The sequence below is a fragment of the Aeribacillus sp. FSL K6-2848 genome, from assembly GCF_038004325.1.
GTDB lineage: Bacteria > Bacillota > Bacilli > Bacillales > Aeribacillaceae > Aeribacillus > Aeribacillus composti.
Map to the genome: position 1 here is coordinate 3018324 of NZ_JBBOQQ010000001.1, position 57671 is coordinate 3075994.

At 40.1% G+C, this 57671-nt stretch carries 52 protein-coding genes, 1 other RNA gene, 1 pseudogene and 2 other annotated features (2 of these 56 cut by a window edge); of the genes and pseudogenes, 7 read left to right on the forward strand and 47 right to left on the reverse strand.

The window, feature by feature from the left end:
• The 18 genes from NSS70_RS14600 to cymR all read right to left on the reverse strand — a co-directional run.
• A protein-coding gene (locus NSS70_RS14600; protein ID WP_340881841.1) for a YrrS family protein crosses the window boundary here: on the reverse strand, positions 1-181 show its beginning. The gene continues 488 nt to the left of window position 1, outside the view; only the first 181 of its 669 coding nucleotides appear in the window; its start codon is at positions 179-181; its stop codon lies off the left edge, out of view.
• 53 nt (positions 182-234) lie between these two features.
• A complete protein-coding gene (locus tag NSS70_RS14605; protein WP_340805775.1) occupies positions 235-1992 on the reverse strand; it encodes a peptidoglycan D,D-transpeptidase FtsI family protein in 1758 nt (585 codons plus the stop codon).
• Between the two features lie 69 nt (positions 1993-2061).
• Positions 2062-2538, reverse strand: coding sequence for a transcription elongation factor GreA (gene greA, locus NSS70_RS14610; RefSeq protein ID WP_063388001.1), 477 nt, complete (start codon positions 2536-2538; stop codon positions 2062-2064).
• 195 nt (positions 2539-2733) lie between these two features.
• Complete coding sequence (locus tag NSS70_RS14615) at positions 2734-4005, reverse strand: peptidase U32 family protein (protein WP_066250540.1); 1272 nt, start codon at positions 4003-4005, stop codon at positions 2734-2736.
• A gap of 24 nt (positions 4006-4029) precedes the next feature.
• Complete coding sequence (locus NSS70_RS14620) at positions 4030-4959, reverse strand: peptidase U32 family protein (protein WP_063387999.1); 930 nt, start codon at positions 4957-4959, stop codon at positions 4030-4032.
• Positions 4956-5606, reverse strand: coding sequence for an O-methyltransferase (locus NSS70_RS14625; RefSeq protein WP_063387998.1), 651 nt, complete (start codon positions 5604-5606; stop codon positions 4956-4958). The genes NSS70_RS14620 and NSS70_RS14625 overlap by 4 nt, the downstream gene beginning before the upstream one ends.
• A gap of 120 nt (positions 5607-5726) precedes the next feature.
• Positions 5727-6857: an endolytic transglycosylase MltG gene (mltG, locus tag NSS70_RS14630; protein WP_340881842.1), complete on the reverse strand. Its 1131-nt coding sequence runs from the start codon at positions 6855-6857 to the stop codon at positions 5727-5729.
• A gap of 142 nt (positions 6858-6999) precedes the next feature.
• Positions 7000-7278: a DUF1292 domain-containing protein gene (locus tag NSS70_RS14635; protein WP_063387996.1), complete on the reverse strand. Its 279-nt coding sequence runs from the start codon at positions 7276-7278 to the stop codon at positions 7000-7002.
• A 15-nt stretch (positions 7279-7293) separates the two neighbouring features.
• On the reverse strand, positions 7294-7710 hold the full coding sequence (ruvX, locus tag NSS70_RS14640; protein ID WP_063387995.1) for a Holliday junction resolvase RuvX: 417 nt from the start codon (positions 7708-7710) through the stop codon (positions 7294-7296).
• 1 nt (position 7711) lies between these two features.
• Positions 7712-7978, reverse strand: coding sequence for an IreB family regulatory phosphoprotein (locus tag NSS70_RS14645; RefSeq protein WP_063387994.1), 267 nt, complete (start codon positions 7976-7978; stop codon positions 7712-7714).
• A 71-nt stretch (positions 7979-8049) separates the two neighbouring features.
• Entirely contained in the window at positions 8050-10686 is a 2637-nt protein-coding gene (gene alaS / locus NSS70_RS14650) for an alanine--tRNA ligase (protein ID WP_339193149.1), read from the reverse strand.
• Between the two features lie 72 nt (positions 10687-10758).
• Positions 10759-10965: a binding site (T-box leader), on the reverse strand.
• A gap of 49 nt (positions 10966-11014) precedes the next feature.
• Positions 11015-12076, reverse strand: coding sequence for an AI-2E family transporter (locus tag NSS70_RS14655; protein ID WP_339196906.1), 1062 nt, complete (start codon positions 12074-12076; stop codon positions 11015-11017).
• Positions 12077-12148: 72 nt separating this feature from the next.
• Positions 12149-12334, reverse strand: coding sequence for a hypothetical protein (locus tag NSS70_RS14660; RefSeq protein WP_094246265.1), 186 nt, complete (start codon positions 12332-12334; stop codon positions 12149-12151).
• Between the two features lie 199 nt (positions 12335-12533).
• Positions 12534-14909 (reverse strand): SF1B family DNA helicase RecD2, encoded by a 2376-nt coding sequence (gene recD2, locus NSS70_RS14665; protein ID WP_327848040.1) that lies wholly within the window; start codon positions 14907-14909, stop codon positions 12534-12536.
• A 21-nt stretch (positions 14910-14930) separates the two neighbouring features.
• Complete coding sequence (locus tag NSS70_RS14670) at positions 14931-15584, reverse strand: tetratricopeptide repeat protein (protein WP_063388167.1); 654 nt, start codon at positions 15582-15584, stop codon at positions 14931-14933.
• Positions 15585-15665: 81 nt separating this feature from the next.
• Complete coding sequence (gene mnmA / locus NSS70_RS14675) at positions 15666-16781, reverse strand: tRNA 2-thiouridine(34) synthase MnmA (protein WP_340881846.1); 1116 nt, start codon at positions 16779-16781, stop codon at positions 15666-15668.
• A 15-nt stretch (positions 16782-16796) separates the two neighbouring features.
• The gene (locus tag NSS70_RS14680) at positions 16797-17942 is read right to left on the reverse strand and encodes a cysteine desulfurase family protein (RefSeq protein WP_130158149.1); all 1146 of its coding nucleotides are present in this window, start codon (positions 17940-17942) and stop codon (positions 16797-16799) included.
• 18 nt (positions 17943-17960) lie between these two features.
• Positions 17961-18380 carry a cysteine metabolism transcriptional regulator CymR gene (gene cymR / locus NSS70_RS14685; protein ID WP_063387987.1) on the reverse strand — a complete coding sequence of 140 codons (420 nt, stop codon included), beginning with the start codon at positions 18378-18380 and terminating at the stop codon, positions 17961-17963.
• Between the two features lie 135 nt (positions 18381-18515).
• Between cymR and NSS70_RS14690 the strand changes: the two genes are divergently transcribed.
• Positions 18516-19793 carry a replication-associated recombination protein A gene (locus NSS70_RS14690; RefSeq protein WP_339196914.1) on the forward strand — a complete coding sequence of 426 codons (1278 nt, stop codon included), beginning with the start codon at positions 18516-18518 and terminating at the stop codon, positions 19791-19793.
• Positions 19794-19925: 132 nt separating this feature from the next.
• Here the strand turns inward: NSS70_RS14690 and NSS70_RS14695 are convergent, their stop codons facing one another.
• From NSS70_RS14695 to NSS70_RS14715, 5 genes are all read right to left on the reverse strand, one after another.
• Entirely contained in the window at positions 19926-20693 is a 768-nt protein-coding gene (locus NSS70_RS14695; RefSeq protein ID WP_063387985.1) for a tRNA threonylcarbamoyladenosine dehydratase, read from the reverse strand.
• A 42-nt stretch (positions 20694-20735) separates the two neighbouring features.
• Positions 20736-20928, reverse strand: a non-coding RNA gene (ssrS, locus tag NSS70_RS14700) — 6S RNA.
• Between the two features lie 66 nt (positions 20929-20994).
• Positions 20995-22770: an aspartate--tRNA ligase gene (gene aspS / locus NSS70_RS14705; RefSeq protein WP_066250519.1), complete on the reverse strand. Its 1776-nt coding sequence runs from the start codon at positions 22768-22770 to the stop codon at positions 20995-20997.
• Between the two features lie 15 nt (positions 22771-22785).
• Positions 22786-24054, reverse strand: coding sequence for a histidine--tRNA ligase (gene hisS / locus NSS70_RS14710; RefSeq protein WP_339196916.1), 1269 nt, complete (start codon positions 24052-24054; stop codon positions 22786-22788).
• 61 nt (positions 24055-24115) lie between these two features.
• Positions 24116-24334, reverse strand: a binding site (T-box leader).
• Between the two features lie 59 nt (positions 24335-24393).
• Complete coding sequence (locus NSS70_RS14715) at positions 24394-24561, reverse strand: hypothetical protein (protein WP_158640147.1); 168 nt, start codon at positions 24559-24561, stop codon at positions 24394-24396.
• Between the two features lie 138 nt (positions 24562-24699).
• Here NSS70_RS14715 and NSS70_RS14720 point away from each other — a divergent pair, with 138 nt between their 5' ends.
• Positions 24700-26385, forward strand: a complete 1686-nt coding sequence (locus NSS70_RS14720) for an SH3 domain-containing protein (protein ID WP_339196918.1) — start codon at positions 24700-24702, stop codon at positions 26383-26385.
• Between the two features lie 31 nt (positions 26386-26416).
• Here NSS70_RS14720 and dtd read toward each other — a convergent pair whose 3' ends face one another.
• From dtd to recJ, 4 genes are all read right to left on the reverse strand, one after another.
• Complete coding sequence (dtd, locus tag NSS70_RS14725; protein ID WP_063387981.1) at positions 26417-26857, reverse strand: D-aminoacyl-tRNA deacylase; 441 nt, start codon at positions 26855-26857, stop codon at positions 26417-26419.
• Between the two features lie 15 nt (positions 26858-26872).
• On the reverse strand, positions 26873-29056 hold the full coding sequence (locus tag NSS70_RS14730) for a RelA/SpoT family protein (protein ID WP_063387980.1): 2184 nt from the start codon (positions 29054-29056) through the stop codon (positions 26873-26875).
• Between the two features lie 224 nt (positions 29057-29280).
• A complete protein-coding gene (locus tag NSS70_RS14735; RefSeq protein ID WP_063387979.1) occupies positions 29281-29793 on the reverse strand; it encodes an adenine phosphoribosyltransferase in 513 nt (170 codons plus the stop codon).
• 20 nt (positions 29794-29813) lie between these two features.
• Positions 29814-32192: a single-stranded-DNA-specific exonuclease RecJ gene (gene recJ / locus NSS70_RS14740; protein WP_339196921.1), complete on the reverse strand. Its 2379-nt coding sequence runs from the start codon at positions 32190-32192 to the stop codon at positions 29814-29816.
• Between the two features lie 525 nt (positions 32193-32717).
• Between recJ and NSS70_RS14745 the strand changes: the two genes are divergently transcribed.
• Complete coding sequence (locus NSS70_RS14745; RefSeq protein WP_063388609.1) at positions 32718-33938, forward strand: IS110 family transposase; 1221 nt, start codon at positions 32718-32720, stop codon at positions 33936-33938.
• Between the two features lie 408 nt (positions 33939-34346).
• Here NSS70_RS14745 and secDF read toward each other — a convergent pair whose 3' ends face one another.
• Both secDF and NSS70_RS14755 read right to left on the reverse strand, forming a co-directional pair.
• A complete protein-coding gene (gene secDF, locus NSS70_RS14750) occupies positions 34347-36569 on the reverse strand; it encodes a protein translocase subunit SecDF (protein ID WP_339196923.1) in 2223 nt (740 codons plus the stop codon).
• A gap of 45 nt (positions 36570-36614) precedes the next feature.
• Complete coding sequence (locus NSS70_RS14755; RefSeq protein ID WP_066249531.1) at positions 36615-36908, reverse strand: post-transcriptional regulator; 294 nt, start codon at positions 36906-36908, stop codon at positions 36615-36617.
• A gap of 99 nt (positions 36909-37007) precedes the next feature.
• On the opposite strand from NSS70_RS14755, the gene spoVB reads away from it, so the two are divergent.
• Complete coding sequence (gene spoVB / locus NSS70_RS14760; RefSeq protein ID WP_340881850.1) at positions 37008-38588, forward strand: stage V sporulation protein B; 1581 nt, start codon at positions 37008-37010, stop codon at positions 38586-38588.
• A 123-nt stretch (positions 38589-38711) separates the two neighbouring features.
• Complete coding sequence (locus NSS70_RS14765) at positions 38712-39101, forward strand: TIGR04086 family membrane protein (RefSeq protein WP_327847802.1); 390 nt, start codon at positions 38712-38714, stop codon at positions 39099-39101.
• Here NSS70_RS14765 and NSS70_RS14770 read toward each other — a convergent pair.
• The 15 genes and pseudogenes from NSS70_RS14770 to nadB form a co-directional block, all read right to left on the reverse strand.
• A complete protein-coding gene (locus NSS70_RS14770; protein ID WP_340881851.1) occupies positions 39045-40871 on the reverse strand; it encodes an IS1182 family transposase in 1827 nt (608 codons plus the stop codon). The genes NSS70_RS14765 and NSS70_RS14770 overlap by 57 nt on opposite strands.
• A 147-nt stretch (positions 40872-41018) precedes the next feature.
• Complete coding sequence (gene yajC / locus NSS70_RS14775; protein ID WP_063387973.1) at positions 41019-41288, reverse strand: preprotein translocase subunit YajC; 270 nt, start codon at positions 41286-41288, stop codon at positions 41019-41021.
• A 21-nt stretch (positions 41289-41309) separates the two neighbouring features.
• Positions 41310-42455, reverse strand: coding sequence for a tRNA guanosine(34) transglycosylase Tgt (gene tgt / locus NSS70_RS14780; RefSeq protein ID WP_063387972.1), 1146 nt, complete (start codon positions 42453-42455; stop codon positions 41310-41312).
• A gap of 39 nt (positions 42456-42494) precedes the next feature.
• Positions 42495-43523, reverse strand: coding sequence for a tRNA preQ1(34) S-adenosylmethionine ribosyltransferase-isomerase QueA (gene queA, locus NSS70_RS14785; RefSeq protein ID WP_063387971.1), 1029 nt, complete (start codon positions 43521-43523; stop codon positions 42495-42497).
• Between the two features lie 23 nt (positions 43524-43546).
• The gene (locus NSS70_RS14790; RefSeq protein WP_063387970.1) at positions 43547-43747 is read right to left on the reverse strand and encodes a DUF2905 domain-containing protein; all 201 of its coding nucleotides are present in this window, start codon (positions 43745-43747) and stop codon (positions 43547-43549) included.
• Entirely contained in the window at positions 43744-44745 is a 1002-nt protein-coding gene (ruvB, locus tag NSS70_RS14795; RefSeq protein WP_066249540.1) for a Holliday junction branch migration DNA helicase RuvB, read from the reverse strand. Before ruvB ends, NSS70_RS14790 begins: the two co-directional genes overlap by 4 nt.
• Before the next feature lie 10 nt (positions 44746-44755).
• Positions 44756-45364, reverse strand: coding sequence for a Holliday junction branch migration protein RuvA (gene ruvA, locus NSS70_RS14800; RefSeq protein WP_066249544.1), 609 nt, complete (start codon positions 45362-45364; stop codon positions 44756-44758).
• A gap of 100 nt (positions 45365-45464) precedes the next feature.
• Positions 45465-45974 (reverse strand): BofC C-terminal domain-containing protein, encoded by a 510-nt coding sequence (locus NSS70_RS14805; protein WP_235600442.1) that lies wholly within the window; start codon positions 45972-45974, stop codon positions 45465-45467.
• Positions 45975-46211: 237 nt separating this feature from the next.
• The gene (locus NSS70_RS14810) at positions 46212-46937 is read right to left on the reverse strand and encodes a YebC/PmpR family DNA-binding transcriptional regulator (protein ID WP_144597700.1); all 726 of its coding nucleotides are present in this window, start codon (positions 46935-46937) and stop codon (positions 46212-46214) included.
• A gap of 110 nt (positions 46938-47047) precedes the next feature.
• Positions 47048-47716, reverse strand: coding sequence for a YhcN/YlaJ family sporulation lipoprotein (locus NSS70_RS14815; RefSeq protein ID WP_340881853.1), 669 nt, complete (start codon positions 47714-47716; stop codon positions 47048-47050).
• Positions 47717-47811: 95 nt separating this feature from the next.
• A complete protein-coding gene (gene nadE / locus NSS70_RS14820; protein WP_130156071.1) occupies positions 47812-48552 on the reverse strand; it encodes an NAD(+) synthase in 741 nt (246 codons plus the stop codon).
• Positions 48553-49674: 1122 nt separating this feature from the next.
• Positions 49675-49822 (reverse strand): annotated as a pseudogene (gene safA, locus NSS70_RS20895) (SafA/ExsA family spore coat assembly protein); the annotation flags it as partial.
• A 297-nt stretch (positions 49823-50119) separates the two neighbouring features.
• Positions 50120-51232 (reverse strand): quinolinate synthase NadA, encoded by a 1113-nt coding sequence (gene nadA / locus NSS70_RS14830; RefSeq protein WP_130156075.1) that lies wholly within the window; start codon positions 51230-51232, stop codon positions 50120-50122.
• Positions 51229-52074, reverse strand: a complete 846-nt coding sequence (gene nadC / locus NSS70_RS14835; protein ID WP_117016761.1) for a carboxylating nicotinate-nucleotide diphosphorylase — start codon at positions 52072-52074, stop codon at positions 51229-51231. Before nadC ends, nadA begins: the two co-directional genes overlap by 4 nt.
• Entirely contained in the window at positions 52071-53612 is a 1542-nt protein-coding gene (gene nadB / locus NSS70_RS14840; RefSeq protein ID WP_339230341.1) for an L-aspartate oxidase, read from the reverse strand. Before nadB ends, nadC begins: the two co-directional genes overlap by 4 nt.
• A gap of 155 nt (positions 53613-53767) precedes the next feature.
• Between nadB and NSS70_RS14845 the strand changes: the two genes are divergently transcribed.
• Together NSS70_RS14845 and NSS70_RS14850 are read left to right on the forward strand one after the other, a co-directional pair.
• A complete protein-coding gene (locus NSS70_RS14845; protein WP_066249783.1) occupies positions 53768-54856 on the forward strand; it encodes an IscS subfamily cysteine desulfurase in 1089 nt (362 codons plus the stop codon).
• A 22-nt stretch (positions 54857-54878) separates the two neighbouring features.
• Positions 54879-55418 (forward strand): transcription repressor NadR, encoded by a 540-nt coding sequence (locus NSS70_RS14850; RefSeq protein WP_063387960.1) that lies wholly within the window; start codon positions 54879-54881, stop codon positions 55416-55418.
• Between the two features lie 41 nt (positions 55419-55459).
• Here the strand turns inward: NSS70_RS14850 and pheA are convergent, their stop codons facing one another.
• The 3 genes from pheA to obgE form a co-directional block, all read right to left on the reverse strand.
• Entirely contained in the window at positions 55460-56314 is an 855-nt protein-coding gene (pheA, locus tag NSS70_RS14855; protein WP_063387959.1) for a prephenate dehydratase, read from the reverse strand.
• 22 nt (positions 56315-56336) lie between these two features.
• On the reverse strand, positions 56337-56780 hold the full coding sequence (locus tag NSS70_RS14860) for an ACT domain-containing protein (protein ID WP_063387958.1): 444 nt from the start codon (positions 56778-56780) through the stop codon (positions 56337-56339).
• Between the two features lie 67 nt (positions 56781-56847).
• Positions 56848-57671 carry the 3' portion of a GTPase ObgE gene (gene obgE / locus NSS70_RS14865; RefSeq protein WP_063387957.1) on the reverse strand. It continues 472 nt past the right edge of the window, so the window shows 824 of its 1296 coding nt (coding positions 473-1296); its start codon lies beyond the right edge, outside the window; it ends in the stop codon at positions 56848-56850.

The window sequence follows — 57671 nt, forward strand, 5'->3', positions numbered from 1 at the left end:
TAGATGAGCTTGATTGCTCTTTTTGTTGTTCACTGTTGGAATTCGCTTGTTCAGTACCGCCTCCCAAAAAAAGCTGAGAAGCAATAACGAGGATGAGTAAGGCGACAATTCCAATTAAAATATTTAAAATCAAATTCGTTTTTCGTTTTTTATCCCGAATTTCATAACGAGAACCCGCCATTCCCCGTCAACTCCTTTGTTTCTCCAATCTTTGAGTTATTATTTTAACATACTTTATTCTTCATTAACATTATAAATCTGTTCAACCATTTCGTAAAAAACATCATTTGTCTTTGCTCCACCGCTCGTTTTGTTCATATCAACAACAACTAAGGCATATTTCGGATGTTCAGCAGGAAAAAAACCGGCAAACCATTTATGATATAATTTTTTTCCATTGTCGTTCAATGTTCCCGTTTCGGCAGTGCCTGATTTGCCGGCTACTTTAACAGGCAAGCTTTGAAACGCTCTGCCGGTTCCATCAGGATGAGCGACTACTTGAAGCAGGAGATCCGTTAATTTTGATGATGTTGCAGGGGAAATTTTTTCTCCTTTCATCAAATGGTTCTTGAATGTATACATCGTTTCTCCGTTTTTATATAAAATTTTATCCACGACTTTCACTTCTCTTTTTTCTCCTCCGCGAGCAATTGTAGCCATCATATTCGCGACAGCTAGAGGAGTAACCTTTACATTTTTTTGTCCGATGGAGGTTTGTGCGATGGCCTTTGCTGACTTTTTGTCGCTGTCATCTCCCCAAATCGTTCCTCTTTGCTCCCTTGGAAATTGTTTAAATTGATCGTAATGGTATACTTTTCCCGACCAGCCTGAGAAGCTGAGAAGGCCAAGCTTTTCTGCGTATTCTTCAATTATATTGCTCTTTTTTTGTATTAATTCCTGACCTATCGTAGCAAACGCATAATTGCAGCTTTTCGCAAAGCTTTCTTCAAACGTAAGCGTTCCAGCCCGCTTTTCTTCCTCTTTTTCTGTTTGGCCGTAGACATTCCGGTCACAATTAAATGTTCTTTCCGGTTTGATCATGTTTGTGTCGATCGCTGCTGCAGCGATAACGGTTTTAAAAACAGAACCAGGAAACATTGCCGAAAGTATTTTATTTTCATATGTTTTTGGATCATTCCGGTCCAGATCCGGTTTGGAGGCCATTGCAACTACTTCGCTGTTTTCAATGTCTAACAGAACGAGGCCGCCTTCATTTATTTGATGTTTTGTTAAAATTTGTTCAGCTTTTTCTTGCAAATGTTTGTCAATCGTTGTTTGAACGGCAATTGGGTAAAATGGATTGGAATCGGCAATATATTTTACATTGACGCCGAAAAGAGGCCTGCCGAGACCATCAACATGATATAAAAGTCTTGACGCATCTTCCGGCTGCAAAAATTCATCAAACGCCTCCTCCAGTCCAGTCACGCCTACTTCAGGACTTAATGACGTGATCTCTTTGTCAGGGTATCTTTTTTTCCATTCTGTTTCATTTTCGCTTGTCATCCCAATAAGATGGGAAGCAATATTGTCTGATTGCTCTGTTTTCATAAAGATGCCGAATACTCCCGGAATTTTTAACTTATTGATGGCTTTTATATCCTGTTCATCAAGTTGAAATCCTTTTTCTTTATTCAACAAAATAGGTTCATTTTTCGTTCCTTTCAATAATTGTTCGATTTCATCCTTGCGAACAGAAATGGCTGCCGCCAATTGATCGATCGGCCATTGATAATTTTTCAGAAATGGAAATAAAACGAGCGTAGGCAAATATGTTTCGTTCAAAGGTTTATTTTCACGATCAATAAATCGACCCCGCCCATCATCTATAATTACTTCTTGTGTCCTCTGTTTGACGCTTTCTTTCATCAAATTGACATCTTGTTCTGAAAATGACTCGGTTTCAAGCAGTTGAATTTGCGCAAGTCTATATATGAGAACACCCATTAACAAAATGATGAAGACGCCTATATATTTTATTCGCTTATTCATAAAAAAACACCTCGTCTTATATTTTCGACGAGGTGCGCACATCTTAAACTATATTAAAGGCTATCAACATTAATCAACACGTACAATTTTGACTGTCATATCGCCGCCAGGCGTCTGAACTACAACTTCTTCCCCTACTTGACGGCCGAGCAGGCTTTTAGCCATCGGAGAATCATTGGAAATTTTCCCTTCGAAAGGATCTGCTTCTGCACTTCCGACAATTGTATAAGTTTCTTCTTCTCCATCAGGCAATTCAATAAACGTAACAGATTTTCCAAGTGAAACAGTTGTTTTATTTTCTGTGTCTTCTTCAATAATTTTCGCATTGCGAATCATATTTTCGAGCGTTGTAATGCGTCCTTCTACAAAAGCTTGCTCTTCTTTTGCTGAATCATATTCAGAGTTTTCTGATAGGTCGCCAAATGATCTTGCCACTTTTATTCGTTCTACAACTTCTTTTCGCTTTACCGTTTTTAAATACTCAAGTTCTTGTTCAAGTTTTTCTTTCCCAGCTTTCGTCATAGGAAATACCTTTTCTTCCGCCATAATAGTCCTCCTTTTCTTTATATCCCCCTAATGGTTCCTAAAAAATGAAAGAACTTTTCTGCCGTTCTTTCGACAGAAAAGAATCTTTTATAACATAGTTATAGAAGGAAATATTTATCTATGATATGTTATTACAAAATAATCGGCAGTTCAAGAAACGTTTTGCTTTTTTATAAAAAAATCCAGATTCTTCCCCTATCTTGTCTCTTTTCTCATCATATTATACGGATATAGCGGATGCTCGCACTTGAAGCGGATTATTTGCAAAGGATGTCTTGCTGCATCCAATTCATTTCCATCTTCATCCCAAATTTTATCGATGACAATGCGAAAATTGTCAATTTGCGGACCGAAAAATTCTACTTCGTCACCAGGTCTGAAATGGTTTCTTTGCTGCAATGTCACCATTTTCGTTTCTGGATTCCAGTCAAGCACAAGCCCGACAAAGTCGTATGCTGTTTTTTTGCTGTGAGTGCCAAATAATTGCTCTTGATAACCAGGCACTCCTTCAAAAAAGGCAGGAGCCGTTTCTCTGTTCGCGCATTTATCCAATTCTTCCAGCCATTCCTGTTTCATGACAAAATGATCGGGATCGGCGCAGTATGCATCAATGACTTTGCGATATACACTGACAACAGTTGCAACATAGTGAATGGATTTCATGCGGCCTTCAATTTTCAAGCTGTCGATCCCCATTTCAATCATTTTCGGAATCGACTCAACCAATTTTAAGTCTTTAGCGCTCATTGCAAATGGAGAGTCTTGCTCATCAAACATAGGCACTTCTTTGCCTTTATAATATTCATATAAATCATAATCCCACCGGCAGGACTGACAGCATCCTCCTCTGTTTGAATCTCGCGCTGTCATATGATTGCTTAATGTGCAGCGGCCTGAATAGGCAATGCACATCGCACCGTGAATAAACGTTTCGATTTCAATATCTACTTTTTCTTTTATTTCTCTAATTTCTTCAGCGCTCGTTTCCCGTGCTAGAACGACCCGCTCCAAACCTTCCTCCTTCCAAAATTGGACAGCTTTCCAATTCGAAAGGGATTGCTGAGTGCTTAAGTGGACTTCCAATTTTGGAGCTACCTTTCTGCACGTTTCAATAATGAGGGGATCTGCGACAATGACCCCTGCCACTCCCGCGTCTTCTAGCGCTTTTAAATATTGATCGAGTCCAGGAATGTTTTCATTATGTGCATAAATGTTTGTCGTCACATATATTTTTGCCCCGTACTGATTAGCAAATTGAACTCCTTCTTTAATTTCCTCAATGGAGAAATTATCGGCATTGGAACGCAAGCCGTACTCTTGTCCGCCAATGAAGACGGCGTCAGCACCGTACATGACGGCGATTTTTAATTTCTCCAAATTTCCGGCAGGTGCAAGAAGTTCAGGTTTTTTCGTTATGACCCTTTTACCGTTGATAATTGTTGAAATTTTATCTTTCACAACCGGCATGCGAACTCCTCCTTTAACGTTTTTTTAATAAACGGTCTCTTTAAAGAAAAATCCTGTATCCAACGGGCGGTTTGGCGGCTGTATTTCCTCAATTTCAGCGTACAGCTTGTCTTTAACATTTTCATATTGCTCTCGATCCTCAGCGCATAAATCGATCGCCTTTCGATACTTTTTCGTCACTTCTACAATATATTCCGGAGTTTTCAGCACGCCATCTATTTTAAAAGAATCAATTCCTGCATCAACCAGTTCCTCCAGCTCGTCAATGATGCAAATATCATTCGGACTCATAATATGGGTTCCATTTTCATCCTCAAAAATTGGATATTTGTTATTTCTCTCTTTATCATGCAAAAACATATTTTTGCCGTATTTATAATTGTGAATTTCCATCGCTTTCCCACGATATTCAAAATAATTGCCGATAAGAGATCTTTTGGACTGAAACATGCACGTCATTCCGTGGACTTGGACTTCTATTTCCACTTCTGCATGCTCTTTCGTTTCAATGACAGCTTCCATGCTTAACTCCCGAGCTAGTACTGCACGCTTGGCGCCTTTCCTTCCCCAATAGTTGCATGCATACCAGTTGGTCGCGGTTGTTTCCGTATTCCAATGGAGCTTCATCTCCGGAGCAACTTCCCTAACAGTCATTAACACAGCTGGATCACCGAATACAATCGCATCTGCCTTCGCATTATGAACAAATTTTACATAATCTGCAAGCTCGTCTACTTTATCATTATGAAAAATTGCATTCATTGCAACGTATACTTTTTTTCCATATTGATGGGCAAGGTCAATCGCATCTAATACATCTTTTCGATGAAATTCCCCTGCAAGCCTTAAGCCATAACGCTGTTCGCCGATGATAAAAGCATCTGCGCCAGCTTTGCAAAGGCTCTCAATATTTTTGACATTTACAGGTGTGACGAGCAGTTCGGGTTTTTTCATTCCCCTTCACCCCTTTTTATACTGAAGGCTAATCCGTCGCCTATCGGAATAATAACGGTATCCCATTCGGACTGATTCATTAGCCATTCATTATATTCTTTAATTTTCTTCGCTAAAGATTTTAACCTTTTTGATTCTATCATTTCTTCAGCGACTAGTCCTTTAAAAAGAACATTATCCGAAAAAACGACCGCTCTTTTTGACAGCAAAGGTTCATATGCTTGAAAAAAACGTTTATATTGCCCTTTGCTTGCATCGATAAAGAGCGCATCAAACGGGCCGTCAAGCTTGACTTCCTGTACGATTTCTAGAGCATCACCGTGATAAATGGTAATTTGATTTTCAAGACCGCAAGCTCGAATATTTTGTTCCGCTAGTTCAAATCGATGAGGATCTATTTCAATCGTTACAATTTTTGTGTTCGGCAGCGCTTTTGCCATCCGAATCGCCGAATAGCCGATCGCCGCCCCAATTTCCAATATTTTGTTCGGCTGATGGAGCTTTAAAATATGAAGCATGACAGACAGCGCCCGCTCTTCCATAATCGGCACCTTCTGCTCTTTTGCATATGCTTCTAATTGAACTAATTTTTCATCTTTGTTAGTAGAAAAATTTGCTAAATATTCCTCGATTTTTTTGTTTGACAAAATGGACACTCCTAAAAAACTCCCTTAATCAAAGAAGAGTTCTGTTCGAACTCTTCAAGTTTGTTTTTTTAGCTCGATATATTTTAACATAAAAGAAAAAGGAATGCGAATCGCAAACCTTTAATCCTTTTCCGTAATATGCTTAGCTTTTTCTTTGTTATGCTCATCCAACGTCTTCGTAAATATAACTTCCCCTTCTTTCGTTGCGAGAAAATAAAAATAGTTTGTATCGGCAGGATTTGCTACAGCATCTAGTGACTGCTTGCCAGCATTGGCAATCGGCCCCGGCGGAAGTCCTTTATTTTTATATGTGTTATAGGGAGAATTGACTTCTAAATCTTTATAGTATACGCGCTCCTTATGCTTTCCTAATGAATATAAAACGGTTGGATCTGTCTGGAGAGGCATGTTCTTTTCTAAACGATTGTAAAAAACGCTGGCTATTTTTTCCCTGTTGGCTTTTTCCGTCGCTTCCTCCTCCACTAAAGACGCTAATGTTAAAAATTGATGAGTGGAAAGACTCAGCTCTTTCATTTTGTTTCTATAAGGAACAAGCATTTCATCTGTCTTTTTAATCATTGTTTCAATGATTTCCGACAAAGGAGGAGATTCCTCATAAAACGAATAAGTAGCCGGATACAAATATCCTTCCAATGCATATTTTATACGTCTGTTGAAAATGTCATCTGTTATTGTATTAGGATACTTTTTTTGCATTTGTTTGATAAACTGTTGGTTTGTTAATTGGTTCATAATTTCTTTTTTTGAATAGGGAGTATGTTTGGCGATGATGTCAGCAATTTCTGATAGTTGCAATCCTTCCGGGATCGTCAATTTAATAGCTGCTTCTCCCATTAATTCGCCTTTTTTTAAGCGTTCAACGATTTCTTGAATCGTCATCGATTGATTAAATTGATAATTTCCTGCTTGAAACCCTGATTCATTTTTAAATTTCACGTAATATTTAAACACGATCGCACTTTTAATGATGTCATTTTTTTCTAAAATAGAAGCAATTTGCGATACGGAAGATCCAATCGGAATTTGTACCTTTACAGGTTCCTTATTATCCGGATCAACAGGCTTTAATGCAGATCGCACATATAAATACCCGCCGCCAATCACTCCAGCAAATATAACAACAAAGGCAATCAGGACAGTTAACACAGTTTTTCGAACAATTTTCGCTATATGCAGTTTTTCTTGGAGTTTCTTATCCAAAAATTCCTTATTCGAATCCGAATCCGCCATCAATTCATCCTCCTTCCGTCCCGATTATTATACTACATACACGCATTTATTCGTCAAAAATCTCCATTTTTTTATAGGAAGAAATTGTTTTTTTCATTTGGATGTAAATCACCTCAACAAAAAAAGCACCGCAAAACGGTGCTTATTCCTCTTCTAAAAATGTATTTAAAACGGCCTCGATCATTTCCCATTCTTCATCGGTTTCCACAGGCTCCAGCTTTCCACCTTCACCGTCTTCATTGGGAATGTAGCTTGCTGCATGAATTTCTATTCCATCTTCGTCTTCCTCATCATCGATGCCGATCGGATAATAAAGAACGTAAGATTTGTCAAATTCGTCCGAATTAAACGTAAACAAAATTTCGTATAGTTGTTCATTACCGTTTTCATCAATAACGGTAATATGTTTTTCACCTTCCACTTATTTCACCTCAATTTATTGTTGACTGTCCAAATAACTTTGCAAAATAATCACCGCAGCCATTTTATCAATGACTTGCCGTCTTTTTCGCCGGCTTACATCCGCCTCAATGAGAAATCTTTCGGCTTCCATCGTCGAAAGGCGCTCATCCCATAAAATGACCGGAAGCTGAAACTGCTCCTTCAAAAGCGCGGCAAAGCGCTCGCTTGCTTCTCCCCTTGGTCCAACGGTGCCGTTCATATTTTTCGGATACCCGACTACTATTTTTTCTACCTCGTATTTCTTTATCAGTTCAGAGAGTCTTTGAATCCCGAACTCGCCTTCATCTTCATTTATGCTGATCGTTTCCACACCTTGAGCAGTCCATCCCAGCTCATCGCTTACCGCAACTCCTAATGTTTTTGAACCTAAGTCTAACCCAATGATTCGCATTTTATTCCTCACGGTTGTTTTTCAAATAAAATTTTACAAGCTCTTCAATTAATTCATCTCGTTCAATTTTTCTAATCAGATTGCGTGCGCCGTTATGTCTAGGAATGTAAGCAGGATCTCCGGACAACAAATAGCCGACGATTTGATTGATCGGATTATAACCCTTTTCTTCCAGTGCATTGTATACGGCACTTAGAACTTCCTTGACATTTGTCTCAACAGGTTCTTCTGAAAAATTAAACTTCATCGTTTTATCGAAGGAACTCAATTTTTGCACCTCTTTCCTAGACTAAAAAGCGAATCTGCTTGTCTACATCCATTTTACACTATGAATGGAATTTATGAAACGGATTTCACCCAGTCTTCGACAAAACGAAGAGCTTCAGCTAACCGTTCAGGATTTTTTCCTCCCGCTTGAGCCATGTCAGGTCTTCCGCCGCCGCCGCCTCCACAGCGGCTTGCAATTTCCTTAATTAATTTTCCAGCATGGAACCCTTTGTCAACTAAGTCTTTTGTGATGCCGGCTGCTAAATTTACTTTTCCGTCTGATACCGTTGCTAGCACAACAATAGCCGAGCCGAGCTTTTGCTTCAGTTCATCGACCATGCCGCGCAATCTGTTCATATCTTTCACTTGAACTTTTTCCGCAAGAACTGTTACACCGTTGATCGTTACCGCTTTTTCAGCGATGTTCCCCGCTTCCAGATTGCTAAGCTTCATCGTAAGAGATTCGTTTTCCCGCTGTAGTTCTTTTATTTCTTGCTGCAGACTGTCAATTCTCTCCGGCAGATTTTTTACATTCGCTTTCAGTTTTGCCCCAATTTCCTTTAACAATAAATATTGTTCATTCATAAACCGGTACGCTTCTTTTCCTGTCACCGCTTCAATTCGGCGGGTTCCTGCACCAATTCCAGTTTCGGAAACAATCTTAAACAGTCCGATTTCCGCTGTATTTGTTACATGGCATCCGCCGCAAAGCTCAAGCGAATAATCGCCTACTTGAACAACGCGAACAATTTTTCCGTATTTTTCTCCAAATAAAGCCATCGCGCCCATCGCTTTCGCTTCGTCAAGAGGCATGTGCTCGATAGAGACTGGAATGCTTTCCCAAATTTTCTCATTTACAATTCGTTCAATTTCTTCCAGCTCTTCTGTTGAAACTTGTCCAAAATGTGAAAAGTCAAAACGGAGACGGTCGGAAGCAACAAGCGATCCAGCTTGGTTGACATGTACGCCCAGCACGTCCTTCAGCGCTTGGTGCAGCAAATGTGTCGCTGTATGATTTTTCACGATGGATTTTCTAGACTCTGCACAAACGGAAGCGTAAACTGCTGCTCCTTTTGTCAAAACGCCTTTTTCGATGACAGCCCGGTGCAAGTGTTGGCCGTTCGGCGCTTTTTGCACATCTTTTACGTTTAAGACCACATCATCATTTTTGATGATTCCTTTGTCAGCAATTTGACCTCCGCTTTCAGCATAAAAAGGCGTCTCGTCCAATATAATTTGGACCTCTTCCCCGCTCTCGGCTTGATCGACTAATTCCCCATCTTTTATGATCACAAGCACCCGTGCATTTGCTTCCAGGGTATTGTAGCCGACAAATTTGCTTTCCTCTTTTAATTCCACAAGAATTCCGCTTTGCACTTGCATCGAGTCGACATCCTGTCTGGCTTTTCTTGCACGTTCTTTTTGATGCTCCATTTCTCGTTCAAAGCCTTCATAATCCAGCTCCATGCCTTCATCTTGTGCGTATTCCTCCGTCAATTCCACTGGAAAACCGTATGTGTCGTAAAGCCGAAACACATCTTCGCCTGGAATTATTCGGCTACCCTGTCCTTTCTGCTTTTTGATTACATCCGCTAAAATGGCAAGCCCTTCATGGAGAGTCTCATGGAAACGCTCTTCCTCATTTTTAATTACCTTTTGAACAAAGGATGCTTTTTCTTTTACTTCCGGATAGTAATCGTTCATAATTTCCGCTACAACCGGAACTAATTCATACATAAACGGGCGGTCTATGTTGATCGTTTTTGCATACCGAACCGCTCTGCGGATAAGACGGCGAAGTACATACCCTCTGCCTTCATTAGAAGGTAGCGCACCGTCTGCAACAGCAAATGTAACCGTGCGGATATGGTCGGCAATCACTTTAAAAGCGACATCTTTCTCTTTGTCGGTTCGATAAGCTTCCCCCGAAATCTTTTCGGTAGCTTGAATGATCGGTAAAAAGAGATCTGTGTCAAAGTTGGTCGGCGCATTTTGAATGACAGAAACCATTCGCTCTAAGCCCATGCCTGTATCAATATTCTTTTTTGGAAGCGGAGTGTAAGTTCCATCAGGATTATGATTAAATTGAGAAAAAACAAGATTCCAAACTTCCAAATAGCGTTCGTTTTCACCACCGGGATAAAGTTCCGGATCATTTGGATCGTTTCCAAATTCTTCTCCACGATCATAAAATATTTCAGTATTTGGTCCGCTTGGCCCTTCACCAATATCCCAGAAATTCCCTTCCAAACGGATAATTCGTTCTTCCGGCAACCCGATTTTATTTTTCCAAATGTCATACGCCTCTTCATCTTCCGGATGAATAGTAACTGATAATCTATTTGGGTCGAAGCCAATCCATTTTTCGCTTGTTAAAAATTCCCATGCCCATTCAATCGCCTCTTCTTTAAAATAGTCGCCGATTGAGAAATTTCCGAGCATTTCGAAAAATGTATGATGGCGTGCTGTTTTTCCGACATTTTCAATATCGTTTGTTCGGATTGATTTTTGTGCGTTAGTAATTCTCGGATTTTCAGGAACAACCCTTCCGTCAAAATATTTTTTCAATGTTGCGACACCGCTGTTGATCCACAATAGTGACGGATCATCAACCGGAATTAAAGAAGCGCTCGGTTCAACCGAATGTCCTTTTTCCTTAAAAAAATCTAAAAACATTTGACGAACTTGTGCTGAAGTGAGCTTTTTCATGGCATTCCTCCTAAAATGTCTTCATTTTTCTCGCAAAATAAAAACTCTCGCCTATGTAAATGCTCTGATTTACACAGGGACGAGAGTTACTCGCGGTACCACCCTGATTATGAGCCAATTGCTCATCACCTTCATTTGCCGTAACGTGGCATTTTCGTCAGGTTTTGCCTGCACTCAGAATTAGCGTTCTGTTGCCCTTCATCTAGAGCTTCTTTCAGCCTCGGAAGCCCCTCTCTTTTAAGATGGACTGCAACATACTCGATTCGTCATCGCTTTCATGCACTTATTCCATGTCTATCACGAATTATAGACAAGGAAAAATCGCTTGTCAATGCGCTTTCCTCAGACGGATGATATGCAGCAATATCTCTTTCAGAACAGTGATAAAAGGCACAGCTAAAATTAAACCGATCACTCCGCCGATTTCTCCGCCCGCCAAGAGCGCCATAATAATCACCATCGGATGCATATGCAGGCTTTTCCCAACGATGAAAGGGCCAAGAATATTACTTTCAATAAATTGCAGCCCAAAAATGATGAAAAGCACTACAATTATTTTGTTAATGGAGAGCGTTGCAGCGACCATCAAAGCAGGAACCGCCCCGATAAATGGACCGAAATAAGGAATAATATTGGTCATTCCGATAATCGTCCCTAAAATTAACGGATATTTAATTTTAAACAGCCAAAACAAAATCGAAGCCGCCAGCCCGATCAGAAAACAAACAAATAGTTGCCCCCGCAAATAACTTCCGAGCGACTCATCGACGTTTTCTAAAAAACGTCTCCCTTCACGTCTCCATTTCTTCGGGGTGAAGTACCAAATGGCCTTTTTCATTTTCTCATAATCTTTCAACATATAAAAAACGAGAAAGGGAATGACACCAATAATAACAGCATAATCAATAATTGACTTCATGCTTGAAAGCATCCGTTCAAGAAAGGCAGCGACGGATGTTTCCATTCCAGCAATAAAAGATTCAATTCGATGATGAATTTCTCCAGGTAAATTGGTTGTTCCGTCATGAATTTTATCCGTCCAGCTTTGGTAATATTTTGTAAACATAGGGATATTTTCGGAAAGGTCTTTCATTTGTTCAACAAAAATTGGGACACCTTTATAAGAGCTAAAACCGACTCCTCCGAAAAAAATAAAATAGATGATGAGAATCGAACATGTTCTTGGAACACCTGAACGGTAAAGTTTTTCCACTACGGGATGAAGCAAGTAGGTAATGAAGACGGAAAGCATAAAAGGAATTAAAACAGCTTTTAACATTTTGAAAATAGGAAACCAAATGACTTTTAGCTGAAGAACCATATATACAAACAATGATAAAATGAGAAAAAAAATGATTCGGAAAAGCCATTTCCGCTCTCGCTCATTCATCCCGCATCCCTCCTCTTTTTATTTTGAGGAATGCTCACGAAAATATGCATGAAGGCGCCCATTTTAGGCGCCTCAAATCGCACGATCTTCTTCAGGAAACAAGTCATCTAAAGAACTTAGTGTTCCGTCTTCTTCTACTTGATGTGTGTGAATAATACCTTTTGTAACGGTAAGCTCAATAAAACAATGCCAACAATAATACTGATTGACTCCGATTTTTCCAATATCTTTGCTTTTACAATTCGGACATGTTAACAAACAGGGACACCTTCTTTATTCATTTATTTAATTATTTATTAATCCGGTATATTCTCGCTATGCACACTACTATTTGTTACCATTTTCCAAAAAATTATACGTCTCTATAAAGCATGCTTTTTTATGCTTAAACAATTTGTCCCCTGTTTGTAGCATCATCTGTCAATCGTTATCGATCTTATGGAAAGGAACAAATTTATTATCCTTCGCCCTCTTCCATAAAATCATATGGAGTGATGTTCTCCATCCCAATGTTGGCATCTTCTAGTGGAAAAGGAAGCTCCTCTTTCAGCTCGGCAAGTTCAGACGTTTTCAGCCTCTCTTTTAAGGTTGTCTGCCTCATCGACTCCTGATTGTTGTATACTCCCATTTTTAACGCTTCCCATTCTCCGCACATAATTAAAAATTGCTTGCTCCTTGTAACAGCTGTATAAATCAAATTTCTTCTCAACATCCGAAAGTAGCCTTTTACTACCGGAAAAATGACAATCGGAAATTCGCTTCCCTGCGCTTTATGGATGGAGCAGCAGTAAGCATGAGTAAACTGATTAAAATCTTGCTTCGTATAGGTTACTTCGATACCGTCGTAAGAAATGACCACCATATCTTCTTTTTCGACATTTTCTTTTGCGTAAAAAATAGAAACAATCTCCCCAATATCGCCATTAAACACGTTTTGATCAGGCTGATTGACGAGCTGCAGCACTTTGTCCCCGATTCGGTAAATAACGTTGCCATGCTTGATCTCTCTTTTTTCTTTTGAAGGGGGGTTTAACATTTCCTGAAGCATTTCATTCAACTGATCAATGCCGGCAATCCCTCTGTACATCGGTGCCAACACCTGTATATCCTTCGCAGAATATCCTTTTTTCAAAGCGTTCTCAATTACTCTCGTTATAACTTCTTTTATTTGTGATGTTGTACAAGGAATAAACGATCTGTCTTGTGTCGTTTGCAAAAGGTTCGCTGGAAGAGTTCCTTGGCGGATTGAATGGGCCAAATCAATAATTGTAGATCCTTCTGCTTGTCTATAAATATCTGTCAGCGTAACAACTGGGATTCGTCCGGATTGAATCAAATCGCGAAGCACTTGGCCGGGTCCAACGGACGGAAGCTGGTGTTCGTCTCCGACAAGAACAATTTGTATGTCCGAAGGAAGCGATTTAAACAATTGATGCATGAGCCAAATATCAACCATTGATACTTCATCAACAATCAGAAGCTTTCCAGAAATCGGATGATCCTCATTGTGTTCAAATCCTTCTGAACCATTCCATCCTAAAAGGCGGTGGATTGTGACGGCAGGAAGACCGGTTGCTTCTGCCATTCTTTTTGCAGCTCGTCCGGTAGGTGCCACCAGTACAATGGGAAACGGCTCTTCCTTCTTTTGATATTCTTTTGGGTTCAATGAAAGGCCGTGGAGGTTCGCATAAATTTCAACGATGCCTTTGATAACGGTTGTTTTTCCCGTTCCAGGCCCGCCGGTCAGCAAAAGAATCGGCGAATGAATAGCCCGCTGAATGGCTTCTTTTTGAGAGGGGGCATACTGAACATTCATTTTTTCTTCCAGTTTTCCTAACTCCAGCAAAAATTCTGATTCAGGAAACATATCTTGAAATTGGTTTTGGGTTAAAATTTCTTCAATGTTATTGGCAAGTCCCACTTCAGCATAGTAAAGAGAGGGTAAATAAATTCGATCTTCCTCGACGATAATTTTTCGATCTTCTTCCAATTCAAGAATGATTCTTTCAATATCCTGATCAGATATGTCTTCTCCATTTTGGGTGAGCAATTTTTTCGCTTTTTCCATCAGCTGAACTTTTGTAACATATACATGTCCTTCTTTTACAGCATCTTGTTCAATAGTGAACAAACAAGCCGCCTTCAGCCGGTCGGGATGATTGCCGGAGATCCCAAGCTCTCTCCCAATTTCATCCGCTCGAATAAAGCCGATCCCTTCAATATCTTCCACCAATTGATATGGGTTTTTTTGAATGATTTTAAGCGTATCCTCCCGATACAGCTGATAAATTTTCATCCCAAGTGCAGGCCCAATGCCAAGCTGATTTAATCCGATTAAAACCCCTTCTAAACCTTGATGTTCCTTCAGTGTTTCAGCCAGTATTTTGGCTTTTTCCTTTGAAAGCTTCTTCACTCTTTTTAATGAATCGGGATCCTCCAAAATAATCGAAATCGCATGTTCGCCCAGTTCATTCACGATCGCTTCCGCTGTTTTTTTGCCGATTCCTTTAAAAAGCCCGCTTGATAAATATTGAATAACTCCTTCTTTCGTAGTTGGAAGCTCCTTTTGAAAACGCTCGGCTTGAAATTGTACGCCGAATTTTGGATGGTATTTTTTCGCGCCAAAAAACGTATAGCTGTCATGTAATTGGAGAAGAGGAAAAAAACCCGTCACGGTCACTTGATCTTGCTCAAACTGTTCATTCGTCTCTTCAATTTTCACTTTAATAACAGTATAAAAATTTTGCTCATTCTGGAACACAATATGTTTAATGACTCCGCGAACAAAAGGAGTACTTTCCTCATGAAACAAACTCTCCTGTTGACCGCCCATCCTCTTTCCTCCTAATTTCGTTTAAATCATTTCTTCTAACAGCCTTTTCCCGTTGCCCGCAAGCAAATGATCCGGTTGAATGGAAAGCGCCATATCAAACATTTTTAAAGCTTCTTCTCTATTTTCTTCAAATGCGTACGCAACACCTAAATTATAATAAGCATCTGCGTGATGTTGATCGAGGTCGATCGTTTTTTCAAACTCTTTTTTTGCTTCTTGAATGTGGCCTGCTTGTGCTAAACATAAACCATATTGAAAGTGAGCGCTGGCGTCTTGTTCATCCAGCTCAACCGCCCGCAAAAAATACGGAAGTGCAAGACGGGGCTGTTCAAGCTGGTAAAGAGACATTCCAAGCATAAAATAGACATCTTTATGAGCAAGCCCATACTTTTCCGCCTGATCAAAAAATGTTTTCGCTTTATGATAATCTCCCGCATTATAATGAACGGTTCCAATGCCGTAATACGCAGTAGCCGTCCCTTTATCAATCTCAATCGCCTTTTCATAAAATTTCAATGCTCTTTCTGCATCACCTGAAGAGGCAAGCAAATTCCCAAAATTTACGTATAACACAGGGTCGTTTGGATTTTCTTCCAATGCTTCTGCAAAATATTTCGCTGCTTCTTCCCATTTCCCTTCTTTTATTGCTTCTAAAGCCAGTTGATTTTTATGCATCCATTTCATCCTTTCACATCCAAAGGCAAAGAGGCTGCGCCAAGTTAACAAATCTCATTCCGATCGGTACAGCTTAACTCTTTAACCGACATACCACAGTTTTTCGCCGTTGCGAAATACTTTATCGATAATGCCGCCTCCCAGACATTCCTCTCCATTATAAAAAACGACAGCTTGTCCTGGTGTAACGGCACGGACCGGCTGTTCAAACGAAATTTGTGCAGTTTGATCACCGATCATTTTCACTTTTACTGGCTGATCAGGCTGGCGGTAGCGAAATTTTGCGGTGCAAACAAGCTCATCTGTTGGTTTTACACCGGTTATCCAGTTTACATTTGTTGCGATAATGGAGTCTGAATATAAATGTTCATTATGAAATCCTTGTTCAACATATAAAATATTATTTTTTAAATTTTTTCCAACCACAAACCAAGGATCGCCATTTCCTCCTATTCCGAGTCCATGGCGTTGACCGATCGTATAATACATAAGCCCGTCATGCTTCCCTTTTACCTCACCAGACAACGTCTCCATTTTGCCGGGTTGAGCAGGTAAATACTGGCTTAAAAATTCTTTAAAGTTCCGCTCGCCAATAAAGCAGATGCCTGTTGAATCTTTTTTCTTTGCTGTTGCCAAGTTTGCTTTTTCCGCAATTTCTCTAACTTCTTTTTTTTCAAGATGCCCGATGGGGAACATGACCTTTGACAGCTGCTTCTGATTCAGCTGATTCAAAAAATACGTTTGATCTTTGTTTGGATCCTTTCCTCTGAGCAATTTGTACACACCATCGCGGTATTCCACCCGTGCATAATGGCCTGTTGCGATATAGTCCGCGCCTAAGTCAGCAGCATGCTCCAAAAAAGCTTTAAATTTAATTTCTTTATTGCACATGACATCGGGATTTGGCGTTCTTCCAGCTTTATATTCCTCTAAAAAGTAAGTGAACACTTTATCCCAATACTCTTTTTCGAAATTCACTGCATAATAAGGAATCCCAAGCTGATTGCATACACGGATTACATCATCATAATCTTGCGTTGCCGTACATACGCCGTTTTCATCCGTATCATCCCAATTTTTCATAAAGACCCCGATGACTTCGTACCCTTGTTCTTTTAGGAGCAAAGCAGTTACAGATGAATCTACTCCGCCAGACATCCCGACTACGACTCTTGTTTCATGCGGCGCCTTTTCCATCTCTCTCACCTCTTTCTATTTTGACGTTAACCTTTTAACAATCTCGGCTGTTTTTTTGGCAGCCGATTCAATTTGTGCTTCCGTATTTCCTAAGCCGAAGCTGAATCGAACCGATGAAGTTATTTCTTTTGAATTTTTGCCAAACATTGAAACGAGCACATGCGACGGTTCAACTGATCCTGCTGTACAAGCTGAGCCGCTTGATGCCGCAATTCCCGCCAAATCGAGGTTGACAAGAAGCGATTCAACATTTGTTCCCGGAAAGAAAACGTTTAATATATGAGGCAGGCTGTTGTCAATCGAGCCGTTCACAGCGAAGGAAATGCCCTCTTGTTCAAACACATCGATCATGATTTGTTTAAAATGCACATATTGCTCTGTTTTTTCCTTTCTTGTTTGTTCTGCAATTTTTGCGCTTTCTGCAAACCCGATAATCGCTGGAACATTTTCCGTTCCGGCTCTTCTCTTCAATTCCTGCTCACCGCCATGCATGCGCGGAGTGAATTTCACCCCAGCTTTTGCATATAAAAAACCGATCCCTTTCGGCCCATTTATTTTATGACCGGAAACCGACAGCAGATCGACATTCAGCTCGCGAACATCAATTGGAACGAGTCCGTATGCTTGAACTGCATCGGTATGAAAATACGCTTGATGGTTTTGTAATAAGCTTCCTATTTCTGAAATAGGCTGTAAGGCACCTACTTCATTATTTCCATACATGACTGTGACAAGAATCGTTTCATCTTTTAAAGCTTTTTTAAGATCATCGACAGAAATAACTCCCGATTGATTGACAGGCAAATACGTAACGTGAAATCCGTTTTTTTCTAGATAGCGGCAAGATTGGAGGACAGCCGGATGCTCAATTTCTGTTGTGATAATATGGTTTCCTTTTTCTTTATTAGCAAGCGCTGTTCCAATCACCGCTAAATTATCTGCTTCTGTTCCTCCGCTTGTAAATATGATTTCTTTTGGATCTGCATGAATACTTTTGGCAAGGAGCTCTCGAGCCTCATCCACTTCTCGTCTGCTTTCTCTGCCAAAAGAATGGATGCTAGACGGATTGCCGAAATAATCCTTCATAAAGGTTGTCATTTTATCCAAAACTGCGGGATGGACTGGCGATGTTGCCGCATGATCCAAATATATCCGTTCCAAAGTTAATTCCTCCCGACTTTAAATGTAAAACATGTAAGCGTCCTGCTCATTATCTCCTGTATGGCTTGCTAAATCATCAAGTGTCGTGTTGTCAAGAACGTCCTTCACCGCATCGCGGATTTTTAACCATAGATGCCTTTGAGCAGGCGGTTCATCTTCAATTCCTTCAACAGGGGTGATCGGTCCTTCCAACACACGGATAACGTCACCAGCCGTTATTTTGGACGGATCGTTCGCTAAAATATATCCGCCATAAGCTCCGCGAATGCTTTTGACAAGTCCGGCATTGCGGAGAGGAGCAATTAATTGTTCCAAATAATGCTCTGATAAATCATGAGATTGTGCAATACTTTTCAAAGATGTCGGTCCTTCTCCGTACTTTCGCGCCAATTCAATCATAATCGTTAAACCATAGCGTCCTTTCGTTGAAATTCTCACGTTTCTACACTCCTATTTTTTAGTTTTTTTCAAGATTTTCACCATCTTGGTTCTACTTTAAACTTTAGACATTATAGCATATTATTTTATTAGTGGGTAAATGAGATGATATGATTTTTATTTGGGAGCGATAAAATGGAACCTTTAGCGTATAGAATGCGTCCAACCAAAATAGAAGATATTATTGGACAAGAACATTTAGTTGGAAAAGGAAAGATTATTGAACGAATGGTGCGAGCTAAATATTTAAGCTCGATGATTTTATACGGACCTCCTGGAATCGGAAAAACATCTATTGCAACAGCAATAGCAGGCAGCACTAACACGCCTTTTCGAAAGCTGAATGCGGTTGTCCACAATAAAAAAGATATGGAAATTGTTGTAGAAGAAGCAAAAATGTCAGGGCAAATCATTCTCATTTTAGATGAAGTGCACAGACTTGATAAAGGGAAACAAGATTTTTTGCTTCCATATTTAGAAAACGGCATGATTATTTTAATCGGTGCAACGACAAGCAATCCGTATCATGCCATTAACCCGGCGATTCGGAGCCGCTGTCAAATTTTCGAATTGCACCCTCTTTCTCCAGATGACATTATGATTGCCCTGAAAAGAGCTCTTACAGACCCAAGAGGACTGAGCGACTTTCCTGTTCAAATCAGCGACGAAGCTCTAAGACATTTTGCCGAAAGCTCCGGCGGAGATGTGCGTGCGGCGTTAAATGGATTGGAACTCGCCGTTTTATCAACAAAGGAAGATGAGAATAGGAACATTTGCATTACGGTTGAAATTGCTGAAGAGTGCATGCAAAAAAAGAGCTTTTCCCACGATAAAGACGGAGATCATCATTACGATGTTTTATCTGCTTTTCAAAAGTCTATTCGCGGGTCCGATGTAAACGCAGCGCTTCACTATTTGGCCAGATTAATTGAGGCAGGGGATCTTTCTTCGATTGCAAGGCGTTTAACGGTCATCGCCTATGAAGATATTGGTCTTGCGAATCCGCAAGCGGGACCTAGAACTCTTTCGGCTATAGAAGCAGCTGAGCGCATCGGTTTTCCCGAAGCACGCATCCCTTTGGCCAATGCGGTGATTGAACTATGTTTATCCCCTAAATCAAACTCTGCTTATAAAGCGATTGATGCAGCTTTAGCCGACATTCGCTCAGGCGTGACAGGCGAGGTCCCTTCCCACTTGCGGGATGCTCATTATAAAGGAGCAAAGCAGCTTGGCAGAGGAGTGAACTATTTATATCCGCACGATTATGAATCAGGCTGGGTAAACCAGCAATATTTGCCTGACCCCATCAAGCATAAAAAATATTACAAGCCAAAAAGAACGGGCAAATTCGAGCAGGCTTTAGCGCAAATATATGAAAATATCGAGAAAAAGAAAAAAGAAAAGGACGAATAGGAAGCTGCGGTCATGTCCGCGTCATCTTGGAAATATAAATAGGATTGTCCAAAATGTCAAAACCCCATGGAAAACGTAAATAAAAGGGGGCGTCAATAAGCCGAAAAACGGCTTATTTGACACCCCCATTTTTTAATCGTCGTCGCCGACACGATAAATTTTTATATCCTTCAGCAATTCATTAATCACATGACCAGCCATAATCAATCCGGCTACGGATGGCACAAAGGCATTTGATGACGGGGGCATTTTTGCTTTGCGGATCGTTGATTCGTTATTGCCGACTTCTTTTCTGACATCTTCTCTAATAACAACAGGGCGTTCATCAGAAAATACGACTTGAATTCCCTTTCGGATCCCTTCTTTTCGCAGTTTCGTTCGAATCACTTTGGCAATCGGATCTGTATGTGTTTTTGAAATATCTGCTACTCGGAAACGGGTTGGATCCGTTTTGTTGGCTGCCCCCATGCTTGAAATAATAGGAATATTCCGTTTCAGGCATTCCTTCATTAAATGAATTTTATAGCTGATCGTATCGCTGGCGTCAATCACATAGTCAGGGTTTAGCTTAAAAAAGTCTTCATACGTCTCTTCCGTGTAAAACATTTTTAATGCAATTACTTCACAATCCGGATTAATGTCAGCAATTCTTGCTTTCATTAAATCCACTTTCGGTTTTCCAACTGTCGACAAAAGCGCATGGATTTGCCGGTTAATATTCGTAATATCGACATCATCTTTATCGATCAAAATCAATCGCCCGATGCCTGATCGTGCAAGAGCTTCGACGGCAAAAGATCCAACTCCGCCAACCCCTAAAACGGCTACGGAGCTGTTTTTCAATTTATGTAAACCTTCTTTTCCAATCGCTAGTTCATTTCGGGAAAACTGATGAAGCAAAAAAAATCACTCCAATTTGTCAAAATTCAGTGTACAAACTAAAAAAGTCCCAATTGTGCCGTCGCCGTTTCCTTCGTTTTGAACCCGCTCTCAGCAGGTGGGTGCCCTGTTCTAAAGCTTTGTAAGTCCTCGTGCCATATGCATATGAGGCATTTACTCACTTTAGAAACTCCGGGCTCCCATTTAAATCGTTGTTCGGTCAAAACTAGGTGTACGACGCACACATCAGGACTTAAATTTTGAATAAAGAATATCATAATTAGCATGAGATTTCAAGATAAAAAACAAATAATGGAAATTATTACCTTGAGCTATGTTTCACTTCAAGATGCAGTTCATCCAATTGCTCTTTGCTTACTTGGCTTGGTGCCTCCGTTAACAAACAGCTCGCACTTGCTGTTTTCGGAAAGGCAATCGTATCCCGTAAATTTGTTCTTCCTGCCAAAAGCATTACAATCCGATCCAATCCTAGTGCAATTCCACCATGCGGCGGCGTACCGTATTCGAAGGCTTCCAGCAAAAATCCGAACTGTTCTCTTGCTTGTTCCTCTGTAAAACCAAGAAGTTTGAACATCTTTTCTTGAACGTCTTTTTCAAAAATCCGAATCGACCCTCCGCCAAGTTCATATCCATTTAACACTAAGTCATATGCTTGAGCCCGCATTTTGAGAGGGTCTTTCTCAAAGTACTCCAAGTCCTCACGAAACGGCATAGTAAACGGATGATGCAATGCATAATAGCGGCCGTCTTCTTCATTATATTCAACGAGCGGCCAATCCGTAATCCATAAAAATTCAAGTTTATCTTCTTCGATCAGCCCTAAATCTTTTCCTAGTTTTAATCTGAGAGCCCCCAACGAATCAGCAACAACATTCGGCTTGTCGGCAACAAACAGAAGCAAGTCTCCATTCTGTCCTTCAGCTGCTTGCAAAATACTATTTTGTTCATTTTCTGATAGAAATTTTGCAATTGGGCCTTTTACTTCATTTTCTTCTACTTTAAGCCAAGCCAAACCTTTCGCTCCATAATTGTGAACATACTCTTGGAGAGCATCTAGATCTTTGCGTGAAAATTCGTCTTTTTTTCCTTTTACATTGATTAGCTTTACTTGCCCTCCACCTGCAACTGCTTGACTGAAAACTTTGAAAGCGGAGTTTTTCACAATTTCAGATACATCAACAAGCTCCAGGCCGAATCGAACGTCCGGCTTGTCCGACCCAAAGCGCGCCATCGCCTCATCATATGGCATGCGTTGGAATGGAAGAGTAAGCTCGATTCCTTTCACTTCTTTTAACACATGAGCCATCATCTTTTCGGTTAGATTCATAATATCTTCTTGGCTCATAAAAGAAGTTTCTATATCTATTTGGGTAAATTCCGGCTGTCTGTCTGCGCGCAAATCCTCATCGCGGAAGCATCTTGCAATTTGATAATATTTATCAAATCCTGAAACCATTAGAAGCTGTTTGAATATTTGCGGCGATTGCGGGAGCGCATAAAATTCCCCCTCATGGACGCGAGAAGGGACAAGATAGTCCCGTGCTCCTTCCGGTGTGCTTTTTGTTAAAATGGGGGTTTCCACATCAATAAATCCATTTTCATCCAAAAAGTTGCGAATCGCTCTCGTAATTTGATGCCGCATTTTTAACGTTTCAAACATGACTGGACGGCGCAAATCTAAATAACGGTATTTTAAACGAACCTCTTCCGAAATGTCCGCTTTTTGATCCGCAAGTGAAAAAGGAGGAGTTTTGGCGCTGTTTAAAATGGTTACCGATTGAACAACCACTTCCACTTTTCCTGTTCGAATGTTCGGATTAATCGTCTCTTCCGATCTTTTCACCACTTCGCCTTCAATGTCCAATACATACTCGCTGCGGATTTTCTCAGCTATTTCTAACGCTTCCTTTGAAACTTCAGGATTAAAAACAATTTGGACAACTCCTGTCCGGTCGCGCAAGTCGATAAAAATAAGTCCTCCTAAATCGCGGCGTCTTTGCACCCATCCTTTTAAAACGACCTTTTCGCCGATTGCTTTTTCGGAAATTTCTCCACAATAATACGAACGTCCAAACATCCTACATACTCTCCTTTACTTTCTCTCTTTTATATACTCTGCAAGTCGTTCAAATGCCACCGCATCTTGTTCGCCTGTTGCCATGTTTTTTACGTTCGCCACCCCTTTTTCTAATTCCTCATCACCTATGATGATGACAAATTTGGCTTGAAGCCTGTCCGCTTGCTTCAGTTGTGCTTTCATTTTCTTATTTTCATAATCTTTGTCTGCAGAAATGCCGGCTTTCCGCATTTCCTGCAATAGAGATACCGACCGTTCCTTCGCCCGATCTCCCAGTGCCACAATATAACAATCTAGACCTTTTTCAATCGGAAGAGCGATGTTTTCAGCATCAATTGCTGCTAACAGGCGTTCAATGCTTAAAGCAAAGCCGATCCCCGGCGTGCTTGGCCCTCCGGCTTCTTCGACCAAGCCGTTATATCTTCCGCCGCCGCATAAAGTCGTAATCGCCCCAAACCCTTCCGCATTGCTCATGATTTCAAATGCTGTATGGTTATAATAATCCAATCCGCGGACGAGATTTGGATCGATTTCATACTCAATGCCAAGCTCCGTTAAATATTTTAACACTTGATCAAAATATTGCTTTGATTCATAGTTTAAAAAGTCAATGATGGAAGGGGCGCTTTTCATCAATTCATGCTCGCGGTCTTGTTTACAATCAAGTATTCTTAACGGATTTTGCTCAAGCCGCTTTTGGCAATCAGAGCAAAATTCTCCAATTCTCGGCTTAAAATGGTTGACTAAAGCAGCACGATGTGCAGCTCTGCTCTCTTGATCTCCCAAACTGTTAATGACAAGCTTCAATTTTTTTAAGCCGAGCGATTGATAAAACGCCATCGCCAAAGAAATAACTTCAGCATCCAGCGCAGGGTCGTCCGAGCCGAGAGCCTCCACACCGAATTGAACAAATTGCCGAAAACGCCCTGATTGCGGTCTTTCATACCGAAACATCGGACCGATGTAAAAAAGCTTTACAGGCTGGTTCGGATCTGCGTACATTTTCTTTTCAACAAAAGCGCGGACGACTGCTGCCGTTCCTTCCGGTCTTAATGTTAAACTTCTTCCTTTCCTGTCGGAAAAAGTGTACATTTCTTTTTGGACAATATCGGTTGATTCGCCTACACCCCTTTGAAATAATTCCGTATGTTCAAAAATGGGGGTTCGAATTTCCTGAAAGCGATAAAGACGGCATATTTCCCTAGCTTTTTTCTCAACATATTGCCATCTTGAAGCCTCCGACGGCAAAATATCCTGTGTACCTCGCGGGATTTGAAAAGCCATTGTCGATTCTCCTCCACTTATAAAATAAATTCCATAAAAAAACCCGTCCCCTGACGATTCCCGTAGGGACGGGAGAGTCTCCCGTGGTGCCACCCTAATTGAAGCAATGCTTCCACTTAAAAGTTAACGCCTATTTACGTTTCCTCCTACTTTTACACCTTTCAGAGGAAAACCTCCGGAGTGTTCTTCACTAAGCGATCATGGGGAAAGGCTTTCAGCCTAAGGCCTTTCCTCTCTGTCCATGTGCATCCCAGCTACTTGTCTCCGTCATCGGTTGTTTATGTACGTTATTTTTAAATCTAGAATTTTATATTATCATACGAACAATACTGTGTCATGTCAAGAACGGCTGAGCCGATCACGGAGCTTTTTCGCCTCCTCTTGATTTAAACCATGCTCAAACGAAACCTCTATTAAAATATCCTGCATCGTACGATCACTGAAAGAAATACCAAACTGGTCATGAAAAATTGATGCGGAGAAAGAATGTTTTTCACTGGACCGCATATTTTTCCCCTTTCTTTTTCATCAGAATTTGCGTCTTAGTCTTCCCGCAAAAAAATGAAAAAATACTCAATGTAAAAAAGGAAATGCCGAAATAAAATAGAAATAGTTTTTTGCATGAATGTGAAAGGAGCATGGCCATTGCGAAAAAAATGCTTTTTAATCGTTCTGTTGCTTTCACTGCTTTTTACTTCTACCGCTCCAGTTTTTCATTCAGCCCAAGCGGATACGCAAAATGCAGTCATTAAGCAAGATAAAGTAAATGTCCGGACAGGTCCCGGTTTAAGCTATCCCGTAATGAAAAGCGTTCGGTACGGTGAAAAATACCCGATTGTCGCAAGGAAAGGAGATTGGGTGAAAATTCAATTAAAACAGGGCTCTTCCGGGTGGGTAGCCGATTGGCTTCTTTCAGTAGAAACCGAGCTTCAAAAAAAGGATTATGTCGTTTCTACGACTACCGGGTTAAGAATCCGTTCTGGCCCCGGGACAAACTATAAAGTTGTTGGACAGTTTCCTAAAGGGGAAAAAGCGCATGTGTTGATGAAACAGGGGAAATGGGTGAAAATTTCCTATAATGGCCGGCAAGGATGGGTCTCTTCTGCATATGTAGCTCCAGCAGCAAGCAAAACTCCTTCGAATCAGAAGCATAGCCTCGGTACGGTTACAGCCACTATATTAAATGTTCGTTCAAAACCAAATGCACAATCATCAATTACCGGCAAGCTGACAAAAAACATGAAAGTTGAAATCATTTCGGAACAAGGCAATTGGTATAACATTCGCTACAACAATGTGACGGGGTGGGTGTCGAAGCAATATATTACCAAAGCAGCAGCTAAAAGCAGCAGCACTTCCCCGCAAAAAGGAAGGATTACAGCCAGTTCGTTAAATGTTAGAAGCGGTCCGTCTTTACACTCAAAAATTGTCGGTACCATTAAAAAAGGAACAGAGGTAGAAATCATAGGTGCAAACGGAGATTGGTATCAAATTAGATATGCGAAAAACAAAACAGGCTGGGCATCCAAAAGATATATCGAAGCTGGCTCAAAGAAAACAAACGGCGCTCAATCAGTTGTCCTTTTATACGACGGAACAAATTTGCGCAGTGCACCTTCCACTTCTGCAAAAATTGTTCAAAGAGGAAACAAAGGGCAGACTTTTCCAATTGTAGGGATTTATAATAATTGGTATAAAATTCAGCTCCGAAACGGTCAAACAGCTTATGTAGCAAGCTGGGTCGTCACAACAACAAGCGAAAACAATTCCAATAAAGGGACAAGCATACCGTCAAACGGTAAAAAAGTCATTATCGATCCGGGCCACGGAGGCTATGACAGCGGGACGATCGGTGTCAGAGGGACGCTGGAAAAACATTTAACCTTAAAAACAGCTAAACTTGTGTACAACAAATTAAAAAGAGCAGGTGTAAATGCAGTTTTAACTAGAAGCGACGATACATATATCAGCCTGCAATCCCGTGTAGGAATTTCTGTAAAAAACAACGCAAACGCCTTTGTGAGCATCCATTATAATAGCTCAATCATTCCAAGCGCAAATGGAATCACAACTTTTTATTACAATTCTGCAAAGGATAAAGCATTAGCAAATGTAATTCACAAAGAGATGGTGAGGCATGTCAATTTAAGAAACCGCGGTGTTCAATTTGGAAATTATTTTGTGCTGCGTGAAAATAAACGTCCTGCTGCTTTGCTTGAACTAGGTTTTTTGAGCAATCCTATGGAAGAGTGGACAGTCAGCACAAACGCTTACCAAGAAAAAATCTCACAAGCGATTTATAAAGCGGTCGTCAAATATGTAAACTCATAAAAAAATCGTGAGCAGCTCGCTCACGATTTTTTTATTTGCTTTCGATAATCAATGTTACTGGGCCAACGTTTGTAAATTCAACAGCCATCATCGCTCCGAAAGAACCCGTTTCAACACGTACGCCTTTTTCTCTCAGTTTGTCGTTGAAAGATTCATATAGTTTTTCAGCAATATCCGGTTTGGCTGCTTGCATAAAATTTGGCCTTCTTCCTTTCCGGCAATCGCCGTACAGAGTAAATTGGGAGACGGATAAAACTTCGCCCCCAACATCTAAAAGAGATAAATTCATTTTCCCTTCTTCATCCTCAAATATGCGCAAATTGGCCACTTTATCCGCTAAAAACTCTGCATCTTTTTCCGTATCCTCGTGTGTAACACCGACTAGCACCATTAAACCGAACTCAATCGAACCAACAACTTGTCCATCTACTTTGACATTTGCATTCCTTGCTCGTTGTACTACAACTTTCATCATGTATTTCCTTTCTTAATTCATAATTCTCCGCACTGAATATACATCCGGTATTTGCTTGATCCGATCCACAACTTTTTGAAGATGGCTGACATTTTGAATCGAAATTCCTAAATGGATGTTCGCTACTTTGTTACGGTCCGTTCTTCCCGAAATTGTCGTAATGTTTGTCTTCGTCTCTGTTACAGACTGGAGCACTTCATTTAATAAGCCGCGCCGGTCAAAACCTAAAATCTCAATTTCCACATTGTATTCCTTCCGGCCGTCCAGCTGATTTTCCCATTCCACTTCAATTAACCTGTCTTTTGCATCCTCTTTATTGACATTTGGACAATCAGACCGGTGAACAGATACCCCTCTTCCTTTTGTAATAAATCCGACAATATCATCGCCAGGGACTGGGTTGCAGCAGCGGGAAAGCCTGATTAACAAATTATCAATACCCTTTACAGACACTCCTGCATCACGGCGCTTCGGCCGCCTTGCACCTTGTTGAACCACCTTTTCCATCAATTTTTCCTGCTCTTCTATATCCCGCTGTTTGCGAATTTTTTCGACTAGGCGGTTTGCAACCTGTAAAGCAGTAATGCCGTTGAAGCCAACCGCCGCATACATATCGTCCTCATTTGAAAAATTAAATTTTTCCGCGACACGTTTTATATTTTCCTGAGTAAGGACTTCTTTCACATCAAAATCCATCGCTTTAATTTCTTTTTCAATTAATTCTTTTCCTTTTTCAACATTCTCCTCTCGGCGCTGCTTTTTGAAAAATTGGCGAATTTTATTTTTCGCTTGAGAGGTCTGCGTCAATTTAAGCCAATCTTGGCTCGGACCGTAAGAATGCTTCGACGTCAATATTTCCACTATATCTCCGGTTTTTAATTTATAATCAAGAGGCACTATTTTTCCGTTTACTTTTGCTCCGATCGTCTTATTGCCTATTTCAGAATGAATTCTGTAGGCGAAATCAATCGGAATCGACCCGGCGGGAAGCTCAATGACATCTCCTTTTGGAGTAAATACAAACACCATGTCAGAGAACAGATCAACTTTCAATGCCTCCATAAATTCTTCGGCGTTGGAAGAATCGTTTTGAAACTCCAATATTTCTCTAAACCAGCTCAGTTTTTTATCAAAAGATGTAATGCTTTTTCCTTCTTTATAAGCCCAATGGGCAGCAATCCCGTATTCAGCGATCGCATGCATTTCGTATGTGCGAATTTGAACCTCAAGGGGATCCCCCTTCGGACCGATGACAGTCGTGTGAATGGATTGATACATGTTTGTTTTCGGCATTGCAATATAATCTTTAAATCTGCCAGGCATCGGCTTCCAGCATGTGTGAATGATGCCAAGCACTGCGTAGCAGTCTTTTATGCTGTTCACAATAATTCGCACAGCCAGCAAATCATATATTTCGTTAAATTGTTTATTTTGGAGAACCATTTTTCGATAAATGGAATAAATATGCTTCGGCCGGCCGTACAGCTCTGCCTTTATCTTTACTTCTTCAATTCGCTTCTTTAAATCTTCAATTACCTCTTCAACATACTTTTCCCGTTCTGCACGTTTCTTTTTCATCAAATTGACAATTCGGTAGTATTGCTGCGGATTTAAATACCGCAAGGCTGTATCTTCAAGTTCCCATTTGATTTTTGAGATTCCGAGGCGATGGGCGAGAGGAGCAAATATTTCCAACGTTTCATTGGCGATTCTTCGCTGCTTTTCCTGCGGCAAATGTTTTAACGTACGCATATTGTGAAGACGGTCTGCCAGTTTAATTAAAATGACCCGAATGTCCTTCGCCATAGCGACAAACATTTTCCGGTGATTCTCCGCCTGCTGCTCTTCTTTTGATTTATATTTAATTTTTCCCAGCTTTGTTACTCCATCCACAAGCATAGCGACTTCATCGTTAAATTCTTGTCGAAGCTCGTCTAATGTCACATCCGTATCTTCCACAACATCATGTAAAAAGCCGCCGGCAATCGTTGTAGGATCCAGCTCCAAATCTACTAGAATCCCGGCAACCTGCACCGGATGCATAATATATGGTTCGCCTGATTTTCGATATTGCCCATGATGGGCGTTTTTTGCAAACTCGTATGCTTTTTTTATAAACTCTATATCATCAGGCGGAAGATACTTTTCCGCTTTTTCGAAGATCTGTTCAGCTGTCAACATTTGTTCGTTTGCCATGGGATCACCTTTAATTGTATATACGTTATTGTTTTTATTATTAAATAAAATTAACAAACATGTAAAGAGAAGAATACGATCCTTTTGAAAAGGGGTAAAAAAAATAGAGCTGCTGCAGCTATTTTGTGAGTGGATGGAAAATATTACAACTTCTAAAGTTTTTCATTTTATTGTTTTAAAAAAAAGCACCCATTAAGAGTGCTTCATTTATAGATTTGCGCCGATTAATATTTAATCAATGCTAATATATCATAGCCTTCAAGCCTTTTTCTGCCCTCAAGATAAGACAATTCAATTAAAAAGGCAATGCCGGCAACCTCTCCGCCAAGCTGTTCCACTAATTTAATGGTAGCTTCAATCGTCCCTCCAGTCGCCAGCAAATCATCGGTTATTAACACTCGCTGGCCAGGCTTAATCGCATCTTTATGAATGGTTAATGCATCTTTTCCGTACTCAAGCCCGTATTCCACCTTGATCGTTTCGCGCGGAAGCTTGCCTTCTTTTCGAACAGGTGCAAAACCAACTCCGAGAGAGTAAGCAACTGGGCAGCCGATGATAAACCCTCTTGCTTCTGGACCGACAACAATATCAATCTTCTTTTCACGCGCATATTGAACAATTTGGTCTGTTGCATATTTAAATGCTTCCCCGTTGTCCATTAATGTTGTGATATCTTTAAAAGAAATGCCCGGTTTTGGAAAATCTTCAACAATTGTCACGTATTTTTTTAAATCCATCACTCGTCCTCCTCGGTTGTTTACCATTCATGAACTTGTAAAAATTTATCGGCATCTCGTTTCAAGACTGCCTTTTCAAACCATTCCTTCAGTTCTTGATAAGAAGAATAGAGAAGCTGCTGTTCCAGTTTCATTTGATCCAGCTTCTGCTGATATGTTCCGGATTCTGATAAATCCCGTTTTTTCACCTTTTTGTTTAATGTAATCACACCATTGTTTATTGTAACAAATTCAAGTTCAAAAAACACCTTTGTCATAAAAAAGATCGTTTCTTTTGTCCAGCCACGGTATTTGGCTAAATCTTCCCCATATTTTTTGTAATCGAAAGAACTTTTTTTCGTTAAGAATGCGTAATACCATTTAAAATGCTCTCTTGTCGGCATTGTTTGAAAAAAGTGGTCTGCATGCTGATAAAAAATAGCATAAATTCTTTCAGGAATTCCTTGCTCAAATGCTGAAACAAGAAATTCGATTGCCTGGGGCATATCGAGAAATACAACATACTTATTGGAAACATCTATATTTTTGTAATCCTTTATTTCTGATATTATATGAATTTCATGAATGTACGGTTGATCTTTATATAATTTTATAGATTCTTCATGAAAGGCGATCAGCAATCGTTTTTCAGCAGGAAGTTTAGAGAGCAAAGCCTCCGTTCCTCTTGAACCTCGCCAATCAAAAAGCTGCCACGCTGGCACGGCAAGGTCTTGAAGCAATAGCTGCGGCTTTTTTACATAATTCCATTCGTTGATCGCAAGCTCACCGACAATAGAAACGTTTGCGAAAGGAGATATTTCTTCTGCCAATTCTCCCTGTCCAAAGCCGACGACATCTAATTCAAATTCCTTCTCCTCAATCTTCATTTTCAAATGATTTCCGTTTACCCCAATTTTTCTAACATCTGCCGCATTGACATTCTCTAGTAAAAAGAGCGGCTTCGGATTATCGACTCCGAAAGGGGCAAGCTTCTCCAGCTCTTCGACTGCTTTTATTGTGACATGCTCCAATGAACAGGCACATTCAATGTTTTTTACGGGAATAAAATCTTCATCTGAAAGCTGACTATTTGCAAGATCGATCATTTTTTGGCGCAGCTCGTCAATATGCTCTGCTTTCAGCGTCATGCCAGCAGCCATCGTATGGCCTCCAAAATGAGGGAGAAGCTCCCTGCATTCCGATAAGTTTTTAAATAGATCAAACCCTTGAATGCTTCGCGCAGACCCTTTGGCAAGACCTGTCTCACGATCAATGCTCAACACGATGGCAGGACGGTAAAATTTTTCGACCAATCTGGAAGCAACGATTCCGATCACTCCAGAATTCCAGTTTTCTTTTGCGACGACTAAAACAGGATTGTCTTCGATTGGAAAATTTTTCTCAATTTCCTTAATCGCTTCGTCCGTTATCTCTTGTACAAGCTTCTGCCTTTGCTTATTTAATTGATCGATTTCCTTAGCAAGCATATCAGCTTTTTCTTTATCATCTGTCAACAACAATTCAACGGCAGGATCGGCTTCTTGCAGCCTCCCTGCCGCATTAATTCTCGGTCCTAAAACAAATCCTATCGTTTCCTCATTTACGGAAGATTTGTCCACTCCAGCAATGGAAAGAAGCGAATTTATGCCAGGTCTTGTCGTCGTTTTTAATTTTTCAATCCCTTTTTTCGCAAGAAGCCGATTTTCTCCGTATAGAGGTACTAAATCAGCAATTGTTCCAATGGCTGCGATCTCTATCAGAGATTCTGGAACCTTTCCATAAAGGGCATGGGCCATTTTAAAAGCAACGCCTACACCTGCCAGCTCCTTAAAAGGATATGTTGAATTTGGCAATTTCGGATGAATGATCGCATACGCATCAGGCAAAACAGGCCCCGGTTCATGATGGTCTGTGATAATGAGGTCGATTCCAAGCCTTTTGGCTAAATCCGCTTCATTGATTGCCGCGATGCCGGTATCAACTGTTATAATCAGCCTGCATCCTTTTTCATGAATCATTCGGAAAGCATGTTCGTTTGGCCCGTATCCTTCTGAAAATCGATTCGGTATGTAAAAATCGACGTTTGCCCCCAATTCCTTTAATGCCGTCAACAGGACGGCAGTGCTGGAAACGCCGTCCGCATCATAATCACCGTATACGACAATCTTTTCACCAGCGCGGATTGCTGCAAAAATACGCTCACATGCCCGCTCCATCCCATCCAACAAAAAAGGATCATGAAATGAAGGTTCCTTTATATGTAAAAACTCTTTTGCTTCTTCAACATTTTGAATGCCGCGATTCACAAGTAATCGAGCAGTCAAATATGTAATATTCAAAGAGTCGATTAATGCTCGAACAGCCTCTTCGTTGGACTCATCCCTATATAAACGATTCCAACGAAATTTAGATCTCAGCATGATTTCACCCCTCAACTTCTCCTATTATACAGAACGAAATGAAATGTTTTCAAACACTATTTTTAAGGTTATGTTTCTTCATAAGAAAGAGAGGGGCTGTCCGATGAGTTCCTAAAATGAAGGAGTTTGGAGAAATACATTGTGAAGGACAAAAATAATCGAATAAAATTTGTAAATGTCCTTCATAGAAGCAATGAAGTCCAACTGGAATAAATTGTATGCACTGAATGTCCGTCATAAAACTTTTGGAGAACGTAATGAAGAAAGAGAGCATAAGAAACATACTAACATTAGTAGTACAGACCTAGGCCAAGGTTTGTGCTACTATTTTTTTATAGTAGAAGTGAAGGAAGGTCGAACATCCCCTGGGACCAAATAGAGTCCGTATTAAAAACAGACCAACTTCACATCCTTATTTGAATCAGTTTAGTATGTTGGGTCCGAAGAGACCGTGTATAAGAAAATGGAATCAATAAGGCAATGTGAAGAACTTCTATGTTTGGCTAAAAAGGAGAGGCAGAAAATATGAAACACGTAGTGGCATTTGATGTCAGTATGGGGAAAAGTACAATGGTCATTTATGACCGTTATCGTCAATGCGAATATGAGGGTGAAATAACCCATAACCGCTACTCTTTCGAGAAATTAAACGAAACCCTTATATCTTTAACACAAAAAGATGCACAGGCACCTGATATTGTCTTTGAAGCAACAGGCGTATATTCAAAACCACTAGAACGATTCTTAGGTGATCAAGGTTATATGTATTATCGAGTTAACCCACTCGAAGCGAATATTCAAATGGCTTCAATGAGGAGACAAAAAACAGATAAAAGCGACGCTCATGAACTTGCGAAAACTCACTTTAGAGTTGAACGTGAACAAACTTATCAAGAAGGGGAATATTATAAACAAATGCGTGCAATGACGAGATATTATGATGAATTAAGTAGTGAAATGACGCATTTATATAGTCGTTTACATGCGATTCTACAATTGAGTTTTCCCGAGTTAGAAAAGCTATTCAGTAAACGTTCTGCTTTATTTTTGAATGTCGTTCAATTATACCCTCATCCGGATCATGTGTTAGTTTGTTCAAAAACAGTGATTCGTAATCGTTTAAAAGCCAACACAAGAAAAAACTTATCATTGGCACGTGCTGAAGAAAAAGGGATCGCTTTAATCGAAGCAGCAAAAGAAGCGTATCCAGCAATTTCAAAAGATGATATTCGCTGTGAACAAGTGCGGGATTATGCCAAACGGATTGCAGACTTGAAGGAGAAAAGAGATCAACTTGTCCAAAAGATGGTTAAATTATCGAAAGATAAACAAGAGTATCAGATTTTAATTTCATTTCCAGGAATCGGAGAAACGACTGCAGTTCGTTTAATTGGAGAATTAGGAGATATTCGACGATTCAAAAACCATAAACAACTGAATGCTTACGTCGGTATTGATATTATGAGATATCAATCTGGGAATACCTTTTATAAAGACAAGATTAATAAAAGAGGAAATAACAAACTTAGAAAGATTCTATTTTACATGATCCAGACCATGATCCAACTACGGAAAAACACACAAAATCATATTGTAGATTATTATGATAAATTAAAAACGCAACCCCAGAGGAAACCTCATAAAGTTGCGTCCATAGCATGCGTGAATAAGTTCTTGAAATCGGCTTATCACCTTATCACACATAATCTGAAATACGATTACGAAAAGGCAACAATGCATCAGTAATCGTAAGTAAGATTATATCACAAAGACCTGACGAAAAAAATGGAAATCGTGAGGTCTATTTGTCATGCGAAAATTTATTTTGGAAGGAAGGGGTCCCCCTTCCTTCCAAAATAAAATCTATATTAACCAAATTATTTAATAAAAAATACTTGACTAGAGGTAAGAAGGGGATGTCTAATAAGTCGTTTTTACGGCTTATTGACGCTCCCATTAATGTTTTAGAAATGTTGATATATCGGTGTTTATGATTTTTTGTTTTCAATGGCGATTTGACTTTCAAAGACAGCCCCTAAACACAAGATAGGAAAAATAGTCTGTCCGATAAATCCCTAAAATGAAGGAGCCCCAAAAAGTCAGTTAACCCTGACTTTTTGGACAGCCCCTTCGAACTTTTACAGCGGCTGTTCACTAGTTTTCTTTTACAGAACGTTTTTCAATTTGCTTCCATTTCCAAACGAGCCAAAGCTGGCTGGCGATAAACAAAGAGGAATAAACGCCTGCGATCAATCCAACCAACAAAGCAATCGAGAAATTTAAAATGGACGAGCTTCCGAATAAAATGAGAGCGACAACAGCAAAGATCACGGTTAAAACGGTGTTAATCGATCTTGTAAAGGTTTGCCGCAAGCTTTTGTTGACAATTTCCGCAAGCTGCTCAAATGTTTTTATTTTTTTCGCTTTTCCCATGTTTTCTTTTATACGGTCAAACGTAACAATCGTATCGTTGATCGAGTAACCAATAATCGTCAACACGGCCGCGATAAATGTAATGTCTACTTCAAGACGGGTGATGCTGAAAAAGGAAATGATAAAAAAGGCATCGTGCAATAGGGCAAGCACAGCTGCAAGCGCCATATAAAATTCAAAGCGGATGGATACATATATGATAATCCCAATGGAAGCAATTGCAACACCGATGAGAGCATTTCGCGCCAGCTCTTTTCCGACTGTTGGCGAAACCGTGCTTATATTTGGCTCTATCCCATACAGCTCTGTGAAATGTTCTTTTACATTTGAAATCGTTTCTTTATCAAATGCGCCTACAAATCGTACAACTGCTGTGCTTTTATCATTACCAGATAATACAATTTCATCCGGCTTAAGCCCGATTGATTTGAATTCTTTTTCGATTGTATCAGCCGATAGCGGCTCATTTGTCGCTAGCTCGACCCGCGTTCCGCTCGTAAAATCGATGCTTAGATTCAATTTAGCAACAAAGAGGATGATGATGCCTGCGACAATTAATACACTTGATAAAACGAAAAACTTCTTCCGATGTTTAACAAAATCAATATGATCAAAGCGAGTTGGGACATCGGTATCTTTATTCGTTTTCGTAATATCCAAAATATCGCTTTTCCTCACGCCAAACCAATGCGGCTTTTTGTCAAATGCCCGGCTCTCTACGAGCAATCCGAGCAGCAATCTACTTAAATAAATCGCCGTAAGGAAGGATATAATAATGCTGACAATGAGCATTGTCGCAAATCCTTTTACAGAGCTTGTTCCAAAAATAAATAAAACAACAGCTGCGAGTATTGTCGTAATATTGGCATCAAAAATGGTTAAAAGCGATCTTTTGTTTCCTGCTTTAAAAGCAGATCGGACACTTTTTCCAAGCTTTAATTCATCCTTAATTCGTTCGTCTGTAATAATGTTCGCGTCAACTGCCATCCCAACCCCTAAAATAAGGGCGGCGATCCCCGGCAATGTAAGCACCGCATGCATCCAATTGTACACAACTAAAATGAGGTATATGTATGAAACAAGCGTGATAGATGCGATCAATCCCGGCAAGCGATAGTAAAAGATCATGAACAGCATAATGAGGCCTACGCCGACGTAACCCGCATAAATGGTTGATTGCATCGCTTCTTCCCCATATTTTGCCCCGACAGAAGTTGAATAAATTTCGTGCAGCTTCACTGGCAATGCACCAGCATTCAGCAAACTTGCTAATTGCTGCGCTTCTTCTACCGTAAATTGTCCTTCAATCGTGACGGTAGTCGTATCAAACACTTCATTTACGTACGGATCGGACAAAAATTTCGGATTCGCTTTTGCTGCTTCTTTTTTATACGAGTCGCCTTCTTCCCAATCAAGCCATATGATCAGCTTATTTTCAGGCGCCATTTTTACTATTTTCTCTGTCACTTCTTTAAATTTTTTCGCATCCTTTAGCTCAACGACAACGTTCGGTTTACCGTTTTGGTCAAATGATTGCTTGGCACCGCCTTGCACTAAGTCTGAACCGTTTAGTAATTCTTTGTCATTGACATCACGAAAGGTCAGCTCTGCCTGCGTCGACAAAATTTTCCGAGCTTCAGTCTGATCCGTCACGCCTGCAAGCTGAACGCGAATTCGGTCATTCCCTTCTATTTGGATATTTGGTTCGCTCACTCCAAGAGCATTCGCCCTTTTGTCCAGCGCTTCAACTGCACTTAAAAGGGCTTGACGGTCAATTTTATCTCCTTTATTTACCGGCTTCACTTCATATAAAACTTCAAAGCCGCCTTTTAAATCAAGACCAAGCGTAATGCCTTCTACGATTGGTTTTGTCGTTGCGCCAGTCAAACCTAAAAGGGCGAAAACAATGATAAAAAATGATATAATTCGGCCTTTTTTTGCCATGTTGATCCTCCTCAAGCTTATATGCGAAACATCGCCTTATCATCTTTAGGTTAATTCTTTTAATATTTCTTGTCCTTCTTTACTATCTAACCATTTTGCATCTTTCATAAACTCAATGGTCGTATAATTCATGAAATCGGACACTTTCACTGACATAATCCCTTCTACTAACCGATGTACTCTGACACCCTCAATTTTTTTCCATTTTTTTCTTTTCAAAAAAGCCCACAATTCATCCTCTGTCATTTTATCGTATCCATACAGCCGGAATTCTTCGAGCTTGCTTTTCAAAAACGGCCTTAAATACTTGCGATAGGCATCTACCGAATAGTTCTCCACTTTTATGCTCCTTTCTTAAAAGGTTGTCATGCCTGTACTTCGAGTCTGCATATAGTAATTGTATATGATATCAAGTTTTTTGAGAAGGCAGGGAGAAAAATGCCGAAGCAAACCTTTTTAAAAGGAATGCTCATTTTAATGACGGCAGGCCTCATCACAAGAATTCTCGGTTTTATTAATCGAATTGTCATAGCCAGAATGATTGGAGAAGAAGGGGTTGGCCTCTACATGATGGCGATGCCTACGTTTGGCCTTGTCGCAGCAGCTACACAGCTCGGTTTGCCGGTTGCCATCTCCAAGCTGGTCGCGGAAGCGGATGCAATAGGAGACAGCAAAAAGGTAAAAAAAATACTGGTTGTATCTTTAACAATTACGTGCAGTTTAAGCATTATCATCGCACCGCTTGTGTTGTTTTCCGCCTCATATATTTCTGAAACATTGCTTACAGACCCAAGAACATTCTTTCCTTTGATTTCCATCACTCCTGTAATTCCTATTATTGCTGTATCCTCTGTTTTGAGAGGCTACTTTCAAGGAAAACAAAACATGACGCCTGCGGCATTCTCCCAGGTGCTTGAGCAAGCGGTCAGAATCGCCTTTATCGCCGTTTGTACAAAAGCTATGCTGCCTTACGGAATCGAATATGCAGCCGCTGGCGCCTTTGTTGCGGCAGCAATTGGAGAACTTGCTTCCTTACTTTACTTACTAATAGCGTTCCGTTTCAAAAAGCAAATTCGAGTGAGAAAATCGTTTTTCCGTTCGTTAAAAAAGGGAAAAGAAACATTCAGTCAGCTCATGAAAATTGCCCTGCCGACAACCGGCAGCCGATTTATCGGCAACATTTCATGGTTTCTCGAACCGATCGTTGTTTCACACAGTTTACTGATCGCCGGCGTTCATTCATCTTTAGCTACAAAACAATATGGGGAATTGACGGGGTATGCGCTTCCTTTATTAATGCTTCCCTCTTTCATAACTTTTTCGCTGTCAACATCATTAGTGCCCGCATTAAGCGAAGCGATTGCCCAAAAAAGGATTCGATTAGCAGAATATCGGCTGAGGCAAGCTTTAAGGCTCTCGCTTGTTACAGGCGGACTAGCAGTTGTTATTTTATACGTGTACGCTGAACCGATCATGATCTTTATGTATGGAAATGCTCAATCTGCCATCTATGTGAAAGTTATGGCTCCTTTTTTCATCTTTTATTATTTCCAAGGTCCACTGCAAGCAGCATTGCAAGCATTAAATTTAGCAAAAGCAGCGATGACCAACAGTTTAATCGGTTCCATTTTAAAAACAGCGCTCATTTTTGTTTTCGCAACTAGGCCTGAGCTCGGCATAATCGGCGCAGCTCTTGCCATTATAAGCGGGTTTATGATCGTTACTCTTCTTCATTATGCAACGGTGCTGAAAGTGTTTAAGTTCACAATTTATTTAAGAGACTATGTTCTATCTTTTGCAGCCATTTTCTTAACAGGTTGGATCTCCTATCATATTTACGATATCTTATTGGAACAACTGCATTTGCTGCCAAAGTTAATGTATGCATGCATGATCACAACAGTTATTTACAGTCTGTTTCTTATCATCTTTCGACTAGTCGAAAAGGAAGAAGTAAAGCGAATTCCCCTAATCGGTCCGTATATAGCAATCTTTATTCCGATGCAGAAAAATCGTTAAAATCTATCCGTTTCATTCCTTTCACCCTGATCTGGCAATTTTAATTCTAAATCTTTTTTTTATGAATATGCTTGTATAAAAGTGATTACCCTTGTACGGGTGAACATGGGAGGAGATGAATGGATGATTGAAGCAAAGCGGTGGGGGAAAGCTGTATTTTACGGTGTTTTTACCATTTTGATCATTGCTTTGATTTCCAGTTTTCTTTTATCTATTTTATTACGATTTACTAGTTTAACAGAAGATTCGCTCTTTTGGGTCATCACATCTATAAGTTTTTTAGCCGTTTTTATCGGAGGTTTTATAGCTGGCGGAAAAGGTAAAGAAAAAGGGTGGCTTTTAGGCGGTGCGACAGCGGTTGCTTACACGGGAATTGTGTTGTTGTTTCAATTTTTAGGTTACGGAAAAACGCTTTCGCCAGAATCGCTATTATATCACGGTGGATTTTTAATCACTTCAATAGTTGGAGGAATGCTGGGAGTCAATATTTCGTCGCCAAAACGGCAGGCTTAAAAAGAAAAAGGGCTTGTCTAAAAAGTCCATAAAAACAGAGCGAATGGAGAAAACAATGAGTTTTTCCATTCGCTCTGTTTCCTTATTTTTGAAATTGGTTTGGGAATTTGCGGCCCATTTCAGTATGTTGTGGGCCATTGCCACAATCCCGAATTCTGTTCGGACTTTATGAAGCCCCCGTAACAGAAATCGAGTGAAACGCAAATTGCCCTTGATGTTACCGAACACACTTTCGACATCCACTTTACGCTTCGCATAAAGAGCTGCCTTTTGTTCGTCACCAAGAGCTGCTTTGGCTTTCGCTTTCATTTCTTCATAAATCGTGTTCCAATATACTCGACGATTTCCTTTGGCTTTCGTACACCCATTCTTCAACGGGCAATCCGTACAATCTTCACACTCGTACACTTTCAAATCTTGTATGTATCCAGATGCATTTTTTCTTTTTTGATAATACTTGAATACGACTTTCCGATTGTTCGGACAGATAAAGCAATCGTCTTCTTCGATGTATTTCCAGTTTTGTACTTTTGATAAATCCTTTTTAAACTTTTTACTTTGTTCCTTCAAATAGGTTTGGTATGGGGCTAATAATTCAAAACGAGGTTCTTTTTCTTCGCCAATCGCATATAAATAGTTTTCTTCACTCGCATATCCTGCATCGGCAATGACATACTTGAGTTTCTTTTCCTTCGGCATCGATTCCAATAACTTTTCCATAAATGGTTGGAAACAGCGAGTATCTCCTGGATTTTGATAAATTTCAAATCCCACGATAAATTGATGTTGTGTGGCGAGTTGAACATTATAACCCGCCTTGAGTTGGCCGTTTTTCATATGGTCCTCTTTCATTCGCATAAAAGTGGCCTCATGGTCGGTTTTCGAGTAGCTATTTCGTTCACCTAGAATCTGTTTTTGTACTTTGTATTTTCGTAATCGTGGAAGATAATCCGTTTGAATCGTTTTCAGTTGTTTGGTGAGTTGGGATTTTTTAGAGCGAAGTTCTTTTTTTCTTTCTTTGTCTTCTTCCTGTTTATAATCTTTTTCCAAAGCTTCTATTCTCTCAGAAAGTTGTGCCGATGATTTTTCTAATTCTTCTTCTAATTGTTCTTCTTTTAATTCCTCCAAGGCGATTTGGTGCGCTTCTTGTAGAAACGATTGAATTTTGGCTCGTAGTTTCTGATCATATTTTTCTACGGATTTTCGCCATACAAACGTATATTTGTTGGCATTCGCTTCTATTTTCGTACCATCCACAAAAATATGGTCGAGGTCGATAAGTCCTTGTTCTACTAGTTGAAGGACAAATTGTTCAAATACAGAATCCATCATGTTTGACATACGAACACTACGAAAATCATTTATTGTGCGATGGTCAGGGGTTTGCAATCCCGCCAACCACATCATCGGAAGATTTTCTTTCACCATTTGCGCTATTTTCCGACTTGAATAAACATTTTGAGTGTACGCATATAAAATCACTTTCAATAACATTTTAGGGTGATAGGGTGCACGACCCCCACCAACATAATGAGTATACAACACTTCATCCGGAATCGATTCCACCATTTCATCCACTAAACGGGCGACATGATTTTCAGGAATATACATTTCGATATCTAAAATGCTCATGACTTGACGATTGCAATAAGGTTGGAAAACTAGTTTTTTGCGTTTCTTATTCTTTTGAACCTCTATTTTTTGAATACCCTCTAGAGTCATTTCTAATTGCGTGTTATAATTTTCTTGAATAGTCATTTGATTATTCATAAGAAATCGTCCTTTCTGTAGAATGTTTTTTGGTCAATTTCATTCTATAAAAAAGGACGATTTTTTTGTACCCTAAAAACAGAAAAAAGGGCTGAGCCCAAGGTCGATTCAATCGACTTTTCGGACAGCCCCCTGTTTTTTGTAGAACTATGATTGTTCTACGACTTCTCTCACAGCATTTCGGTCAAAAGTTAAGCGGGAGCCGTCTCCCGTACGGATGACGATTTTATCTTCATCCAATGAATCAACCGTCCCATGCAAACCGCCAATCGTTACGATTTTATCACCCTTCTTCAAGTTTGCCTGCATGTCACGGATTTGCTTTTGCCTTTTTTGCTGAGGTCTGATCAACAAAAAGTAAAAAATAGCAATCATCAGCACAAAAGGCAGCACTGTTGCTACAAAATTCTCCGACATTTCTTCACCCCTTTCTAAGCATTAAAAGTTTTTCGCATTTGGTTTATTGAATCCGTACCGTTCAAAAAATTCTTCTCGGAAATCTCCTAAACGGTCTTCACGGATTGATTCCCTAATCTGCTCCATTAATTTTATCAAAAAATAGAGATTATGGTAAGATGTTAATCGAATCCCAAATGTTTCATTGCTTTTAATTAAATGTCTGATATAAGCACGTGAATAATTTCGGCAAACGTAGCAATCACAAGATTCATCCAATGGACCGAAATCGCGCGCATATTTCGCATTTTTTACGACAAGCCGACCTGTTGATGTCATTAAGGTGCCGTTGCGCGCAATTCTAGTAGGAAGCACGCAATCAAACATATCAATGCCCCGAATCGCTCCATCTATCAGTGAATCTGGAGAACCGACCCCCATCAAATAACGAGGTTTGTCGCTTGGCAATAAAGGCACGGTAAATTCTAGCACACGATTCATCACTTCTTTCGGTTCACCGACAGAAAGACCACCAACCGCATATCCCGAAAAATCAAGCGAGACAAGATCGCGTGCGCTTTGCTTCCGCAAGTTTTCATATTCGCCGCCTTGTACAATTCCAAACATCCCTTGTTCATTTTCTCTTTTGTGAGCTGCTAGACAGCGTTCAGCCCATCTGGAGGTTCGTTCTACAGATTGTTTCATATAATCAAATGATGCCGGGTAAGGCGGGCATTCGTCAAATGCCATTATAATATCTGATCCGAGAGCATTTTGGATTTCAGTTGCTTTTTCTGGAGATAAAAACAGCTTGTCCCCGTTTAAATGATTGCGAAAATATACTCCCTCTTCTTCAATTCGCCGGAATTCGCTTAAGCTGAACACTTGAAATCCGCCGGAGTCGGTTAAAATCGCTCCATCCCAATTCATAAAAGAATGGAGACCTCCTGCCTCCTTAACGATATCTTCCCCTGGTCGGAGCCATAAATGGTATGTATTGCTCAAAATGATTTTTGCGCCAATTTCTTTTAATTCCTCCGGTGACATAGTTTTGACGGTCGCCAATGTTCCCACAGGCATAAACACCGGAGTTTCAAACGAACCGTGAGGTGTATGTACGATTCCAAGGCGGGCGCCTGTTTGTTTGCATGTTTTGATCAGTTCATATCGAATAGGTGGCTTATTCAATGAAAGCCCCTCCTTTATTCAGTGTACCTCTATTCTGTTTCAAATAATCAGCATGGCATCTCCAAAGCTGAAAAAACGGTATTTTTCCTTTATAGCCTCCTCATACGCGCGAAGAATTGTTTCTCTTCCAGCCAGCGCACTGACAAGCATGATCAGAGAAGACTTAGGAAGATGAAAATTTGTAACGAGTCCGTCTATTCCTTTAAAATTGTAGCCCGGATAAATAAAAATGTCTGTCCAACCGCTTTCTTCGACAAATTTGCCTCCATGTTTTCCAGCAATTGTTTCCAGCGTTCTAGTTGAAGTCGTACCGACTGCGATAATACGTCCTCCCTTTTCTCTTACTTCATTTAATAAGCGGGCCGTTCCCTCTGTCATTTGATAAAATTCCGCATGCATTTTATGTTCTGTAATGTTTGTGCTGCTGACTGGACGAAATGTCCCAAGCCCGACATGCAGCGTTATAAAAGCGATATGAATCCCTTTATTTTTTATATTTTCGAGTATTTCATCTGTGAAATGCAAACCTGCAGTCGGTGCAGCTGCTGAACCAATTTCTCGGGAATAAACGGTTTGATATCGTTCTTTATTATCAAGCTGCTCTTTAATGTATGGGGGCAATGGCATTTCCCCAAGCTGATCCAAAATTTCCAAAAAAATGCCTTCGTATTGAAATTCAATGATTCTACCGCCGTGTTCAAGAGTTCCTACACATGTTCCTTTTAAAAGGCCGTTTCCGAAATTTAATGTTGTCCCTACTTTGACTCGCTTTGAAGGTTTTACAAGGGTTTCCCAAACATTCCCTTCTTTTTCTTTTAGCAATAAAACTTCCACTTTGGCCCCGGTTTCTTCTTTCACCCCGTACAATCTGGCCGGCATGACCCGCGTATCATTTAAAACAAGGCAATCACCCGGAGATACATACTCAATTAAGCTTTTAAATCTGCTGTGCGTAATATCTCCGCTTTTTTTATCAACAATCATTAATCTTGAAGCATCCCTCTCCTTCAACGGAGTTTGGGCAATCAGCTCCTCTGGCAATTCGAAGTCAAATAATTCGATATTCATCCTGTTCACCTAGCTTCTGTCCATTATTTAAACCGTCCTAAAAAAGAAAAAATGAACGTTAAAAGCAAACTAATGACAATGCATGTGACAATCGGAAAGAAGAAGGTGAAATTCCCTTTTTTTACCACGATATCTCCTGGCAGTCTGCCGACAACTTGCATAAATAAGCCGATAAAAAGCAAAATACCGCCAAGCACCATCAATAGCTTTGGAAATTCCGTCATCTTTTCGGCACCTCCATTTGAAAATGTTTATACACAAGATCTGTTACTATTCTTCCCCTCGGTGTTCGCCGAATAAAACCGATTTGCAATAAATACGGTTCATAAACATCTTCAATTGTGTGCGCTTCTTCACCGATTGTCGCTGAAATGGTCTCAATTCCAACGGGTCCTCCTTGGAATTTTTCAATGATCCCTAAAAGAAGTTTATGATCGATATGATCCAATCCAAGTTTATCCACTTGCAAACGCTCCAAGGCGTCTTCAGCAAGATGGGCGCTGATTTTTTCAAATCCGAGCACTTGCGCAAAATCCCTGACCCTTTTAAGAAGTCTGTTCGCAATTCTTGGCGTTCCCCGCGATCTTCTGGCTATTTCAACGGCTGCCTGCTCTTCAATCTCGATATTTAACAGATTGGCCGTTCGTTTGACTATCTTTGAGAGCTCGTGCTCTTGATAATATTCCAAGCGGCTTAACACACCAAATCGATCCCTTAAAGGAGCAGTTAATAAGCCAACTCTAGTTGTTGCACCAACAAGTGTAAACGGTGGCAGATCCAACCTGATCGTACGGGCGCTTGATCCTTTTCCAATGACGATATCTATACAAAAATCTTCCATCGCTGGGTACAAGACTTCTTCGATCGAACGATGCAGCCGGTGAATTTCATCAATAAATAAAACATCCCCCGGTTCTAAAGAAGTGAGAATAGCCGCTAATTCTCCCGGCCGTTCAATCGCGGGCCCTGAAGTATGGCGGATATTCGTCCCCATCTCATTTGCGATAATCGTTGCAAGTGTTGTTTTCCCGAGCCCTGGAGGTCCATATAAAAGAACATGATCCAACGTTTCTTCTCTAATCTTTGCCGCTTCAATAAATATTTTTAAGTTTTCCTTAATCTTTGATTGACCGATATATTGATCGAAAGATTGAGGACGAAGGCTGAATTCAAAATCTTTTTCTCCCGCTTCAGCTTCGCCTGCAACAATTCTTTCCTCCATTGCTATCACCTTATTTCAAAAGCAGTTTCAATGCTTTTTTCACATATTGATCAGTTGAGAGCGATTCACCTTCCAATGACGGCTTGATTTTTGCTATCTCTTTCTCACTGTATCCTAAAACTTTCAGTGCATCGATCGCTTCCATAAGCGAATGATTGCTATGTTTTTGGTCTGTTTGTACCTGATTAGCTAACATGTTGGAAGACGGTTCTGAAACGAATTCGACGAGCTTCCCTTTTAAATCTAAGATGATTTGCCTCGCTGTTTTCTTTCCGACACCAGGAAATTTTACTAAAAATGCTTCATCTTCATTTTCAATGGCCTCCACTACTTGCTTTGCATCCCCATAAGCCAGGATCGCCAGAGCACCCTTCGGACCGATTCCTGTTACGTTTAAAAGCTTGGAAAAGAGAGTCTTTTCTTCACGGCTTGAAAATCCGTACAGAGCGAGGAGATCCTCCCTTACATATTGATATGTATAAACTGTCACTTCTTTTTTTATATGTTTTTGATAGCTGAAAGGATTGGGAGTGAAAATTTGAAAGCCGATTCCGTTCCGATCGATCACAATTGAATCTATTGATATATGATCTACAACTCCGCGGATAAACTCAATCACTGCGTTCACCTCTCATCACTTAACCTATTTTAACATAAAGAACTCGCTCCGTCAGGGAAAGAACTGCAAAAATAAACCGATGCCAAAAGCATCGGTCCTTTTATTTGAATTCATCAGCAGAATAAGCTTTAAAGGTATTGATGACATTTAAATAATTCTCTTTATTTTTTACGGGAATTCCTCTTTTTAGTTGCAGGTGGCGATAGCTTTCCAGTTTTTTTATATCGATCTGGAAAAAAGACTGAATGACTTCATTGTCTGCGTCAGGCTTCCCGTTAAAAATCGACAAAGTCCCATCTTCCATAATACCGAAAAAACCATTTGTTTTTAATAAAGGAGAGAGGTCATCAATTTGCTTTTGAAAGACAATTTCGTCGCCATCCTGACGAACAACCTGCCAATCTTGATATTTCGCAATTACATCTGCGATAGAATGATGATGTTCTGTTTTGACCTCTTCGCTCACTTCGCCATCAAGATAAACTCTTCTCAAGATGACTTCAACTGTCGAGGAATGATGATTCGCATTTGCGAAAGATGCTTCAGGATGGAAATGACAAAAAGCTAAGATCATCAAAGTATAACAAAAGAGGCAAAATACCTTTTTCACATGCCACCACTCCTGAACTTATAACACATTTGTTTTTATTTATTGTAGCCATCATGAGAAGTTTTAACCCTTAGTCCTGATTCTTCATCTTATTACATATTATGGCAACTACCTTGTATATCATGGCATGCTTGTATATTAATACGTTTCAATTAGAAAAAGTAAAATGGATAACTTAACAATTTCATTTTTTTCGGCTGTTAGATTTTTTAATCGTTAATATCAATAAATTTTCAATCACTCATCTTCCTGCATATTATGGAAGACTTCTTGGACATCGTCGTCATCTTCAAGGACATCGATTAATTTGTACATTTTTTCAGCTGTTGTTTCATCTAGTTGCGTGTACGTTTGAGGAATCCATGTGATTTCCGCTGTTTCCAGTTTATATCCTTTTTCTTCTAAAGCGGTTTTTACATTATTCAAATTTTCAGGAGCGGTATAAATTTCAAACGCCTCACCAGACGCTTCTAATTCTTCTGCTCCAGCGTCAATTGCTTCAAGAAACAAGTCATCCTCTTCAATTCCGTTACCATCAATAACAATATATCCCTTTCGTTCGAACATATAGGATACACAACCAGTTTCTCCTAAGTTTCCTCCGTTTTTATTAAAGGCAGTGCGAACACTTGTTGCTGTACGGTTTTTATTGTCCGTCAGACATTTTACCATTACAGCGACACCGCCTGGGCCATATCCTTCATATGTAATTTCTTCATAGTTGGCTCCATCTTGGCTGCCGGTCGCTTTTTTAATTGCTCGTTCTATATTATCGTTCGGCATGTTGGCAGCTTTAGCCTTGTCAATGGCAAGTCTGAGGCTAGGATTCGCGTCAGGATCTCCTCCGCCTTGTTTAGCCGCAACATAAATTTCTTTTGCCAATTTCATAAAAATTTTGCCCCGCTTCGCATCTTGGGCATTTTTTCTTCTTTGAATATTTTTCCATTTAGAATGTCCTGCCATTCTAAAAATCCCCTCTCATAAACAAATCTCGATTTTTAATATAACATATTTTATTTAGCGGGAAAAATTGTTCTTCACAAAAGAAACAGGGAGGAGTTCTCCCTGTCTCGTTAGCGGTTATTTCCGTCAAAAGGCTCTGTTACAGCTTCTCCAATATCATTGAATAGACGTTGGATATCTTCCCCTACATCCGTACCGTTATTCAAGTTATTATTAATGTTTCGCACGCGAGTAAAAGTTTCCTCGTCTGTTATAATATGGATGCTTTTATTTCCAGCCAGTCTTGATACAACTCGTTTGGCTCGATTTTTTACGTTCTGTTCGTTTCGATCAGTTGTATTGATCGCTACTACAACCCTGTCATTTGTTACGAGCGTATCAACATCCTGCACGTTTTTCAGCCGGCTTACCTGATCAGAAATTCGTTCGGCTAATTGAGCATTATTCGAGCCCACATCCCGTAAATGATTATGATAATTGACATCGCTTCTTTGGAAGCCGTTGTTTCTTCTATCGTTCACTGTCAGCGAGCGGTCTCTATTGCGGTCATTTGCATCGCGGAGCATATCATTGTCATCCATTCCGCCGTCAAACATTTCAGTGATCGGTCCATCATTATCAACGTAATCAAAATTGCGATCCCGATCAGCTGAATAGTAGCCAATTGGTGCTGCACCATTTCGATCACGGTCATCCAATGCACCATTATTGTTGTTGCACGCCGCAAGACCAATTGTCATAAAAGAAAGGGCAATAGCTGCGGAAACTGATTTTCTCAATGAAAAAACCCCCTGAAAAACAATTTGAGCATAATAGCTCATCCATAGCTTGTTCTATCAGGGGAGGTTTATTGCTGTTAGTTCCCGGCAATTAATTAAAATTTTGGCGGTGCTGCCGCTAAATTTCGTTTATGCTCAGAACGTCTATGCAGCGCTTCAATGATTTCTTTATCTTTCTCAGGAATTTCCTCTCCCTTTAAAAATTTGTCAATCATATCATATGTTGTTCCCATTTCGTTTTCATCCGTTTGTCCTTCCCACAAACCGGCGCTTGGAGCTTTATTAATAATTTCATCCGGAACTCCTAAAATTTTTGCCATTTCCCTTACTTCGCCTTTTGTAAAATGTACAAGAGGAACAAGGTCTACACCGCCGTCTCCGTATTTCGTAAAATAGCCCGTATACCATTCAGCTGCATTATCTGTGCCAACAACCATGTAACGATAATTGTTTGCCACAGCGTATAATGTTGTCATTCTGAGCCGCGCGCGCGTATTCGCGTCGCCTAATCTTGATGCTTCTTCATTCCAATCGTTTTTAGCTTGAATATTTTTTTGAATGGCGTGAAAAAGCGTTTCATGAGTTTCGGTCAAGTCGATCACCATATAATCAATGTTGCAGCTTTTCACTACTTTTAAAGCATCTTCTTGATCTTTCGGATTGCTTTTACATGGCATGATTAGGCCAAGCGAATGCTCAGGAAACGCTCGCTTAATGAGATGAGCAACTACGGCGGAATCAATTCCCCCGCTTATTCCAACAATTGCACCGTTTAATCCTGCGTTTTTTACTTGATTTTGAAGCCATTCGATTAGTTTTGCAATTTTTTCCTGCATTATGTCATGCACCTTCCTTAGCATCATTTCTTTTTATTATCTATTGTATCATATTGTATTTTACGAAAAATAAATCATGTCATGAAATTTTCAAAGAAAAAAGAGACGATTTTTATCATCGTCTCCAATAAAATTAATCTTCATCTTCTTCATCTTGCGGTGCAACGAACTGGTTATAATCATAGTAAGGCACAGCATAAGGGTAATGCGGTATTCCATATGGTACAAATGGAGCCGCTCGATATCCATAAGGTACAGGACCTCCGCAGCCGCAGTCATCCTGATGACTCGGAAAAGCTCCAGTATGAGGTATATTCTCTGCAAATTCTTGATTTTCCGCCGCCTCCGGGCTTACCCATTGACCGTGCGGTATTCCATAAGGTGCAGCATAAGGTGTCGGCGCCAATCCTGATCCTGGATATACAGGAGATACCGGATGGCATCCTAAGAATGGAAACGGTGGACAAAGAACAGGATATGGTACACATGGAACTACGGGTTGCGGACTGTATTGTATTGGTGAAACGTTTGGCGGAATGTTAGGTGCAACGTTTTCGTAACCATACGCTTCATCATATTCATCATCATCAAAATCTTCGCCATATTGTTGTGGGCTTACAAATTGATTCGGGGCAGGGTTCGGAATATTTGGCCAGACAGGCGCGTAATAAGGCTGCCATTGGGCTCCATAATATGGATTGACATTCGAAAATTGCGGATTCGTCATATCTTTGTTGTCCTCCTCTTTATTTTCTTCTCCTTTACCCAAAACTTCATGAAACACATTTTCAGGCTTTTTCGGAAGCTGCGGTTTGGAATCTTTTGAAGCATAGGGATGCGTTGGAGCCTTTTCCGCTTCTTCATGGATATTCATCATCGGCATATTGAGCATAAAATAATTGCTTACATCAGTTTTTTTCGGATAGTAAGGCTGATAAACTTTTGGAACGGGAGGCACATATGGCTTAGACGGCTTCTCCTTTGCTTCCGGTTCCTCCGTCTCAATAGGAGCAACAGGTTTTTCCTCTGCAAAAGGATGTTCCTTTGCTTCCTTTTTAAAAGCTACTTTTGGCACTTCTTTCTTTAATTCATGTTTCACTTCCTTTTTAATTGGCACATCACCAGTTGGAATTTTTATTTTCATTCCTGGCATAATAAGATCAGGATTGCTCAATTGGGAATTCAACTTTTTTAACTCCTGGAAATCGACTCCATATTTTTGAGCAATTTTCCATAGTGTATCGCCTTTTTGAACAATGTGGATTTTCACTGTTTCCCCCTCCTGTGAAAACGTACTGCCTATACAACTTTCGAATCAAAACATTCATAAATCTTCTTCATCACAACTTATGCAAATTTTAGTGGGATTATGATTTAAAAATGAAGGCTAAGAAAAACGATCCTCTTTTTTAAAAGCCAATTGATATCGATATCAGTACACAGCTGCTGATTTATGCTGCAAAAATTACAAAAATAAAAATACCCGAGGAGGACCCCAGGCATTCAAATTGTTCTTCGTACTTTTGCTATCCCGCATGCATATGGGCAATTGCAATATTTTTCCTTTTTATGAGCTATGATCCAGCATGCGATTTAATGCAAGAACTGCATACTCTTTAATTGATTCATCCACAATGATTTGATTAATTATTTTTCCTTTATCGATTGATTCCAGCGCCCAAACTAAGTGGGGCAGATCAATTCGATTCATTGTTAAACACGGACACATATATGGATTTAAAGAAACGATCTCTTTGTCGGGATTATTTTGTATTAACCGATTCACTAGATTCATTTCTGTTCCGATTGCCCACTTGCTTCCTTTCGGGGAGTTTTGAATCGTATCAATAATATATTTCGTGGATCCCGAATAATCGGCCATCTGAACAACCTCAAATGTACATTCAGGATGAACGATAATTTTCATATCGGGATATTTGCTGCGAATATGTTCAATATTTTTTACTGTAAATTTCTCATGCACTGAGCAATGGCCTTTCCATAAGATGATGGCGACATCTTCCCTTGTTCCATCATAATGCAGCTTTTGTTCAATCGGATCCCAGACAGCCATCTTATTAAGGGGAATACCTAGTTTAAAGGCAGTATTTCTCCCTAAGTGCTGATCAGGTAAAAACAAAATTCTCTTTTTTTGCTTCAGCGCCCAAGCCAGCATCGTTTCAGCATTTGAGGAGGTTACCGTTGCTCCGCCATTTTTACCGACAAAAGCTTTAATCTCTGCTGATGAATTGACATATGTTAATGGCAAAATCGTGTCGTCAAAAAGCTCTTGCAGCTTGCTCCAAGCGGCTTCTGTTTGTTTGATATTTGCCATATCCGCCATCGAACAGCCAGCTCTCATATCCGGAAGAATCACCTTTTGATAAGGCGATGTCAGCATGTCTGCTGTTTCTGCCATAAAATGAACACCACAAAAGACAATATATTCGGCATCTTTTGTTTCTTGCGCTATTTGTGCCAGCTTTAACGAATCTCCTGTTACATCTGCAAATTGGATCACTTCGTCTTTTTGATAATGATGACCTGGGATCATCAGTCTTGTTCCGAATTTCTTTTTAATTTCTATCACACGGTTTTCCAATTCTTCCACAGATCGATGTTTATAATCTTCAGGCATCATTTCTGTTTTTGAAGCATCCAACAATTCAAAAAGATTCATAGCTCATTCCTCCCCGAAAAAGATAAACTAATGTCTATTGAAGGTGCTGAATGGGTAATAAACCCAAGCGATATGAAATCAACATTTGTATCTTTGTAATCCGCTAAATTTTTTAACGTAATTCCGCCTGAAGCTTCTGTAATAATGTCAGGCGGAGTCATATCAACAAATTTTTTCACTTGTTCAGGCGGGCAATTGTCAAACATGATAATATCGGGATGTACTGAAATTGCTTCTTTCAATTGCTCTTCCGTTTCAACCTCCACCTCAATTTTTACCATGTGGCCGACCCGATTTCTTACCCTTTCAACTGCTTTTGTAATCGAACCGCAAAAGGCAATATGGTTGTCTTTAATCATCACCCCGTCATATAAACCAAATCTGTGATTATATCCTCCCCCTATGCGGACAGCATACTTTTCAAACATTCTCAGCCCAGGGGTTGTTTTTCTTGTATCACAAATTTTTGTATGCGTTGAATTTAACGTCAGCACCGCTTGTTTTGTCAAAGTTGCGATCCCGCTCATTCGCTGCAGCAGATTTAACACTACTCTCTCTCCTTGTAAGATGGAACGAATAGAACCTTTTATGACGGCAATCTCTTCCCCCGCTGTCAGCTCATGTCCATCTTTTACAAACATGTGAACTTCAAGGTTGGGGTTTAACATCGAAAAAGCGGTTTTCACCACGTTTTCTCCACAAAAAACTCCGCTTTGTTTTGCTTTTATGACGCCCGATCCTCGGTCGTTTTCTGAGAAAATCGCATCGCTGGACAAATCATTGTCTCCTATGTCTTCCATAAAAAATTGCTTCAATGCCTGCTCGAGTTTTATTTGATTCATTTTTCAACCGCCCCTATCCTTTGCTCGTTTGTTTGTACAATTCGTTTTTCCAGCCATTCAGGTTTTTCCCCCGGATAATCGATCCTGAAATGGCCGCCGCGGCTTTCCTTTCGTAAAAGAGCTCCTTTAGCTATTAAATATCCGGCTGTGATCATGTTAATCCGTTCGATTTCTTCAATTGAATAACTTATAGCATTTAATGGAAAATATTTGACATATCGCTTCAGCCATGAAACAGCCCATGACAGTTCTCCATGCGTCCGTTCGATTCCAACCCATTTTGTCAATATTTTGCGTATTTCTCCTTTTTCTGGAACCTCTGTTTTTTCATGTTCGTTCCAATGGAAATCCCCAAAACTCTCCTGTGAAGACAGCCGCTGATCCAGTATAAATTTTGCAATCCTTTTTCCGAATACAAGACCTTCTAAAAGAGAATTTGATGCTAGACGATTTGCCCCGTGGACACCAGTACACGCCAATTCGCCTACAGCATAAAGCCGATCGATATTCGTTCTGCCGACTAAATCGGTTTCAATTCCGCCCATTAAAAAATGCATGCCAGGCACTACAGGAATTTTCTTTTTGCTCAAATTTACCCGATTTTGCCGACACATCTCAGCAATCGTTGGGAAACGTTCGGAAAAAAATTGAATTTCTGAAATATCCAAATACACTTGATGTCCATCCCGATATTTACGATAAATTGCGCGGGCAACAACATCTCGAGGAGCCAAATCACCTAATGGATGAATTTCGCTCATAAATCTTTGCCCCGTTTCATCGATCAATACAGCGCCTTCTCCCCTGACCGCTTCAGAAATCAATCCTCTGCATGTCCCGTTTATATAAAGCATTGTTGGATGAAACTGTGTAAACTCCATATCGATCAGCCTGCATCCAGCCCGAAAAGCAATGGCAAGTCCGTCTCCCGTTGCGTTCGGATGATTGGATGTCCATTCATAAGCTTGACCGCAGCCGCCGGTTGCCAAAATAATATGGGAGGCTGTATAGACATGTATATTTTCATCTGCTGTTTTGGTAATAATGCCAACTGCCCTTCCGTCCTTTACAACGACATCACAAACAAACTGATATTCATTGATTGTTATCCGGTTTGTTATTTTTTTTAAAAAATGCTCGACCATTTTCCTTCCCGTCGCATCTCCTCCTGCATGGAGAATGCGGCGAAAGGAGTGCGCCCCTTCATTTCCTAAATCCACATTTCCTTGCTCGTCCTTGTCAAATGGAAAGCCCTCATCCATAAGGGATGAAATAATTTCCTTTCCTTCTTGCACGAGCAACTCAACTGCTTCCTTTTTATTGTGGTAGCGCCCAGCATATAATGTATCTTCATAATGAAGGCAGCTATGATCATTTTCATGTATGGCACATGCAATTCCACCTTGAGCCAAATGAGAATTAGAACTAGTTTTCATCGTTTTTGTAATCATTAATATGTTCATTTTTTCACATAATTCGCTTGCAACCGTTAATGCGGCAATACCGCTTCCGACGATGATGACATCATAATGGGTCATCAACAACCCCCCCTTATAAATTTACACATGTCTTGACACATATATTTACACAAAAATACAATATTGACAAGAGGAATTTTTCACAAAATTTTTAAGGCTTGAATAGAGAGGGGCGAAAACAATTGATATACTTTGATTTTGCAGCAACGACCCCCATGAGTGAAAAAGCGATTGCTTCATACACCGAAGCGGCAAAATTTGCTTACGGAAACTCAAGCAGTCTGCATGATATCGGCGGCAAAGCGTATGAACTATTGACAGCGTCAAGGAAAGCATTTGCAGCGTTATTAGGAGGAGATCCAAACGGTGTTTATTTTACTAGCGGCGGTTCTGAAGGCAACATACTGGCCATCCAATCATTATTAAATAGCACGCCAAACAAAAAGCATATTATTGCTTCTTCACTTGAACATGCATCCATTGACCATTATTTGTCTTTATTGCGTGCGAAAGGATATGACATTACATTTTTAAAGCATGATCAAAATGGAAATATTTTAATGGAGCATCTTGAAGAAGAAATCCGTGAAGATACGGCCCTTGTCACCATCCAGCACGGCAATTCCGAAATCGGAACAATTCAAAATATAAAGGAAATTGGCTTGTTTTTAAAAAAGAGGAAAATATACTTTCATACCGATTGTGTGCAAACGTTTGGAAAACTGTTGATTCCCGTCGATGAGATGAATGCTGATGCTTATACATTTTCTTCACATAAAATTTACGGTCCAAAGGGCGTAGGAGCAGTGTATATTCATCCAGCAGCAAGCTGGTCGCCAGTGATTCCCGGAACAACACATGAGGACGGATTTCGTCCAGGCACTGTCAACGTTCCAGGCATTTTTTCCTTTGTCACTGCCGCAAATGAGTTTTATAATCAAAGAGAGAAGCATTTTAACCATTTCATCAAGCTCAAGCAGCATTTGATCAGTCAATTAAAGAAACAGCTGCCCACGATAACGATTGTCAATGAAACGAAAAAAGAGGTTCTCCCAAATATTGTTGGTGTTGTCACAAACAGTTTAGAAGGTCAATTTGTAATGCTCGAATTGAACCGAAAAGGATTTGCGGTCTCAACTGGAAGCGCCTGTCAAGCTGGAAATAGTCATCCTTCTAAAACCCTTCTTTCAATCGGCTTTGACAAAGATTCCGCTCATCAATTTATTCGTATTTCCTTTGGAATTACAAATACAATCTCGGAAGTCGATGAGCTTATCAATGCGATTCTATCCATCGTTCGATAAGAGTTTTGAAAGGTTGGTGTTTATGGAAAAAATATTAGGGGACAAGCGGAGGGAAGTGATTCTCGAATGGTTAAAAAATGAAAATCGGCCGATCACGGGAGGGGAATTGGCCTCACGGACGAATGTCAGCCGTCAAGTCATCGTTCAAGATATTTCTCTTTTAAAAGCACTCGGAGAACCGATTTTAGCCACAAGTCAGGGATATATGTATTTAAAAGAAAGAACGAATGAGGCAAAAAAAGCGAAACGTCTTATTGCCTGCAAGCACGCTCCGGAAAAAACAAAGGAGGAATTGAACATTATTGTTGATTACGGAGCGACTGTAAAAGATGTGATCGTTGAACATCCAGTGTACGGGGATTTGACCGCATCGATTATGGTAAGCAATCGAAAAGAAGTAGATGAGTTCATAAAAAAAATCGAAACAACAAACGCCTCTTATTTGTCGGAATTAACGAACGGCATTCATTTGCACACCATTCTTGCCGACAATGAAAAAACTTTAAATGAAGTTTGTGCAGCTCTTGATCAAGCAGGATTTTTAATTCGTGACGATCATTGATTAATCAAGCCAGGCATCCTGCAATGGATGCTCGGCTTTTTTTATAGTTTATAAGCCGGAAAGCTTCCGAGAATCTTGACGCCGCAGCCTAAAGCCTCCAGTTCTTGGATTGCCCCGGGTATTAAAACATCATCCATTTTTGATTCTATATCTATAATAAACAAGTAATCTCCTAATCCCGTTTTCATTGGACGAGATTCAATTTTTGATAAATTCAGTTTTCTCCATGCAAATGCAGACAATACTTGATGCAGGGCGCCTACATGGTCTGTCGGCAACGTTACAACTAATGTCGTCTTTTCACCGACTTTATTATGGTGGTTATTTTCTATTTGAAAATCTTGATCCGGATGTAAAATAACAAATCGTGTATGGTTGTAATCATAATCGTGAATATTATATTTCACAATAGCTAAATCATACTCTTTTGCCGCCAACTCATTGGCAATGACAGCCATATTTTCTTCCGGATGTTGATGGATATATTCTGCAGCGGCTCCTGTCGATGTGGCATATTCGATCGAAACATCCGGCATATGCTCATGTAAAAATTTATGGCATTGTGCAATAGCATGTGAATGAGAAAATACTTTTTCGATTTTTTTCCAATCATCCTTCCTGCAAGGATGAACCATTAAATGCTGCTTGATTGGAACAACAATTTCACCGACAATATGCAGTGTATTTTCATGAATTAAATAATCAATTGTAAGATTGACCGACCCCTCAAGCGCGTTTTCAAGCGGAACAACGGCAATGTTTGTTTCTTGCTTGACGACTGCATCCATGACATGTGGAATCGTTCGGTAAGGGACTAGTTTTACATCGTTTTCAAAAAATTTTGAGACGGCCAAATGAGTAAATGTTGCTTTCGGTCCCAAATAGCTGATTTTCATCTGTATATCTTCCTTCCTAATTCTATGCACCTGAACTTAATAGTTCGACCTTTTCTACAAATTCTAGCTTCCGCAATTTTAATAATAAAACGTTCATATCTTCTTTCATTCCGTTCGTGTTTAATGATAAAGTCACATTGGCTCTTCCTTGAATCGGAATGGTTTGGTGAATTGTCAGCACATTGCAGCCTGCTTCAGCCACAACTTTAAGCAAATGCGACAGCGTTCCGGAACGATCTTCTAAATGGAAAAACAACGTAATGATTTTTTCTTTGACAACAGTATGAAAAGGAAAAACCGCGTCTCTGTATTTATAAAACGCACTTCGGCTCAAGTCAACGAGCTGCACTGCTTCTTGAACGGACGAGACTTTGCCTCGTTCAAGAAGCTTTTTCACTTCGAGCGTTTTTTTCATTGCTTCCGGCAGCACATCTTCCCTTACCAAATAAAAAATTTCGTCTTTCATCTACCGTCTCCTTTCCCACCCATATGCGATGAAGCATGAAGGACACAGATTTTATGTGCAAAATGTTTTATTCAATGAATTCAAATTCAAATTCCAGCAGCCTTACTGTATCCCCGTCTTTTGCACCGCGCTCTCTTAATGCGTCGTCTACCCCCATTTTGCGAAGCTGTCTTGCAAAACGGCGAACGGATTCGTCTCTTGAAAAATCGGTCATTTTAAACAGCTTTTCAACCTTTTCACCTGATAAAATAAACGCTCCATCGCTGTCACGGCTGATGGTAAAGCTCGGCTTTTCATCCTTTAATGTATACACGACACGATTCGGAGCAGATGTTTCCGTCTCGTCAAAGTAAAGAGGGAATTCCGGCGTTTTTTCCAATAAATCGGCAATAGCAAATAACAGCTCGCGAATTCCTTGGCGTGTAACGGCTGATATTGGAAAAATGCTGACATTTTTGTCTTGCAGCTTTCTTTTAAATTGTGAAAGATTTTCAGCAGCATTTGGCATATCCATTTTGTTGGCGACAACAATTTGCGGCCGCTCCGTCAGCCTTAAATTATATTGTTTTAATTCTTCATTGATCGTCAGGTAATCCTCATACGGATCACGGCCTTCCATTGCGGACATATCAATGACATGAACGATGACTCTTGTTCTTTCAATATGACGCAAAAATTGATGTCCAAGACCTACTCCTTGATGAGCGCCTTCAATAAGACCAGGTAAATCTGCCATCACAAAACTGCGTCCGTCTTCGGTCTCAACAACACCTAAATTCGGCACAATCGTTGTAAAATGGTAGGCAGCGATTTTTGGTTTAGCACTTGATACAACTGATAAAAGAGTGGACTTCCCAACGCTCGGAAATCCGACAAGCCCGACATCAGCCA

Coding starts and splice junctions, on each gene's coding strand:
- NSS70_RS14620 (WP_063387999.1), bottom strand. CDS start 4,959: ATGAAAAAACCCGAACTGCTCGTCACACCTGTAAATGTCAAAAATATT.
- aspS (WP_066250519.1), bottom strand. CDS start 22,770: ATGTTTGGACGTTCGTATTATTGTGGAGAAATTTCCGAAAAAGCAATC.
- NSS70_RS14670 (WP_063388167.1), bottom strand. CDS start 15,584: ATGCATAAAAATCAACTGGCTTTAGAAGCAATAAAAGAAGGGAAATGG.
- NSS70_RS14730 (WP_063387980.1), bottom strand. CDS start 29,056: ATGGCAAACGAACAAATGTTGACAGCTGAACAGATCTTCGAAAAAGCG.
- NSS70_RS14860 (WP_063387958.1), bottom strand. CDS start 56,780: ATGAAAGACGAAATTTTTTATTTGGTAAGGGAAGATGTGCTGCCGGAA.
- mltG (WP_340881842.1), bottom strand. CDS start 6,857: ATGGCGGATTCGGATTCGAATAAGGAATTTTTGGATAAGAAACTCCAA.
- NSS70_RS14655 (WP_339196906.1), bottom strand. CDS start 12,076: ATGAATGAGCGAGAGCGGAAATGGCTTTTCCGAATCATTTTTTTTCTC.
- NSS70_RS14765 (WP_327847802.1), top strand. CDS start 38,712: ATGATTGAAGCAAAGCGGTGGGGGAAAGCTGTATTTTACGGTGTTTTT.
- NSS70_RS14615 (WP_066250540.1), bottom strand. CDS start 4,005: ATGCCGGTTGTGAAAGATAAAATTTCAACAATTATCAACGGTAAAAGG.
- hisS (WP_339196916.1), bottom strand. CDS start 24,054: ATGGCTTTTCAAATCCCGCGAGGTACACAGGATATTTTGCCGTCGGAG.
- NSS70_RS14735 (WP_063387979.1), bottom strand. CDS start 29,793: ATGGATTTAAAAAAATACGTGACAATTGTTGAAGATTTTCCAAAACCG.
- recJ (WP_339196921.1), bottom strand. CDS start 32,192: ATGCTGAGATCTAAATTTCGTTGGAATCGTTTATATAGGGATGAGTCC.
- NSS70_RS14745 (WP_063388609.1), top strand. CDS start 32,718: ATGAAACACGTAGTGGCATTTGATGTCAGTATGGGGAAAAGTACAATG.
- secDF (WP_339196923.1), bottom strand. CDS start 36,569: ATGGCAAAAAAAGGCCGAATTATATCATTTTTTATCATTGTTTTCGCC.
- yajC (WP_063387973.1), bottom strand. CDS start 41,288: ATGTCGGAGAATTTTGTAGCAACAGTGCTGCCTTTTGTGCTGATGATT.
- NSS70_RS14715 (WP_158640147.1), bottom strand. CDS start 24,561: ATGCGGTCCAGTGAAAAACATTCTTTCTCCGCATCAATTTTTCATGAC.
- NSS70_RS14770 (WP_340881851.1), bottom strand. CDS start 40,871: ATGAATAATCAAATGACTATTCAAGAAAATTATAACACGCAATTAGAA.
- NSS70_RS14790 (WP_063387970.1), bottom strand. CDS start 43,747: ATGACGGAATTTCCAAAGCTATTGATGGTGCTTGGCGGTATTTTGCTT.
- NSS70_RS14810 (WP_144597700.1), bottom strand. CDS start 46,937: ATGGCAGGACATTCTAAATGGAAAAATATTCAAAGAAGAAAAAATGCC.
- NSS70_RS14690 (WP_339196914.1), top strand. CDS start 18,516: ATGGAACCTTTAGCGTATAGAATGCGTCCAACCAAAATAGAAGATATT.
- spoVB (WP_340881850.1), top strand. CDS start 37,008: ATGCCGAAGCAAACCTTTTTAAAAGGAATGCTCATTTTAATGACGGCA.
- pheA (WP_063387959.1), bottom strand. CDS start 56,314: ATGAAAATCAGCTATTTGGGACCGAAAGCAACATTTACTCATTTGGCC.
- NSS70_RS14605 (WP_340805775.1), bottom strand. CDS start 1,992: ATGAATAAGCGAATAAAATATATAGGCGTCTTCATCATTTTGTTAATG.
- ruvB (WP_066249540.1), bottom strand. CDS start 44,745: ATGGAGGAAAGAATTGTTGCAGGCGAAGCTGAAGCGGGAGAAAAAGAT.
- nadA (WP_130156075.1), bottom strand. CDS start 51,232: ATGAATCTTTTTGAATTGTTGGATGCTTCAAAAACAGAAATGATGCCT.
- mnmA (WP_340881846.1), bottom strand. CDS start 16,781: ATGGAAAAGGCGCCGCATGAAACAAGAGTCGTAGTCGGGATGTCTGGC.
- dtd (WP_063387981.1), bottom strand. CDS start 26,857: ATGAAAGTTGTAGTACAACGAGCAAGGAATGCAAATGTCAAAGTAGAT.
- recD2 (WP_327848040.1), bottom strand. CDS start 14,909: ATGGGCGGTCAACAGGAGAGTTTGTTTCATGAGGAAAGTACTCCTTTT.
- queA (WP_063387971.1), bottom strand. CDS start 43,523: ATGAATATCGAATTATTTGACTTCGAATTGCCAGAGGAGCTGATTGCC.
- ruvX (WP_063387995.1), bottom strand. CDS start 7,710: ATGCGAATCATTGGGTTAGACTTAGGTTCAAAAACATTAGGAGTTGCG.
- alaS (WP_339193149.1), bottom strand. CDS start 10,686: ATGAAAAAGCTCACTTCAGCACAAGTTCGTCAAATGTTTTTAGATTTT.
- nadE (WP_130156071.1), bottom strand. CDS start 48,552: ATGCAGGAAAAAATTGCAAAACTAATCGAATGGCTTCAAAATCAAGTA.
- nadB (WP_339230341.1), bottom strand. CDS start 53,612: ATGACCCATTATGATGTCATCATCGTCGGAAGCGGTATTGCCGCATTA.
- nadC (WP_117016761.1), bottom strand. CDS start 52,074: ATGAATCAAATAAAACTCGAGCAGGCATTGAAGCAATTTTTTATGGAA.
- NSS70_RS14845 (WP_066249783.1), top strand. CDS start 53,768: ATGAGTGAAAAAGCGATTGCTTCATACACCGAAGCGGCAAAATTTGCT.
- NSS70_RS14850 (WP_063387960.1), top strand. CDS start 54,879: ATGGAAAAAATATTAGGGGACAAGCGGAGGGAAGTGATTCTCGAATGG.
- greA (WP_063388001.1), bottom strand. CDS start 2,538: ATGGCGGAAGAAAAGGTATTTCCTATGACGAAAGCTGGGAAAGAAAAA.